Annotated in this window: 45 protein-coding genes and 3 pseudogenes; 21 read left to right on the top strand and 27 right to left on the bottom strand. The window is 68.1% G+C overall.

Going from position 1 to position 46,627, the window contains the following annotated elements; translation table 11 throughout:
* The coding region (locus tag ABT115_RS25535; RefSeq protein ID WP_351794145.1) for a hypothetical protein at positions 1 to 193 on the bottom strand (193 nt) is incomplete at its 3' end.
* 589 nt (positions 194 to 782) lie between these two features.
* A pseudogene (locus tag ABT115_RS25540) lies at positions 783 to 1,154 on the bottom strand (hypothetical protein); the annotation flags it as partial.
* A 275-nt stretch (positions 1,155 to 1,429) separates the two neighbouring features.
* Between ABT115_RS25540 and ABT115_RS25545 the strand changes: the two are divergent.
* Positions 1,430 to 2,605 carry a glycosyltransferase gene (locus ABT115_RS25545; protein WP_351794148.1) on the top strand — a complete coding sequence of 392 codons (1,176 nt, stop codon included), beginning with the start codon at positions 1,430 to 1,432 and terminating at the stop codon, positions 2,603 to 2,605.
* A 163-nt stretch (positions 2,606 to 2,768) separates the two neighbouring features.
* On the opposite strand, the gene ABT115_RS25550 is transcribed toward ABT115_RS25545, so the two are convergent.
* The 5 genes from ABT115_RS25550 to ABT115_RS25570 form a co-directional block, all read right to left on the bottom strand.
* Positions 2,769 to 4,124: a dicarboxylate/amino acid:cation symporter gene (locus tag ABT115_RS25550; RefSeq protein ID WP_351794151.1), complete on the bottom strand. Its 1,356-nt coding sequence runs from the start codon at positions 4,122 to 4,124 to the stop codon at positions 2,769 to 2,771.
* 419 nt (positions 4,125 to 4,543) lie between these two features.
* Entirely contained in the window at positions 4,544 to 4,801 is a 258-nt protein-coding gene (locus ABT115_RS25555; protein WP_351794256.1) for a DUF4229 domain-containing protein, read from the bottom strand.
* A gap of 202 nt (positions 4,802 to 5,003) precedes the next feature.
* Entirely contained in the window at positions 5,004 to 5,528 is a 525-nt protein-coding gene (locus tag ABT115_RS25560) for a GNAT family N-acetyltransferase (RefSeq protein ID WP_351794154.1), read from the bottom strand.
* Positions 5,529 to 5,634: 106 nt separating this feature from the next.
* A complete protein-coding gene (gene mqnE / locus ABT115_RS25565) occupies positions 5,635 to 6,798 on the bottom strand; it encodes an aminofutalosine synthase MqnE (protein ID WP_351794157.1) in 1,164 nt (387 codons plus the stop codon).
* Positions 6,799 to 6,889: 91 nt separating this feature from the next.
* Entirely contained in the window at positions 6,890 to 7,345 is a 456-nt protein-coding gene (locus ABT115_RS25570; RefSeq protein ID WP_351794160.1) for an Lrp/AsnC family transcriptional regulator, read from the bottom strand.
* A 132-nt stretch (positions 7,346 to 7,477) separates the two neighbouring features.
* Between ABT115_RS25570 and ABT115_RS25575 the strand changes: the two genes are divergently transcribed.
* Positions 7,478 to 7,612 (top strand): hypothetical protein, encoded by a 135-nt coding sequence (locus tag ABT115_RS25575; RefSeq protein WP_351794163.1) that lies wholly within the window; start codon positions 7,478 to 7,480, stop codon positions 7,610 to 7,612.
* Between the two features lie 30 nt (positions 7,613 to 7,642).
* Here ABT115_RS25575 and ABT115_RS25580 read toward each other — a convergent pair whose 3' ends face one another.
* From ABT115_RS25580 to ABT115_RS25590, 3 genes are all read right to left on the bottom strand, one after another.
* Positions 7,643 to 8,308 (bottom strand): UbiX family flavin prenyltransferase, encoded by a 666-nt coding sequence (locus ABT115_RS25580; RefSeq protein ID WP_351794166.1) that lies wholly within the window; start codon positions 8,306 to 8,308, stop codon positions 7,643 to 7,645.
* A gap of 118 nt (positions 8,309 to 8,426) precedes the next feature.
* Positions 8,427 to 9,344, bottom strand: a complete 918-nt coding sequence (gene mqnP, locus ABT115_RS25585; protein WP_351794168.1) for a menaquinone biosynthesis prenyltransferase MqnP — start codon at positions 9,342 to 9,344, stop codon at positions 8,427 to 8,429.
* Entirely contained in the window at positions 9,341 to 10,798 is a 1,458-nt protein-coding gene (locus ABT115_RS25590) for a menaquinone biosynthesis decarboxylase (protein WP_351794171.1), read from the bottom strand. The genes mqnP and ABT115_RS25590 overlap by 4 nt, the downstream gene beginning before the upstream one ends.
* A gap of 190 nt (positions 10,799 to 10,988) precedes the next feature.
* On the opposite strand from ABT115_RS25590, the gene ABT115_RS25595 reads away from it, so the two are divergent.
* Positions 10,989 to 11,393, top strand: a complete 405-nt coding sequence (locus ABT115_RS25595; RefSeq protein WP_351794173.1) for a PLD nuclease N-terminal domain-containing protein — start codon at positions 10,989 to 10,991, stop codon at positions 11,391 to 11,393.
* A gap of 31 nt (positions 11,394 to 11,424) precedes the next feature.
* Here the strand turns inward: ABT115_RS25595 and ABT115_RS25600 are convergent, their stop codons facing one another.
* The 8 genes from ABT115_RS25600 to hemL form a co-directional block, all read right to left on the bottom strand.
* Positions 11,425 to 11,955, bottom strand: a complete 531-nt coding sequence (locus ABT115_RS25600) for an SRPBCC family protein (RefSeq protein WP_351794176.1) — start codon at positions 11,953 to 11,955, stop codon at positions 11,425 to 11,427.
* A 55-nt stretch (positions 11,956 to 12,010) separates the two neighbouring features.
* Positions 12,011 to 13,111, bottom strand: coding sequence for a c-type cytochrome biogenesis protein CcsB (ccsB, locus tag ABT115_RS25605; RefSeq protein WP_351794178.1), 1,101 nt, complete (start codon positions 13,109 to 13,111; stop codon positions 12,011 to 12,013).
* A complete protein-coding gene (gene resB / locus ABT115_RS25610) occupies positions 13,108 to 14,865 on the bottom strand; it encodes a cytochrome c biogenesis protein ResB (RefSeq protein ID WP_351794181.1) in 1,758 nt (585 codons plus the stop codon). The genes ccsB and resB overlap by 4 nt, the downstream gene beginning before the upstream one ends.
* Before the next feature lie 6 nt (positions 14,866 to 14,871).
* Positions 14,872 to 15,594 carry a cytochrome c biogenesis CcdA family protein gene (locus tag ABT115_RS25615; RefSeq protein ID WP_351794259.1) on the bottom strand — a complete coding sequence of 241 codons (723 nt, stop codon included), beginning with the start codon at positions 15,592 to 15,594 and terminating at the stop codon, positions 14,872 to 14,874.
* Between the two features lie 46 nt (positions 15,595 to 15,640).
* On the bottom strand, positions 15,641 to 16,252 hold the full coding sequence (locus ABT115_RS25620; protein ID WP_351794183.1) for a TlpA family protein disulfide reductase: 612 nt from the start codon (positions 16,250 to 16,252) through the stop codon (positions 15,641 to 15,643).
* Between the two features lie 67 nt (positions 16,253 to 16,319).
* Positions 16,320 to 17,564 carry a polysaccharide deacetylase family protein gene (locus ABT115_RS25625; protein WP_351794186.1) on the bottom strand — a complete coding sequence of 415 codons (1,245 nt, stop codon included), beginning with the start codon at positions 17,562 to 17,564 and terminating at the stop codon, positions 16,320 to 16,322.
* Positions 17,565 to 17,776: 212 nt separating this feature from the next.
* On the bottom strand, positions 17,777 to 18,469 hold the full coding sequence (locus tag ABT115_RS25630; protein ID WP_351794189.1) for a histidine phosphatase family protein: 693 nt from the start codon (positions 18,467 to 18,469) through the stop codon (positions 17,777 to 17,779).
* Positions 18,466 to 19,782, bottom strand: coding sequence for a glutamate-1-semialdehyde 2,1-aminomutase (gene hemL / locus ABT115_RS25635; RefSeq protein WP_502969162.1), 1,317 nt, complete (start codon positions 19,780 to 19,782; stop codon positions 18,466 to 18,468). The genes ABT115_RS25630 and hemL overlap by 4 nt, the downstream gene beginning before the upstream one ends.
* Positions 19,783 to 19,959: 177 nt before the next feature.
* Here hemL and ABT115_RS25640 point away from each other — a divergent pair, with 177 nt between their 5' ends.
* The gene (locus tag ABT115_RS25640) at positions 19,960 to 20,550 is read left to right on the top strand and encodes a hypothetical protein (protein ID WP_351794195.1); all 591 of its coding nucleotides are present in this window, start codon (positions 19,960 to 19,962) and stop codon (positions 20,548 to 20,550) included.
* On the opposite strand, the gene ABT115_RS25645 is transcribed toward ABT115_RS25640, so the two are convergent.
* Both ABT115_RS25645 and ABT115_RS25650 read right to left on the bottom strand, forming a co-directional pair.
* Entirely contained in the window at positions 20,495 to 23,029 is a 2,535-nt protein-coding gene (locus ABT115_RS25645; RefSeq protein ID WP_351794197.1) for a glycoside hydrolase family 65 protein, read from the bottom strand. The two genes, ABT115_RS25640 and ABT115_RS25645, sit on opposite strands and share 56 nt — an antisense overlap.
* On the bottom strand, positions 23,029 to 23,790 hold the full coding sequence (locus ABT115_RS25650; protein ID WP_351794262.1) for an HAD family hydrolase: 762 nt from the start codon (positions 23,788 to 23,790) through the stop codon (positions 23,029 to 23,031). The genes ABT115_RS25645 and ABT115_RS25650 overlap by 1 nt, the downstream gene beginning before the upstream one ends.
* A 236-nt stretch (positions 23,791 to 24,026) precedes the next feature.
* Here ABT115_RS25650 and ABT115_RS25655 point away from each other — a divergent pair, with 236 nt between their 5' ends.
* The 7 genes from ABT115_RS25655 (at position 24,027) to ABT115_RS25685 (ending at position 28,873) form a co-directional block, all read left to right on the top strand.
* On the top strand, positions 24,027 to 24,488 hold the full coding sequence (locus tag ABT115_RS25655; RefSeq protein WP_351794200.1) for a Crp/Fnr family transcriptional regulator: 462 nt from the start codon (positions 24,027 to 24,029) through the stop codon (positions 24,486 to 24,488).
* A gap of 185 nt (positions 24,489 to 24,673) precedes the next feature.
* Positions 24,674 to 25,675: an Acg family FMN-binding oxidoreductase gene (locus ABT115_RS25660; protein WP_351794202.1), complete on the top strand. Its 1,002-nt coding sequence runs from the start codon at positions 24,674 to 24,676 to the stop codon at positions 25,673 to 25,675.
* A 72-nt stretch (positions 25,676 to 25,747) separates the two neighbouring features.
* Positions 25,748 to 26,641, top strand: a complete 894-nt coding sequence (locus ABT115_RS25665; protein WP_351794205.1) for a universal stress protein — start codon at positions 25,748 to 25,750, stop codon at positions 26,639 to 26,641.
* The gene (locus ABT115_RS25670; RefSeq protein ID WP_351794208.1) at positions 26,634 to 26,774 is read left to right on the top strand and encodes a hypothetical protein; all 141 of its coding nucleotides are present in this window, start codon (positions 26,634 to 26,636) and stop codon (positions 26,772 to 26,774) included. The genes ABT115_RS25665 and ABT115_RS25670 overlap by 8 nt, the downstream gene beginning before the upstream one ends.
* A 29-nt stretch (positions 26,775 to 26,803) precedes the next feature.
* Positions 26,804 to 27,598 (top strand): Mut7-C RNAse domain-containing protein, encoded by a 795-nt coding sequence (locus ABT115_RS25675; protein ID WP_351794211.1) that lies wholly within the window; start codon positions 26,804 to 26,806, stop codon positions 27,596 to 27,598.
* Positions 27,599 to 27,724: 126 nt separating this feature from the next.
* A complete protein-coding gene (locus ABT115_RS25680) occupies positions 27,725 to 28,060 on the top strand; it encodes a YnfA family protein (protein ID WP_351794214.1) in 336 nt (111 codons plus the stop codon).
* A gap of 54 nt (positions 28,061 to 28,114) precedes the next feature.
* On the top strand, positions 28,115 to 28,873 hold the full coding sequence (locus ABT115_RS25685) for an SDR family NAD(P)-dependent oxidoreductase (RefSeq protein WP_351794217.1): 759 nt from the start codon (positions 28,115 to 28,117) through the stop codon (positions 28,871 to 28,873).
* Between the two features lie 138 nt (positions 28,874 to 29,011).
* On the opposite strand, the gene ABT115_RS25690 is transcribed toward ABT115_RS25685, so the two are convergent.
* A complete protein-coding gene (locus ABT115_RS25690) occupies positions 29,012 to 30,205 on the bottom strand; it encodes an RtcB family protein (RefSeq protein ID WP_351794219.1) in 1,194 nt (397 codons plus the stop codon).
* Between the two features lie 170 nt (positions 30,206 to 30,375).
* Here ABT115_RS25690 and ABT115_RS25695 point away from each other — a divergent pair, with 170 nt between their 5' ends.
* From ABT115_RS25695 to ABT115_RS25705, 3 genes and pseudogenes are all read left to right on the top strand, one after another.
* Positions 30,376 to 31,251 carry a DUF3558 domain-containing protein gene (locus ABT115_RS25695; protein ID WP_351794222.1) on the top strand — a complete coding sequence of 292 codons (876 nt, stop codon included), beginning with the start codon at positions 30,376 to 30,378 and terminating at the stop codon, positions 31,249 to 31,251.
* A gap of 161 nt (positions 31,252 to 31,412) precedes the next feature.
* Positions 31,413 to 32,246, top strand: a complete 834-nt coding sequence (locus ABT115_RS25700) for a DUF3558 family protein (protein ID WP_351794224.1) — start codon at positions 31,413 to 31,415, stop codon at positions 32,244 to 32,246.
* A 196-nt stretch (positions 32,247 to 32,442) separates the two neighbouring features.
* Positions 32,443 to 32,640, top strand: a pseudogene (locus tag ABT115_RS25705) (DUF2637 domain-containing protein); the annotation flags it as partial.
* 377 nt (positions 32,641 to 33,017) lie between these two features.
* On the opposite strand, the gene ABT115_RS25710 reads toward ABT115_RS25705, so the two are convergent.
* The 3 genes from ABT115_RS25710 to ABT115_RS25720 all read right to left on the bottom strand — a co-directional run bounded on the left by ABT115_RS25710 (position 33,018) and on the right by ABT115_RS25720 (position 35,669).
* On the bottom strand, positions 33,018 to 33,845 hold the full coding sequence (locus tag ABT115_RS25710; protein ID WP_351794227.1) for an SLATT domain-containing protein: 828 nt from the start codon (positions 33,843 to 33,845) through the stop codon (positions 33,018 to 33,020).
* 637 nt (positions 33,846 to 34,482) lie between these two features.
* On the bottom strand, positions 34,483 to 34,893 hold the full coding sequence (locus tag ABT115_RS25715) for a kinetochore Spc7 family protein (RefSeq protein ID WP_351794230.1): 411 nt from the start codon (positions 34,891 to 34,893) through the stop codon (positions 34,483 to 34,485).
* A complete protein-coding gene (locus tag ABT115_RS25720; protein ID WP_351794233.1) occupies positions 34,833 to 35,669 on the bottom strand; it encodes a hypothetical protein in 837 nt (278 codons plus the stop codon). Before ABT115_RS25720 ends, ABT115_RS25715 begins: the two co-directional genes overlap by 61 nt.
* 13 nt (positions 35,670 to 35,682) lie before the next feature.
* Here ABT115_RS25720 and ABT115_RS25725 point away from each other — a divergent pair, with 13 nt between their 5' ends.
* On the top strand, positions 35,683 to 36,636 hold the full coding sequence (locus ABT115_RS25725) for a hypothetical protein (protein WP_502969163.1): 954 nt from the start codon (positions 35,683 to 35,685) through the stop codon (positions 36,634 to 36,636).
* Between the two features lie 98 nt (positions 36,637 to 36,734).
* Here the strand turns inward: ABT115_RS25725 and lysS are convergent, their stop codons facing one another.
* Positions 36,735 to 38,498 (bottom strand): lysine--tRNA ligase, encoded by a 1,764-nt coding sequence (gene lysS / locus ABT115_RS25730; RefSeq protein WP_351794235.1) that lies wholly within the window; start codon positions 38,496 to 38,498, stop codon positions 36,735 to 36,737.
* 157 nt (positions 38,499 to 38,655) lie between these two features.
* On the opposite strand from lysS, the gene argS reads away from it, so the two are divergent.
* Positions 38,656 to 40,428, top strand: a complete 1,773-nt coding sequence (argS, locus tag ABT115_RS25735; protein WP_351794238.1) for an arginine--tRNA ligase — start codon at positions 38,656 to 38,658, stop codon at positions 40,426 to 40,428.
* Between the two features lie 246 nt (positions 40,429 to 40,674).
* Here argS and ABT115_RS25740 read toward each other — a convergent pair whose 3' ends face one another.
* Positions 40,675 to 42,090 (bottom strand): helix-turn-helix domain-containing protein, encoded by a 1,416-nt coding sequence (locus ABT115_RS25740; protein ID WP_351794241.1) that lies wholly within the window; start codon positions 42,088 to 42,090, stop codon positions 40,675 to 40,677.
* Between the two features lie 310 nt (positions 42,091 to 42,400).
* Here ABT115_RS25740 and ABT115_RS25745 point away from each other — a divergent pair, with 310 nt between their 5' ends.
* Complete coding sequence (locus ABT115_RS25745) at positions 42,401 to 43,132, top strand: DUF4232 domain-containing protein (RefSeq protein WP_351794243.1); 732 nt, start codon at positions 42,401 to 42,403, stop codon at positions 43,130 to 43,132.
* Positions 43,133 to 43,220: 88 nt separating this feature from the next.
* Entirely contained in the window at positions 43,221 to 43,898 is a 678-nt protein-coding gene (locus ABT115_RS25750; protein ID WP_351794245.1) for a hypothetical protein, read from the top strand.
* Positions 43,899 to 43,978: 80 nt separating this feature from the next.
* Here the strand turns inward: ABT115_RS25750 and ABT115_RS25755 are convergent, their stop codons facing one another.
* Complete coding sequence (locus ABT115_RS25755; RefSeq protein WP_351794247.1) at positions 43,979 to 44,956, bottom strand: SGNH/GDSL hydrolase family protein; 978 nt, start codon at positions 44,954 to 44,956, stop codon at positions 43,979 to 43,981.
* 278 nt (positions 44,957 to 45,234) lie between these two features.
* On the opposite strand from ABT115_RS25755, the pseudogene ABT115_RS25760 reads away from it, so the two are divergent.
* The 3 genes and pseudogenes from ABT115_RS25760 to ABT115_RS25770 all read left to right on the top strand — a co-directional run.
* Positions 45,235 to 45,519 (top strand): annotated as a pseudogene (locus ABT115_RS25760) (Scr1 family TA system antitoxin-like transcriptional regulator); the annotation flags it as partial.
* Positions 45,516 to 45,767, top strand: a complete 252-nt coding sequence (locus ABT115_RS25765; RefSeq protein WP_351794250.1) for a DUF397 domain-containing protein — start codon at positions 45,516 to 45,518, stop codon at positions 45,765 to 45,767. The pseudogene ABT115_RS25760 and the gene ABT115_RS25765, both read left to right, overlap by 4 nt.
* Positions 45,768 to 45,791: 24 nt before the next feature.
* Positions 45,792 to 46,460, top strand: coding sequence for a maltokinase N-terminal cap-like domain-containing protein (locus ABT115_RS25770; RefSeq protein WP_351794253.1), 669 nt, complete (start codon positions 45,792 to 45,794; stop codon positions 46,458 to 46,460).
* Positions 46,461 to 46,627 lie beyond the last annotated feature (167 nt).

Here is a 46,627-nt window from a genome sequence, read left to right on the forward strand (position 1 = left end):
GCACCCGTCGGACCAACCGGACCCGTCGGACCAGTTGCACCATCAGCACCATTGGCACCAGCAGCACCCGTCGGACCAACCGGACCCGTCGGACCAGTTGCACCATCAGCACCATTGGCACCAGCAGCACCCGTCGGACCAACCGGACCCGTCGGACCAGTAGCACCATCAGCACCATTGGCACCAGCAGCACCCGTGGCACCGGTGGCGCCCTGCAGACCCGTCGCACCCGTCGGACCAGCAGGCCCGGTAGCACCGGTGGCACCGTTGGCGCCGGCCGCACCGGTGGCACCGGTCGCGCCCTGCAGACCCGTCGCACCCGTCGGACCGGTCGCACCGGTGGGACCGTGGGCACCAACAGCACCGGACGCGCCCGTGGCACCGGTGGCGCCCTGCAGACCCGTCGCACCCGTCGGACCGGCAGGCCCAGTAGGACCGGTGGCGCCGTTGGCGCCGGCCGCACCCGTGGCACCCGTGGCACCCGTGGCACCGGTGGCGCCCTGCAGACCCGTCGCACCCGTCGGACCAGCAGGCCCAGTGGCGCCCGTGGCGCCGTTGGCACCCGCCGCACCCGTGGCACCGGTCGCGCCCTGCAGACCCGTCGCACCCGTCGGACCAGCAGGCCCGGTCGCACCAGTCGGACCCGTCGGACCCGCGGGTCCCGTCGGGCCAGTGTCGCCTGTCCCCGGGAAGTCTTCACAGAACGGCACGGGGCCCTGCGTCGAGATGAAGCGGGCGCTCATCCAGCCGCTGCCATTGGACAGCAGGTACCACAGCGAGTTCCCGCCGACGTTCTGGCCGACCACCTGGCAGGCGATGGAAACCGTGCCGCCGGGCGGCACGCTGCCCACGATCGCCGACTGGGTGGTGGGAGCGCTGCGGATGTTCTGAGAGTGCTGGGAGGTCACCGTCCCGGACACACTGGCCACTACCCGGCTGGCCATCACTCGGTTGGCCGCCTGCGCACCCGTGGGGTTCGGCGTTCCGTGAGCGATGCCCGTGGGGCACAGAGCCAGGGTCACTCCCAGCGACATGGCACCCAGGGTTGAACGGGACAGGATGTCCCAGCTTCTCGATTTGTGCATCTCGGATTCCTTACCGGGTCTGCGTGGATCGGAGCCGTGACTGTGACAGCCGCAATAGATGTACGACATATTCGCCACGCCGGTGATCTACCGTCCGAGTGCTGCCCGCTCCCCTTGTGAGTTAAAGAGGCTTCGCCCATCTGCCCCTATTCGCATATCAATTAGACCAGTTGGCCATTCCGGCCCGGCCACCCGCGAGGCCGCGAGAACCCCGTGTCGCGTCGCGTGCGCCGGATTCCGGCGCACTAGCGTCGCTCTCCTCGGTGACCGGATCGGCTGATCCCCTACACCGCACCAATTCGCCGTGGGGTGTTACTCCATAGAAGCCAGACTGGGAGATGTATATGACAAATCTGATCGACCGTCCTACCGAAGAACGGCCACCCGTCCTGCGCCGCAAGCCGTCGATCTGCCTGTGCATGATTGTCAAGGACGAGGCGAAGGTCATCGAGCGATGCCTGAACTCCGTACGCGACCTGGTGGACGCATGGGTCATCTCCGATACCGGCTCCCGTGACGGAACACAGGAACTGATCCGCGCCACGATGAAGGGAATTCCGGGGGAGCTCCACGAGGACCTCTGGGCCAACTTCGGCCACAACCGCACCCTGAACATCCAGCGCGCACGGGGCAAGGCAGACTATCTCCTGCTCATCGACGCCGACATGGCCGTCCGACGGGAGGGCCCGCTGTCAGAGCTGTCCGAACTGAGCGCCGACTCCTACATGTTGCGCCATCTCGGCGCCCTCGAATACCGCATTCCCCGACTGGTCAAAGGGGACATCCCGTGGCGCTACGAGGGCGCGACCCACGAATTCCTGACCACCTCCCAGCAGCACACCGTTGCCGATCTCTCAGCCCTCAGCATCGAGCATTTCGCAGATGGCGGCTCGCGCAGGGACAAGTTCACCCGGGACGCCCGCCTGCTGCGCGAGGACCTCAAGCGCAATCCGGGCAATCCACGCACGGTCTTCTACCTCGCGCAGACTCTCCGCGACATGGGCGAGACCAGGGAAGCGATCGCGGCGTACGAGCGTCGGGCAGGCATGGGCGGATGGGACGAGGAGGTGTATTACGCCCTGCTGCAAGTGGGAGTGCTCAAGGCCGACTGCGGTGACTGGCCCGGCGCCATGGATGCTCTCACCCGCGCATGGGATGGCCGGCCGCAGCGGTTGGAGGCCTGCTACGAACTGACGTCCCGGCTGAGGAAGATGGGTCGCTATCAAGCCGCCAACGCATTCGCCGTCGCCGGCCTCAATCGCCCCATCCCCGAGGACTGGCTGTTCATGGAGCCCTGGATCTACAGCTGGGGTCTGCTCTTCGAGCACTCCATCACCTCCTACTGGACCGGCGACGCGCGCGGATCGCTGGCTTCCTGCGATCGTCTCCTCGCCATGCCCGACCTTCCGGCCACCTACCGCGAACAGACCATCAGCAACCGTAAATTCGCGGCCGACCGTATCGCCGCGCGCTCCGGCCGGTCAGCGCCCGCCACCTTTGCCCGCCCGAGGACCGCATGACAAGCGCACGGGCCAGATAACCGGTTGTCGTCGCAGCCGCCCGAAGGGCCATCGACGCACCGAACGCGTCGTGGGCCCCTCCCCCGGACTGGAGGAGAGGCCCACATGTGACGGACCGCGCAACCGCAACGGCTGCTCCGTCCGTCGTACCGCTTGTTCCCGACTACGCGGTGACCGGCACGCGCTGCGGCTCGGCGTCGCTCACCTCGGCGTCGTCGACCGGGGAGGACGAGGCCGAGTTGTACGCATCGCGGTCGAGGATCTTCTCTCGCGAGGACACGATCAACGGAATGACAACTTGCCCTGCGACATTGGTGGCCGTACGCATCATGTCCAGGATCGGGTCGATGGCCATGAGCAGACCGACGCCCTCCAGCGGGAGGCCCAGCGTCGACAGCGTGAGGGTCAGCATGACCGTCGCACCGGTGAGACCGGCGGTGGCCGCGGAACCGATCACCGAGACGAACACGATGAGGATGTAGTCACCGACATCCAGCTGGACGTCGAAGATCTGCGCGATGAAGATCGCCGCCAGCGCCGGGTAGATCGCGGCGCAGCCGTCCATCTTGGTGGTGGAGCCGAACGGGACCGAGAAGGAGGCGTACTCCTTCGGGACGCCGAGGCGCTCGGTGACCTTCTGGGTGACCGGCATCGTGCCGACCGAGGAGCGGGAGACGAAGGCCAGCTGGATCGCCGGCCAGGCGCCCTTGAAGAACTGCAGCGGGCTGAGCTTGGCGACGGTGGCGAGCAGCAGCGGGTACACACCGAACAGCACCAGGGCGCAGCCGATGTAGACGTCGGCGACGAACGTCGCGTACTTGCCGATCAGGTCCCAGCCGTAGTCGGCGATCGCGTATCCGATGAGGCCGATGGTGCCGATGGGAGCGAGGCGGATGACCCACCACAGGGCCTTCTGGAGAAGCTCCAGGACGGACTCGCTGAGGGTGAGGATCGGCTGGGCCTTCTCACCGAGCTGGAGAGCGGCGACACCGGCGACGGCGGCCATGAAGACGATCTGGAGCACGTTCAGCTCGGTGAACGGGGTGATTACGTCGTCCGGGACGATGCCGGTGAGGAAGTCGAGCCAGGAGCCCGCTTGCTCCGGCAGCTTGCCGTCCTTCGGGGTCAGTCCCGTACCGGCACCCGGGTTGGTGATCAGGCCGATCGCGAGTCCGATGGCGACCGCGATCAGCGAGGTGATCATGAACCAGAGCAGGGTGCGGGTGGCCAGCCGGGCGGCGTTGTTGACCTTGCGCAGGTTGGTGATCGATACCAGGATCGCGAAGAAGACAAGCGGGCCGACGGCCAGCTTCAGCAGCTGGACGAAGATGTGGCCGATCTCGTCAAGCGTGGTGTAGAGCCATTTGATGTCGTACGCACGGGCAAGCCACCCGAGTACGACACCGAGGACGAGACCGGCGATTATCTGGGCCCAGAACGGGACCTTCGGCATACGGAAGCCGGAGCCGGAGCCGGACGGGCTGTCAGTCTCGGCGGCGGACGCGGGATTCGCGGACACGGACACACTCCAGATGTGACGCATCGGGGCGCACGGGTGCGCCGTGCGAGAGGACGGGGGTGCGGCGCCCGCGTCAGGGACGGCGCCGCTGCATGGTGCCGGTTCAGACGTTGCGGCAACAGACCGCGGACATACAGCGGCATAGATCGACATGCAGGCGCTCCACGAGCGCGACGCTCGCGGCGAATCGATGGCGCACTGCTGTCTTCACGTCGAACACGTTAACACTTGAACTTTGAGAACCTCAAAGTTCTTCTTTGGTCTTCTCCGGGCGCAACTGCCGGTGTCGCAGTGCCCGGCACGCGTACGGAAACGACGAAACCCCAGTACAGGAGCGCTTGCTCCGGCACCGGGGTTTCGTACGGAAACCATGCGGGATGTGAGGAACCTTACGCAGCCCTCAGGCCATCCTCACCGGGTCATTGCGAGGCGACCTCGTCCTCGCGGGTCCGGTTCGCATCGAGCCGCGCCTTCGTGCGGCCGACCGTGGACACGATCTGCGCGGACATCTCGTCACGCTGCTTGCGCAGCAGCACAAAGCTGAGCGGCGCGGACAGGACCAGCGCGAGCAGGATCACCCAGAGGAAGTTGGAGTCACCCACCCCCGAGGGGATCAGACCGAAGTGGACGGCCACGGCTGTGACGACGTAACAGCCGACGAAGATGCCGAAACGCATCGCGGTGTACCGAATCGTCGGCCTGGCAGCGGACACAGTTGGCCCCTCTCTCTACGTACCACAGTCCTGCGATCGTGCCCGACCAGTGAAGCATGCCCGTGATTCGATCAATTCGGAGGGTTGCGCCGAAGCAGGTCCGGCGGAGTCTCGGGGTCTGCGGGCGGATCAGAGGTCACCCGACAGCGCCTCAGGGCGCGGGGCCTCAGCCGAGCGGCAGCAGCATGATGATGTCGTCGCGGTCGTCGCCGTCGGCCACTCGGATCGCGTCGGGCACTCGCCCGACCTCCTTGTACCCGCACGAGGTGTAGAAACGGTCGACACCGGTGCCGCCCCGGCAGGTGAGCCGGATCGCCTCTATCCCCTCGATCCCGCGGGCGGCTTCCGCGGCCGCGTCCATCAGGTCGCGCCCGTAGCCCTTGCCCTGGTGGCGAGGATGGACCATCACCGTGTAGAGCCAGAGCCAGTGGACCATCAGCCGGTGGGTGTTGAGGGCGAGGAAGGCCGTGGCGGCGACGGCACCCTCCTCGTCGTAGCCGACCAGCAGCCGGGTCCGCCCCTCGGCCATGGCGACCAGGTGCCTGACCAGTTCGGGCCGGACGTCGTCGGCCGTGACGGGCGGCACGAAGCCGACCGCACCGCCCGCGTTGGAGACATCGGTCCACAGCTCGGCGATGCCGTCCCGCAAGGTGCGGTCGAACTTGGGATCCAGCTCAAACGTAAGTGCCATAGGCACAGATTAACTATTACCAATCTCTTGCCTCAAACTGGTTCCAGCACACGAGAAAGCCCCGGCCGACGGCCGGGGCTCCCCTGCACCTGAACGACGTGGCGGGTCAGACGCGCATCGGCTGCGGCGACTCGCGCCGCTCGGCGTCCGGGCCCGGGTACTCGCGGATGATCTCGTACCGGGTGTTGCGCTCGACGGGCCGGAAGCCCGCGTCGCGGATCAGGTCCAGCAGATCCTCACGGCTGAGCTTGTTCGGCGTGCCGTAGTTGTCCGCGTCGTGCGTGATCTTGTACTCGACGACCGAGCCGTCCATGTCGTCCGCGCCGTGCTGCAGCGCGAGCTGGGCGGTCTGCACACCGTGCATCACCCAGAAGACCTTGACGTGCGGGACGTTGTCGAAGAGGAGCCGCGAGACCGCGAAGGTCTTCAGCGCCTCGGCACCGGTCGCCATCGTCGTCCGCGCCTGGAGCTTGTTGCGGACCTTGCCGTCCTTCATGTCCACGAAGTCGTGCTGGTAGCGCAGCGGGATGAAGACCTGGAAGCCACCGGTCTCGTCCTGCAGTTCACGCAGCCGCAGCACATGGTCGACGCGGTGACGCGGCTCCTCGATGTGCCCGTACAGCATCGTCACCGGGGTCTTCAGGCCCTTCTCGTGGGCGAGGCGGTGGATGCGCGACCAGTCTTCCCAGTGGGTGTTGTGGTCCACGATGTGCTGACGGACCTCCCAGTCGAAGATCTCGGCGCCGCCACCGGTCAGCGACTCCAGACCGGCCTCGATCAGCTCGTCGAGGATCTCGGAGGCGGAGAGCCCGGAAATGGTCTCGAAGTGGTGGATCTCGGTGGCGGTGAACGCCTTGAGGGAGACTCCCGGCAGGGCCTCCTTCAGCGCGCTGAGCGAGCGCGGGTAGTAACGCCACGGCAGGGTGGGATGCAGCCCGTTGACAATGTGCAGCTCGGTGAGGTTCTCGCCCTCCATCGCCTTCGCGAGCCGGACGGCCTCCTCGATGCGCATGGTGTACGCGTCCTTCTCGCCCGGCTTGCGCTGGAACGAGCAGTACGCGCACGACGCGGTGCACACATTGGTCATGTTGAGGTGCCGGTTGACGTTGAAGTGCACGACGTCGCCGTTCTTGCGCGTACGCACCTCGTGCGCGAGGCCGCCGAGCCAGGCCAGGTCGTCCGACTCGTAGAGGGCAATGCCGTCCTCACGGGTCAGCCGCTCCCCTGCGCGGACCTTCTCCTCCAGCTCGCGCTTGAGCCCAACGTCCATGCGGCTGCCTCCCAGTTGTCGACGCGCTGTGCCTTTTCCCGGTGACACCGGGCGAAACCCCCGGTCACCCGGGGGCTCCACCACGTTACGCCTACACCTCTTCGGGAAGTTCCCCGACCCGGTTCTCCCACTTGGTGGAGAGCACGACCGTGGTACGCGTGCGCGAGACGCCCCGCGTGCCGCTGAGCCGGCGGATGGTCTTCTCCAGCCCGTCAACGTCACCGACCCGCACCTTGAGCATGTACGAGTCGTCGCCCGCGATGAACCAGGCGTCCTCGATCTCCGCAAGGTCCTTCAGTCGGCGCGCCACGTCCTCGTGGTCGGCGGCGTCGGAGAGCGAGATACCGATCAGGGCCGTGACCCCGAGCCCCAGGGACGCGGCGTCGACGGTGGCGCGGTAGCCGGTGATGACACCGGCGTTTTCCAGCCGGTTGATGCGGTCGGTGACGCTGGGCCCGGAGAGCCCGACGAGCCGCCCCAGCTCGGCGTACGAGGCCCTGCCGTTCTCTCTGAGGGCCTGGATGAGCTGCCTGTCCACCGCGTCCATGCGACTGAAACCTTCCATTATTCAGCAGTATCGCGAGTCTATGTGTAGAATCCAAGGCGTGCAGGCTTTACGGCCTGCAAATCTTCCCGAACTTCCAAAAAATGCTTTCGAATCTTCAGGAGTGAGAACACCGTGTACTCGATCGAGATGGCCTACGCCCGAATGCGCGAGCTGCAGGACCTGGCCAACCGCTCGCGTGCCCACCAACCCGCCGCCGCGCACCGGGTCGACCGGACCCGCGCCCCGCGCGCCAAGAAGAAGCGCTGACCACAGGCGCACTCCGGCTGGGGCCCCGCCTCAGCCGCGAGAGCCGCCACCGAGCTCTCCCTCCCATCGGCGGTACAGGTCGTGCGGCACCCCTGCCGCGTCCAGCACCCGCCCCGCGACGAAGTCCACCAGATCCTGGATGTGCGTCGCCCCCGCATAGAACGCCGGAGAGGCGGGCAGCACGACGGCGCCCGCCTCGTCCAGGCTCACCAGATGCTTCAGCGTCTGCCCGTTCAGTGGTGTCTCCCGCACCGCGACGACCAGCTTCCGCCGCTCCTTGAGCGTCACGCTCGCGGCTCGCTGGAGCAGATCCTTCGAGAGTCCGAGCGCCACCCCGGCCACACACGCCGTCGAAGCCGGGACGATCAGCATCCCCTTCGCCGGGTACGACCCCGAGGACGGCCCCGCTCCGAGATCACCGGCCGCCCAGTGCCGTACGCCCTCGATGTCCACATCGAAGGTGTGCGGCTTCCCGTCCGCCCCGCGCGCCAGCCAGCTGCGCAGATCCTCCTGCCAGTGCGCGTCGCGGAACGCGGTCCCGGTCTCATCCAGCAGCGTCAGCCGCGACGCCCGGCTCACCACCAGATCGACGCTCTCTCCCGCGGCCAGCAGACCGCGCAGCACGGCGGCGGCGAAAGGGGTGCCCGAAGCGCCTGAAACCCCGACAATCCAAGGCTGCCGCTGGTGCTGACTCACTGAAGTCCCGGAATCCACACACCCGAGCCTATCCGGCTGCCCGAACCCGGAACTGAGCAAGGTGCCTCATGCCGCCAGTTCCGCCCGCCCCGGCGTCCCGGCGCCCAGGCGCCCCGGCTCAGATCGTCAGACCGCGCACCAACAGATCCAGCAGCGCACACACGAACAGCGCTATTCCGATGAACCCATTGACCGAGAAGAACGCCCGGTTCAGCCGGGACAGATCGTGCGGCCGCACCACCCGGTGCTCGTACACGAACGCGACGGCGACGATCACCATGCCGATCCAGTAGAACAGGCCCGCCTCGGTAGCCAGCCCGAACCAGACCAGCAGCCCGGTCGTCACCACATGGCAGACCCGCGCCCCCCACAGCGCGGCCGGGATCCCGAACCGGGCCGGCACCGACAGCACCCCGTGCGCCCGGTCCGCCTGGACGTCCTGGCAGCCGAAGATCAGGTCGAAGCCACCGATCCAGATCCCGACCGCGACACCGAGAATCACCGCATCCCACGACCAGCTGCCGGTCACGGCCAGCCAGGCACCGATCGGCCCTATGGCCTGCGCGATTCCGAGGATGGCGTGCGGGTAGTTGGTGAACCGCTTCCCGTACGGGTAGACGACCATCGGGATCACGGCGACCGGCGCAAGCGCCAGACAGAGCGGGTTCAGCAGCGCGGCCGCCCCGAGGAAGGCCACCAAGGCGACGAGCGCCCCGGTCCACGCCGACTTCACCGAGACCGCACCGGTGACCAGCTCCCGGCTCGCGGTGCGCGGGTTACGGGCGTCGATCTCCCGGTCGATGATCCGGTTGCAGGCCATCGCGAACGTCCGCAGCCCCACCATCGCGATGGTCACGAGCAGCAGCGTGCCCCAGTGGATGGACTTGTCCGCCTGGTACATCGCGGTAAGGGCGGCGATGTACGCAAAAGGCAGCGCGAAGACCGAGTGCTCGATCATCACGAGCCGCAAAAACGCCTTGACCTTGCTGTTCGGTTGTACGGGCCCTGAGCCCAGTGCTGCTTCGGCGGCACTCACAGTCCGTATTCCTTCCACCGGCGGTCGACCTTCGCCGCCGTCTGAGGGTCGGACTCGACCATGTCCGGCCAGCCCCCGTCCCGGGTGTAACCCTCCTCGGGCCACTTCTTCGTCGCGTCGATACCCGCCTTGCCGCCCCAGAACTGCTGGTAAGAGGCATGGTCGAGATGATCGACGGGCCCCTCGGTGACCGTCAGATCCCGCGCGTAGTCGGTATTGCCGAGCGCCCGCCACGCCACCTCGTGCAGATCATGGACGTCGCAGTCGGAGTCCACGACGACGATCAGCTTGGTGAGCGACATCATGTGCGCACCCCAGATGGCGCTCATCACCTTCTGGGCGTGCTTCGGGTACTTCTTGTCGATCGAGACGATCGCACAGTTGTGGAAGCCGCCCGCCTCCGGCAGGTGGTAGTCCACGATGTCCGGCACGATGATCTTGAGGAGCGGCAGGAAGAACCGCTCCGTGGCCCGCCCCAGCGGCCCGTCCTCGGTCGGCGGCCGGCCCACCACGATCGACTGCAGCAGCGGACGCTTCCGCATGGTCACGCAGTCGATGGTCAGTGCGGGGAACGGTTCCTGCGGCGTGTAGAAGCCGGTGTGGTCGCCGAACGGCCCCTCGGGAAGCATCTTCCCGGGCTCCAGCCACCCCTCGATGACGACCTCCGCCTGCGCCGGGACCTGCAACGGCACGGTCTTGCAGTCGACCATCTCGATCCGCTTGCCCTGGATGAACCCGGCGAAGAGGTACTCGTCGATGTCCCCCGGCAGCGGCGCGGTGGAGGCATACGTCACCGCGGGCGGCGCCCCGAACGCGATGGCGACCGGCAGCCTCTCCCCGCGCTTGGCGGCGACCTGGTAGTGGTTGCGGCTGTCCTTGTGGATCTGCCAGTGCATCCCGATGGTTCGCCGGTCGTGCCGCTGGAGCCGGTACAGCCCCAGGTTCCGTACGCCGGTCTCCGGGTGCTTGGTGTGCGTGAGCCCCAGATTGAAGAACGAGCCGCCGTCCTCGGGCCAGGTGAAGAGCGCGGGCAGCTGATCCAGATCCACGTCGTCGCCGGTGAGCACGACCTCCTGCACGGGCGCGCCTTCCGACTTCACCTTCTTCGGCGGCACATGAACCATCGAGCCGAGCTTCCCGAACGCCTCCCGCACCCCGACGAAACCGTGCGGCAGCTCCGGCTTGAGCAGCCCGCCGATCTTGTCGCCGATATCGGCGTACGACTTCAGCCCGAGCGCCTTCAGCAACCGTTTGTCGGTCCCGAAGACATTCATGGCCAGGGGCATGGAGGACCCCTTGACGTTCTCGAAGAGCAGCGCGGGCCCGCCCGCCTTGTTCACCCGGTCGACGATCTCGCCGACCTCCAGGTAGGGGTCGACCTCGGCCTTGATGCGCTTGAGCTCGCCCTCGCGTTCCAGGGCCCGGAGCAGGGAACGAAGATCGTCGTAAGCCATGCCGTCCAGTTTGTCATCACCCTTGACGATCAACTGGGGTGCCCCACCTCAGCTCAGAAGCTGTCGGGCTGTCTGCTCGCCGCCGGTTTCCCGCCTGATCGCCGTGGGAGGCGGTCGGCACCGGCTACTCTGAGCCCGTCACCGGGGCGGGACAAGCCCCGCCAACTTCCTGCAGGGGGACCTTTCCATCATGTTCCGGGCCCTGATCTATCTCCTGCCTCTGGCGCTGACGATCTTCGCGTTCATCGACTGCCTGAACACCCCCGAGGACGAGGCCAGGCACCTGCCGAAGATCGCCTGGGTCTTCATCATCCTGCTGTTCTGGATCGTGGGCCCGATCGTCTGGCTGGCCGCGGGCAAGGTGCGCCAGGTGCCCGCCGGTGGCCGGACACCGTCCGAATGGCACCGCAACCACCGCTCGCAGTGGGTGGCGCCGGACGACAATCCGGAGTTCCTGAAGGCGCTGAAGGAAGAGAACAAGAAGGACGAGTCGCTCCTCAAGGACTGGGAGGCGGATCTGCGCCGCCGCGAGGAGGAGCTCAAGCGCCGCGAGAGCGGGGCGGGGCCGGAGGAGTCGGCGCCGCCCGCTTCGTAGGGACATCGCCCGACCGCGCCGTGACGCCGCGTCACCGCTCGGCGGCCGCCGCGTACTCCTCGCGGAGCCCCGCCCACCGGACCGGGGTCCACTTCGACCAGTCGGCGGGGTATCCGTCGAGCGCGTCCACGAGGTAGCGGAAGTGGTCGTGCCAGCCGGCCAGGCAGTCCAGGCGCAGCTCGTCGTCGCCGCGGACCTCGTTGGTGAAGCGCAGCAGCACATGATCGCCGCGCGGTGGCTCCAGGTGGAAGCGGATGCGGCCGTGCGGTCCTTCGAGGGTGTATTCGGCGACCCGCTCGATGTCCCAGGCGGTCACGGTGCCGGAGGCGACCGTGGCATGCCCGTCCCGGTCGGTGTTCAGCCAGCGCAGTGTGATCGCTCCGCCGATGCGCGGTTCGAACGGGTCGGCGGCGGCGAGCCAGCCGAGCAGCCCCCCGGAACTGGCAACGGCTGCCCACACCCGCGGGACGGGGTGGGGCAGCCGTAGCGTGAATCGCAGGGTGTGCCGGTCGCCGTGGGTTTCGCTGGTGCCACGCTCGATGACGGGAGTCGCATCGGTCATGGTTCCAGCGTGGCCCGGTGGTGTGCGATCCGCACCCGTACGGGGAGGGCGCCGGTCAGACGCCGGCGTAGGAGTGCTTGCCGGTGACGAAGATGTTGACGCCGTAGTAGTTGAAGAGCCAGCAGCCGAAGGCGATCAGTGCCAGGTAGGCGGCCTTGCGGCCCTTCCAGCCCACGGTGGCGCGGGCGTGCAGGTAGCAGGCGTACGCGACCCAGGTGATGAAGGACCAGACCTCCTTGGGGTCCCAGCCCCAGTAGCGGCCCCATGCGTCGCCCGCCCAGATGGCGCCCGCGATGATCGTGAACGTCCACAGCGGGAAGACAGCGGCGTTGATGCGGTACGCGAACTTGTCGAGCGAGGCGGCTGCGGGCAGCCGGGACAGCACGGACTGGGCGAACGAACCGGGCTGCCCGTCGTTCGCGAGCTTGTTCTCGTAGCTGTCGCGGAAGAGGTAGAGCAGGGTGGCGACCGCGCCGATGTAGAAGACGGCGCCGCAGAGGATGGCGGTGGAGACGTGGATCCACAGCCAGTACGACTGCAGTGCGGGCACCAGCTGGTCGCTGTCGGTGTAGAGCCACGTGGTCGCGATGCCGAGGTCCAGCAGGACGGTGGTGACCAGGAGCAGCCCCATCCAGCGCACGTTCTTCTTCAGCGCGAGGAGGGTCAGGTACGCGCCGACCGCCACCGTGGAGAAGGTGATGGAGAACTCGTACATGTTGCCCCACGGGGCACGCTGCACGGACAGCGCGCGGGCGACGACCCCGGCGGCCTGCACGATGAAGGCGAGCACGGTCATGGAGATCGCCACGCGCCCGTACAAATCGCCCTTGAACGTGCCGCCGGCCGCGCCGGGCCCGTCCGGGACGTCGCGGGTACCGGCTGCGGAGCGCGTAATGATCTTCGGCCGGTCGAGTACGGCGGTGCCGCCGCCCTTCTGCGCGACCTGCACCTTCACCGTGGCGTCGGCGCCTGCGGCGCCGACGGCGCCCCCGGCCCCGGTCAGCGCGGCGGCGGTGCGGCCGACCTTGCTGCGGCTGCCGAACACCCATTCCGCGATGTGCGCGAAGAAGGCCAGGGTGTAGACGGCCATCGACGAATAGATCAGCACATTGCTGGTCTGCGCCAGGTTCTCGTTGGTAGCGGCGGCGAGATTCACTTCTCAGCCCCTTCGGCAAGTTCTTCGGAGGATTCTTCGACGGAGCCGGGGTCGGATCCGGGGTCGGTGTCAGGGCCGGGCGCTGTGGGCGCCACGGCGTTGAGCTTGACCGCGAGATCGGCCAGCTCCTCGGGAAGCTTCGCGGACTCGCTGCGGCCGAGACCCGCCATTTCGACGACGGTGACGCCGTCCGCGCCGCGTACGGCCCGCACCCAGACCCGGCGCCGCTGGACGAACAGCGAACCCACGAGTCCGATGATCGCGGTGATGCCTCCGGCGAGCGCCCAGCCGCTGGCGGGCTGCTCGGAGATCTGGAAGCTGGCCCACTCCTCGACGCCCTCGAAGGTGATCGAGCCGGCGCCGTCGGGCAGCTCCATCGTCTCGCCGACCGCCAGGCGCGCCTTGAGCTGCTTGCCCTCGCTGTCCTTGAACTCCTTCATCTTGGACGTGTCCAGCTGGTACACGTTCTGCGGTAGTCCGGAGTCGACACCGAGGCTGCCCCAGTAGCCGTTGAGGGCGAGCCGCGGGTTGTCGGCGGCCGGGAACTGCGAGAACATCGTGCCCTTGCCTTCGCCCGCGAAGGTCGGCACGAAGAACGCCTGGAAGCCCAGCTGGGTCTTCTCGCCGTTCTTGTCGTGGTAGCCGTCCATCACCTTGATCGCACCGGTCGAGGTGACGTTGTTGTCGATGGGCAGCAGCGGCACGGCGTTCTTGTAGACCTCCTTGCCGCTGCCGTCCTTGACGGAGACGACGGGCGCGTAGCCGTGCGCGTTCAGATAGACCTTGGTGCCGTCGACGACCAGCGGCTCGTTGACCTTGATCACGGACTTCTGCGGCTTGCCGTAGGCGCCCTTCGAGTACGTCACATGGGCCTCGTAGGTCCTGGCCGTACCGGTCTGGGGGCCGCTGCGCTCGTACGTACCGCTGAAGTCGTCGAGCGTGAAGCTGAACGGGTCGAGCGAGTCGGTGTCGAACAGCGAGCCGGACTTGAAGTCGTCGTACTGGGTCAGCGTGTTGGAGAAGCCGTCGCCCTCGACGATCAGCTTCCCGCCCTCGGACTTGAAGAGCTGTCCGACGGCGAACGCCACCAGCATCACGATCAGGGCGATGTGGAAGAGCAGGTTCCCGGCCTCGCGCAGATAGCCCTTCTCGGCGGCGACCGAGTTCCCCGCGGTGTGCGCGCGGTAGCGGCGCCTGCGCATCATGGCGAGCGCGGCCTCGCGGACCTGCTCGGGCTCGGCCTCGGTGCGCCAGGTGGTGTACGCGGGCAGCCGGGTCAGGCGCTTGGGCGCGCCCGGCGGGCGGCTGCGCAACTGGCCGATGAACTGGCTGGTGCGCGGCACGATGCAGCCGATGAGCGAGATGAACAGCAGGATGTAGATCGCGGAGAACCACACCGAGCTGTAGACGTCGAAGAGCTGGAGCTTCTCGAAGATCGGCGCGAGGGTGGTGTGGGCCTCCTTGAAGTCCTGCACCTTCATTTCGTCCACGCTGTTCTGCGGGATCAGCGAGCCGGGGATGGAGCCGAGCGACAGCAGGAAGAGCAGGATCAGCGCGACCCGCATCGAGGTGAGCTGCCGCCAGAACCAGCGGGCCCAGCCGACGAAGCCCAAGGCCGGCAGAGCGGCCTCGGTCTCCTCGCGCGGGGCGGTGGAGAGCTGGGAGCCGGCCGCACCGAGCTCGCCGGCGTTCTCGCGTTCTCCTCGGCTCTGGCGTTCACGCTCGTCGGCCGGGTTGGACTTGGTGTTGCTCATGGAAACTCAGATCCCCACCGTGAAGCCGTTGGACCAGCCCTGCAATTCCTGCATCATGGTGTCCCACACGCCGGTCAGCAGGAGCAGCCCGGTCGTGATCATCATGACGCCGCCGATCCGCATGACCCATGCGTAGTGGCGCTTGACCCAGCCGAAGGCGCCGAGTGCCTTGCGGAAGGCGACGGCGGCGAGCACGAACGGCACGCCGAGCCCGAGACAGTACGCGACGGTCAGTATCGCCCCGCGTGCGGCGGTGCCCTGGTCCATCGCGAGGATGCTCACCGAACTGAGCGTCGGGCCGAGGCAGGGGGTCCAGCCGATCCCGAAGAGGGCGCCGAGCAGCGGGGCGCCCGCCAGCCCGGTCACCGGCCTCTTGTGGATACGGAATTCACGCTGTGTCATCCACGGCATCAGGCCCATGAAGAAGATCCCCATCAAGACCATCAGCACACCGAGGACCTTGTTGAGAGTCCCGCTGTATTGCTGGAGGGTCTGGCCGAAGAAGCCGAAGAGCGCGCCTCCGGAGACGAACACGGCGGTGAAACCGAGCACGAAGAGCGAGGCGCCCGCTACCATGCGTCCGCGCTTGGCCTGCGCCAGGTCGGTGCCGCTGACGCCGGTGACGTAACTGAGGTAGCCGGGCACCAGCGGCAGGACGCACGGCGAGAAGAACGAGACGAGCCCGCCGAGTACGGCGATGGGCAGGGCGACGACCAGTGCCCCGCTCATGACTGTTTCGTTGTGCTCCGGGATCGCGGCAAGGGTGAGCACGGAATCACTTCTCCGCGATCAGCGGGTCGATCATCTTGTGCAGCTTGTCGGCGTCGAGAGCGGTCAGGGAACGCGCGGCGATCTTCCCGTCCCGGTCCAGGACCACGGTCGACGGAATGGCCTGCGGGTTCAGTGTGCCCTTGGGGAAGCGGAGCATGAGCTTGCCGGTCGGGTCGAAGAAGCTCGGGTAGGGGATCTTGTAGTCCTCTTCGAAGCTGATCGCGGGGCCCTTCTTGGCGTCCCGTGTGTTGATCCCGATGAACTGGACACCCTGGTCCTTCGTCTCCTCCGCCACCTTCGCGAAGTGCTGGGCCTCCAGGCGGCAGGGGCCGCACCACGAGCCCCATACGTTCAGCACGACGACCTTGCCCTTGTAGTCGGCGACATCGAGCTGCTTGCCGTCGAGGGTCTCACCATCGAGCTTCGGGGCGGGCTCGCGGTCACCCTTGGCCACGGTGGAGATTCCGCCGCTGCCCGTGACGAAGTGGGTGTTGCCGCCACCGCCGGCCTTGTTGTCGTCCCCGCCGCACGCGGTCAGCGTGAGTGCGAGTGCGACGACCGCTGCGGGGGCGGCGAGCAGGGTGAAGCGGCGTCGAGGTGCCCGGCCATAGCTCATTCGAAAAGTTTCGCATGGCGGATTCGGTGATCTCGGGCACCCCCCTCGGTGCCCGTAACGCCCGTTGTCAGGCCTGTTTAAAGAAGGCGTTCCAGCCGCCCTCGGGCGACTGCCCGACGCCCAGCGTGCGGAGCTTGTCGAGCACGGCCGGGGTCTGGACGTCGAGCCAGTCGACGAACTGCCTGAAGGAGACGAGCCGCACATCCGGCTTCCCCGCGATTTCCTTGAGCGCTTCCTCGACCGCGTCCATATAGATGCCGCCGTTCCACTCCTCGAAGTGGTTTCCTATGTAGAAGGGCGCGCGATTCGTCGTGTACGCACGTTCGAACCCGGCGAGATACGACTGGGTGGCCTGCTTCCGCCAGCCCGGATAGCGCGAGGGCATGCCCTTGGTCGAATTCAGCGACTGGTTGGCGAGGATGTTGTAGTCCATCGAAAGGACTTCGAAGGTGTGCCCCGGGAACGGCATGGCCTGTAGCGGGAGATCCCAGACATCCTGACGCTTCTGGGGCCACACCTGGGTGCCGCCGGGCGAGCTGGCGTCGTAGCGCCAGCCCGACTTGCGTGCCGTGGGCAGCAGATTGTCCTGGCCGAGCAGACAGGGGGCGCGTCCGCCGACCAGTTCCTTGCGGTAGTCGAAAGGCAGCGGATCGAGGTCGGTCCAGCCGGTGTTGGTACGCCATTGGGTGACGAAAGAGACCGCCTGATCGATTTCGCTCTGCCACTGGGAGGCAGACCAGTTCGCGACCGATCCGGAACCGCTGCAGAAATGCCCGTTGAAGTGCGTACCTATCTCATGCCCGTCGAGCCATGCCTGACGGACGTATTTCAGCGTCTCCTTGATGTGGTCATCGGTGAGATAACCGATGTCGGAAGCGCCTATCGGGTTGTTGGGCGGCCGGTACATGGACTTCTTCGACTCGGGCAGCAGATAGATGCCGGAGAGGAAGAAGGTCATCGCCGCTTCATGGTCCTTGGCGAGTTCCAGAAAGCGCGGGAACAGCCCGTTGCCGACCTCGCCCGCCCCGTCCCAGGAAAAGATCACGAACTGCGGTGGCGTCTGCCCGGGTTCGAGCGGAACCGGCGCGGAAGGCTGGTGCGGCTGCTTCCCGGTGTCCGCAGTGGAACCGTCCCCGATCTCACGAACGTCCTTCTTCGCAGGCCCGGTCCCCCGGGTGTGCCCGTCGGCACCCTTATCGCCCGCATCCTCCACCGACCCGCCCGAACCGGAGGAATTGCACCCCGCCAGACCGATGGCTGCCGCAGCTCCGAGCCCGGCTCCGAGCAAGCCCCTTCGGCTGATGTTGCGCATGAGTCCCCCATCTGCGGTCGTTTTACCTCAAGTCCATACAAACTGACAAAGGTTTAGATGAGGGAAGCAACGTGGGGGTTCCGCGAATCAGCACATTTTTTTGCGCGGCCAGGCCTTACAGCCTGGCCGAACGCATGTCGGTCTGAGGAAAGAACGGCAACCGGACCCCGGGTGGACCGGCCGGCCGAGAGCACCGGGGGCACCCGGGCCGACTACGCGCCGAACGCCTTCGGCTTCCCCTTCACCGGCTTCGCACCCGCCCGCAGATGCGGCGGCACCAGATCCCGCGCCGGCTCCGTGTACCCGACCGACACGATCTTGTCGCCCTGGTACGTGAAGCTGGTCAGCGACGCGAGCGTGCACTGCCGCTTGCGCGGGTCGTGCCACAACCGCCGCCGCTCCACAAAGCTGCGCACGATCCAGATCGGCAGCTGATGGCTGACGCACACCGCCTCGTGCCCGCGCGCCGCGTCACGCGCGGCGTCCAGGGCGCCCATCATCCGTACGACCTGCTCGATGTACGGCTCACCCCACGACGGCCGGAACGGATTCGTCAGGTGCTTCCAGTTGTCCGGCTTGCGCAGCGCCCCGTCGCCGACTCCGAAGGTCTTGCCCTCGAAGACGTTGGCGGCCTCGATGAGCCGTTCGTCGGTGGCCAGGTCGAGGCCGTGCGCCTTGGCGATCGGCGTCGCCGTCTCCTGGGCGCGCTCCAGTGGGGAGGCGACGACATAGGTGATGTCGCGGCCTTCCAGGTGCTCGGCGACCCGGTCGGCCATCTGCCGGCCGAGCTCGGAGAGGTGGTAGCCGGGACGGCGCCCGTAAAGCACGCCCTCCGGGTTGTGCACCTCGCCGTGCCGCATCAGATGGACGACGGTGATGTCGTGGCGGCTTCCGTTCTCGCTCATGCGGTGGCCTCCGATGCGGCGCGGGCAGCGGCGGGCAGGGCGGCGGCGATGCGCTCGACAGCCTGCGTGTCGTGGGCGGTGGAGACGAACCAGGACTCGAAAGCGGACGGCGGCAGGTAGACGCCCTGCGCCAGCATCGAGTGGAAGAAGGCGGTGAAGCGGAAGGCTTCCTGCTGCTTCGCGTCCTCGTAGTTCCTCACCGGCCGGTCGGTGAAGAAGACGGAGAACATGTTGCTCGCCGCCTGCACGGTGTGTGCCACACCTTCCTTGGCGAGCGCCTCACCGACCAGACAGCGGATCTCCGCGGAGACCGCGTCCACCTTCGCGTACGCGGCGTCGTCGAGCAGCCGCAGCTGGGCGAGACCGGCGGCGGTGGCGACCGGGTTACCGGAGAGGGTGCCCGCCTGGTAGACGGGACCGGCCGGGGCGAGGTGCGCCATCACGTCCGCACGCCCGCCGAAGGCCGCGGCCGGGAAGCCGCCGCCCATGACCTTGCCGAAGGTCATCAGGTCGGGCCGCACCCCGTCGACGCCGAACCAGCCGGCCTTCGAGGTACGGAAACCGGTCATGACCTCGTCGGAGATGTAGAGCGCACCGTTGGCGGCGCAGATCTCCTTGAGCCCGGCGTTGAAACCGTCCAGCGGCGGTACGACGCCCATGTTGCCCGGCGACGCCTCGGTGATCACACAGGCGATCTCGCCGGGCTGCGCGGCGAACGCCTCCCGCACGGCGTCCAGGTCGTTGTACGGCAGCACGATCGTGTCGCCGGCCTGCGCGCCGGTGACTCCCGGGGTGTCCGGTAGGCCGAAGGTCGCGACGCCGGACCCGGCGGCGGCCAGCAACGCGTCGACGTGGCCGTGGTAGCAGCCGGCGAACTTGACCACCTTGGCGCGGCCGGTGAACCCGCGGGCGAGACGGATCGCGGACATGGTCGCCTCGGTGCCGGACGACACCAGCCGCACCTGCTCCACGGGCTCGACCCGGGCAACGATCTCCTCGGCGAGCGCGACCTCGCCCTCACCGGGCGTACCGAACGAGGTGCCGCGGGCGACAGCCTCCTGGACTGCGGCGACGACCTCGGGGTGGGAATGGCCGAGGATCATCGGCCCCCACGAGCACACGAGGTCGACATACTCACGGCCGTCGGCATCGGTGAGGTACGGACCGGCACCGGACACCATGAAGCGGGGCGTACCACCCACGGCCCGGAAGGCACGGACGGGAGAGTTCACGCCGCCGGGCGTCACAAGGGACGCGCGGTCGAAAAGCGTCTGCGAAACTGGGGCGTCATAGGGAAAGCTCACACAAGCCATGGTGTCAGAGCCACGGACGCTCTTGCGGACAGGTGTTTCACCGCACGACCGTGGGGGAGGTCACTGACACGGTGATCGGGTTGCGCGGCGGGGGCTGTTTCCCCTGAGACCGACCGGTAAATGGTGGGTGGGAGAAGGAGCGGGCCGGGTGCGTGCAGCTGCAAGGCGGAGGATTGAATGCATCGCGGTGGCGGAGTGGGCGAAGGGACCGACGACCTGGGGCCCGAGCCTGCCCGGCGGGGTCGGCACCGGCGTGAAGCGGAACGCAGACAGGGCACACAGGCCGATGGTGCGCAGGGTGTCGGAGCCGGAAGCAGGAGTGGTGGCCGGGTGGGGGTGACCTATAAGTATTTCGGTGCCCCCGACGGGGCGACCGCGGCACGTGTGCCCATCTCGATGCGCCCCGAGGAGCTCGGTGGCGACGAACTGGGCATGGGCGGCATGTTCACCAAGATCAAGCCGGAGACGGTGGCGGCAATGGTCCTCACCGGCATCCAGGGCGTACCCCTGCACAGGGTCCCCCCGCTGGAACTGGTCGTCCTGCACCCCGACTACGCGGTGGTCAAGCTCCCGATGACGGTCGTCGACCCGCTGCGCGGAGTCGGCGAGGAGTCGGTGGGCGCCGCGGCCTTCATCTGGTCCACGGTCCCGGACCGCGGCGGCCCGCGTGACGCGTTCAACGTCTACCAGCTGCTGCACGAGTGGCAGGATTTCAGCCACCGGCTGCATGACGCGGGACATCAAGCATACTGCCTGGTGTGGCCCTGACCTGGGGTTTTCGGGGTTTCGGGCGGATCCAGGGCGTATTTCGAATGTCCCGTCCGACCGGGGGCAGATCGAGCCATCGGGCCGTACCGGGTGTGATCACATGGGTGTGGCCTCCCAGCACGACCCGGACGGCCGGGTGGTGCGAGTCCGGTACGGCGATCCGTAGGCGCTGGGCACGGATGCGCAGGTCCACGTCCCAGTGCCGGCGGAACCTGATGCGTACCCCGAGTTTCGAGAGCTGGGGCAGCGTGGCAGGCGCGAGCCACAACGCCTCGTCGCGGGTCTCCAGCCCCGTCATCCCGCGCTGTACGAAGTCGAGGGTGCCCGCCATCGCCCCCAGGTGGATGCCTTCCTCGGTGGTGCCGCCCTGGATGTCGGCCACGTCCCCCGTCAGCGCCTCCTCGCAGTACTGCCACGCCTCCTCGAGGCGTACGCGGGCGAGCACCCAGGCATGGACCAGGGAGCTGAGCGTGGAGCCGTGGCTCGTACGGGCGAGGTAGTAGTCGACGGTCGCGCGCCAGGTGTCTTCGTCCAGCACATGCCCGAGCCGGCGGAAGAGCCCGGCGAGTTCCTCCGGCGAGAAGAGGTAGCCGAGCATCAGCACATCGGCCTGTTTGGACGCCTGGTAGCGGTTGACGGAGTCGCCCTCCGCCTCCAGGATCCGGTCCAGCCGCCGGATGTCCCCGTACCGCTTCCGGTACCCCTCCCAATCGAGCTCGTCCAGTTCCCCGTAGCCGGCGAACTGACTGATGACACCCCGGTGATACGGCACGTGCAGCCGGTGGGAGATGTCCTCCCAGCGTTCCGGTTCATCGGGTTCGAGCCCGATCCGGTCGAGGAGCTGCCGGCGTCGTGTCCCGGACAGGGCGCGGTAAAGCTCCGTCGAACGTGACAGCACCCAGGCCGCTGTCACGTTCGTGTACGTGTTGTCGTCGAGACCTGCCGCCCCGGTTCCCGGATAGGCGTCGTGGTACTCGTCCGGTCCGACGACACCGCGGATGCGGTACCGGGCCAGGGACGCGTCCCATTCGGCGCTGTCCGCCCAGAACCTGGCGATCTGCAGCAGCATTTCCGAGCCCTTGGAGTGCAGGTACTCCGTGTCCCCGGTGGCCTGGCAGTACTGCCAGATGTTGTAGGCGACGGCCGAGCCGACATGGTGCTGCAGCCGGGAGCGGTCGGGCAGCCAGCGCCCCGAGCGCGGGTTGAGATGGAGTTCCTGGGTCTCCTCGCGTCCGTTGTCGGCGCTCTGCCACGGATACATCGCGCCAGCCCTGCCCGCCTCGCGCGCCGCTTGGCAGGCTGCGGGCAGCCGCCTGTAGCGGTAGTCGAGAAGTCCTCGGGAGACTTCCGGGAGATGCAGATTCAGGAACGGCAGTACGAACAGCTCGTCCCAGAAGACATGGCCCCGGTACGCCTCACCGTGCAGTCCTCTCGCCGGTACCCCCACATCGAGTCCGGCGGTGTGCGGGGAGAGCGTCTGCAGTACGTGGAAGAGGTGCAGCCGGAGAACGCGGCCCGCTTCGCCCGGGACCTCCAGCCGGACCTGCTGCCACAGGTCGGCCCAGGCCCGCTGGTGCGAGGACAGCAGATGCGAGAAGTCCGGGGCCCTTCGCACCTCGGCCACGGCTGCCCGCAGGGGGCTGCCGATCGCGCGGTCGCGTGAGGTGTACAACGCCACCGTCTTGTCGACGACGGCGTCGAAGTCCGGGCTCAGCGGGAGCACCAGCCGTTGGAAGACGGCCTTCTCCGTCTGCCGGGAGTGGTGGCCCGGACCGGGTTCGGCTCCCTGTTTACTTTCACCGCCGCACCCGGCCAGCGTGCGGGCCGCCAGCGCGACGCCGATGTCCGACTCCACCGTGCGGCACCTCAGCGACACCACACCGTCCTCCTGCGTCGCGGTCACCCAGCCGGTCAGGTGCCGGTTCGACAGACCCCGGTACCGCGCGACTCCGGAATTGCGGACGTCGCCGTCGATCCCCGCCTCCACCTCGATCACGCCCGCCCATCCGTCCGCCCGGAACACCGTGTGCAGGGCGGCGAGATGTGGATCGCCCATGTGCACCAGGCGGCACTGCTCCACATGCAGCCGCCTGCCCTCCTCGTCCTCGTAGACGGATCGCCTCGTCAGCGTGCCCCCGCGCAGATCGAGTGACTGGCGGTGTTGCGCGAGGTGCTCATGATCCGGGGAGAGCCACGGTCCCGGGGTGGTACCGGCGGGGTGGACGCGGTAGCGCAGCGGCAGCCAGTTCGGCAGGTTGACCAGGTCCTCGTTCTCCACCCGGCGGCCCCGGACCGAGGAGGTCAGCCGGTTGTAGCAGCCCGCCACGTAGGTTCCGGGGTAGTGCGACCAGCCCTCGGATGTCTCGGATGCGGCTCCGCGCGTGGCGAAATAGCCGTTGCCCAGCGTGCACAGCGCCTCGCGCAGCCGTTCCTTCTCCGGTTCGTAACCCTCGTACGACCAGGTCCAGGCCCGCGCCATCAGCCGTCCCCGGCCGTCAGCAGGTCCCCCGGATCGGACACCACTATGTCGGCACCGTGCCGGCGCAGCTCAGCGGCGCCGGCACGACTGCCCGTACGGTCCACGCCGACCACGAGCCCGAAGCCGCCACGGCGCCCGGCCTCGACCCCGGCCAGCGCGTCCTCCACCACGGCGGTGTCCCGGGCCGGGGTCCGCAGGCGCCTCGCCGCCTCGGCGAAGAGCGAGGGGTCCGGTTTCCCGGGCAGCCGCAGCCGACGCGCCTCGTTTCCGTCGATCACGGCGTCGAACCGGTCGATGAGGCCGGACCGCGCCAGCAGTTCCGTCGCGTGCCGGGATGCCGAGACGGCGGCGCAAGGCACCCGCTCGCCGCGCAGCACGTCGAGGAGGCGGACCGTGCCGGGCCAGACGTCGACCGGGTCGGTGCGCAGACTCTGCGTGAACAGTTCGTCCTTGCGGGCGGCTATCGCCCATACCGTCGCGGTTCCCGGTGGGTCTTCGGGGCTGCCTTCGGGAAGGTTCAGTCCCCTCGATGCCAGGAAGGCCTCTGCACCGTCCTTCCGTGACCGGCCGTCGACGTGGCGCAGATAGTCGTCGACGGCGTCGAACGGCCGCTGCCCCTCGATGGCCGACAGACAGGCGTCGAACGCCTTCTTCCAGGCGGCGGCGTGACTCCGGGCGGAGTCGGTGATCACTCCGTCGGTGTCGAAGACCACGGCCCGCACGGAGCGCAGGCACGGTGCCAGGGACGGGGCGGCTGCCATGACCGGGGCGGTCTCCTTCGTCAGGGGCTCTTCTTCATGGCACCACGGTTTCGGTGTACGGGCGCGGCGTACGGGCGCGGCGTACGGGCGCGGCGTACGGGCGCGGCGTGGACTGCGTACGACATCGCGGCCGAGCGTCCCCCCGGAACCGCGCATATGGTTCACAACAGGCAGTCGCGGCCGGGCACACGCGGCAGCCGCAGCCCTCCAGGGACCCGCCACGGACGGAGGATTCCATGTCAACGACCAGGAGTCTGCTCGACGTGATCCCGCCCGACGGCCGGGCACGCCTGCTCGACGAGGCAGCCTGCGAAGTGCCTCTGGCCCTCGACGAACGCCTCTTCGAAGAAGGCAGACGGGCCGACCACTTCTGGATCATCCGCTCCGGACAGGTCGAGGTCGACATCCATGTGCCCGGTCGCCGAGCGGCGGTCATCGAGACGCTGGGCCAGGACGATCTGCTGGGCTGGTCCTGGCTGTTCTCCCCGCACGTGTGGCACATGGGTGCGCACGTGATCCAGGCGGGACAGGCCGTGCAATTCGATGCCGCTGCCGTCCGCCGGCTGTGCGAGGCCGATGCGGTACTGGGCCGGGCGGTGTACAAGTACGTCGCCCAGACGGTGGCGGAACGCCTGTACGGAACACGGAAAAGGCTGCTGCAGCTGTACGGTCCCCGGGCCGAGGCCCCTGAGGCCTGAACGGTCCGGGGCGCGGGGCCCTCCAGCGCTCGGGACTCTCCATGGCGCGGCCCCCCGGGGCGCGGGGCCCTCCAGCGCTCGGGCCACCCGGGGCGCGACCGAGGGTCGATTGGCCCATACCACCCGGCCAACATCTGTTCCATGCTGAATAGACCATCGACCGTTCCGGATCTCCGGGAGTTCCGATGCCCAGCCAGTCACTCGACGACGCCATGCTGGCCGACCTCGTCGCCGATGCCACCGCCGCCCCGTCCATGCACAACGCCCAGCCCTGGCAATTCCGCTACACACGAGCCGGCCGGACCCTCACCCTCGTCGCGGACCTCGAGCGCGCGATGCCGGCGGCCGATCCCGCCACCCGCGCACTGCACGTGGGCTGCGGCGCGGCTCTGCTGAACCTGCGGGTGTCCGCCGCCCACCACGGCCTGGACGCGGTCACCGCGCTGCTGCCCGAACCGTCGGCCCCGGCCGTGCTGGCCGCCGTCCGTCTCGGCGTCCGCCCCGACGCTCCACGGGAACCCGCGGATGAAGCGCTCGCCGCTCTCCACCCTGCGATCCGGGAACGGCACACCAGCCGCTATCCGTTCGACGAGCAGGCGATCCCCGAGGACATCCGCGCGCAGCTCGCCGACGCGGCCCGTACCGAGGGCGCGGACTTCGCGTTCCTGGCCCCGCCGCACCTGCAGACCGTGCTCGAACTGATCCGGGACGCCGAGGGATACAACCGCGGGGATCCGGCACGGGAGGCGGAGCAGAAGCGCTGGACCCGGGACACGAGGACCGAGGCACCCGTCGATGGCATCCCGGACTACGCCTTCGGCCCCCGCGACGCCTCCGAACGAGCGACCACCCGCGATTTCGCGGGAACCGGCGTCCTCCCGGGCCGGGCACGCGTCCGGTTCGAGAAGCGGCCGCAACTGGCCCTGCTGAGCACCCCGAGGGACCACCCCATGGACTGGCTGAGCGCAGGTCAGGCGCTGGAGCGCGTACTGCTCACCGCCACGCTCAACAATGTGTCCACCTCGTTCGCGACCCAGCCCGTCGAATGGCCGGACCTGCGGTGGCTCCTGCGAGATCCGGTCTTCGGTACGGGGCACGCACAGATGATCATCCGTCTGGGATACGGGCCCACAGGACCGCGCACGCCACGCCGCCCCGTGGACCAGGTGCTGACGATCGAACCGTAGAAACACCCGGACATACGCCCGCGTAATACGCCCGAATGCGGGGCGGACCGAGCACGGAAGGCGGTGGTAGCGATGCAGTTCCCCGTAGTCGTCGGAGTGGACGGATCGGAGGGCAGTCTCCGTGCCCTGGACTGGGCGGCGGCGGAAGCGGCACGCTCAGGCCTCCCCCTGCGCGTCGTCCACGCGTCGCTGTGGGAGCGCTACGAAGGTACGCGCCCCGCCTCCGACACCGAGCGCCCCACCGAACAGATCCTCGCCGAGCATCTCGTCGCCGCCGCCCAGGAACGTGCGCAACGGCTCGGTCCCGAGATGCGTGTGGTGGCCTCCGTGCAGCCCGAGGACCCGGTGGCCGCACTCGTCGCGGAGAGCCACGAGGCAGCCCTTGTCGTCCTCGGCTCCCGCGGCCGGGGCCGGGTCGCCGGAATGCTCCTGGGGTCCGTCAGCCTCTCGCTCGCCGCCCGCTCCCACTGCCCGGTCGTGGTGGTCCAGGCAACGGCGCCGAGCACCCCGCCGAAGTCCGGCCGCGTCGTCGTCGGGATAGGCAGCGCCACAGGACCCTCGGCGGCCGCCGCCTTCGCACTCGACCAGGCTGCATCGCGCCACGGCGAGCTGATCGCCGTCCGAGCCTGGCGCGCCCCCGCCCACGAGGCCATGAGCCATCCGCTCCTCTCGGGCTCCCCGGCTTCCGCGCACCACCAACAGGCCGAGGAACACCTCGAAGAGGTACTGGCGGCACTGGACCGGTCCGGTTCCTCCGACGTCACCATCCACAGGTCGGTAGTGCAGGGCCCGGCGCACCAGGAATTGATCAAAGCTGCCACAGGTGCGGAACTGCTGGTCGTCGGCGCCCGGCGGCCCGGCAGATGGTACGGATTCCATCTGGGTCCGGTGAACCACGCGATGCTGCACTACGCACCCTGCCCGGTCGCCGTCGTCCCTGATACGTACCATTCGTCCCGTGCCTGAGAGGTACGAACTCCTGACCGGCGGCGGGGGCCGACTACTGGTCGGCCACCCGGCCCGCACCTTCGCCGACTTGGGCCGCGGAACACGCGGCAGCCTTCCAGCCCTGCACCGCGGCGCCGAAACCCCTGGCTGACGCACCCCGCGCAATGACATCCTGGCGAGGTGAACGGACCGGAGATCCACCTCGAAGTCGACCCCGAGCTGCGGCTCTTCGTCGCCCATGAACGCCGCCGGGGACGCTCGGTCGTGACCACCGACGGCTCCTCCACTCTCGGCCATGTCGTGGAGTCGCTCGGCATCCCGCTCACCGAGTCCGGACAGCTCCTGGTCGACGGCCGCCCCGTACCCGTCTCGCACATCCCGCGGGCGGGCGAACTGGTCGAGGTACACGCGGTGGAACGCCCCCAGCGCGTCCCGGGCGCACCCCTGCGGTTCCTGCTCGACGTCCATCTCGGCACGCTCGCCCGGCGGCTCCGGCTGCTGGGTGTCGATGCGGCGTACGAGAGCGAGGACATCGGCGATGCCGCGCTGGCTGCCCGGTCGGCGGACGAGCGCCGCGTACTGCTCTCCCGGGACCGCGGGCTGCTGCACCGGCGGGAGATCTGGGCCGGGGCGTACATCTACAGCGACCGGCCGGAGAACCAACTGCGGGACGTGCTGGAGCGGTTCACCCCGCATCTGGCCCCCTGGACCAGATGCACCGCCTGCAACGGCCCGCTGAAGGCGGCCGACAAGGACTCCGTCAGCGACCATCTGGAGCACGGCACCCGGCGCTCGTACGACGTCTTCGCGCAGTGCACGGAGTGCGACCGCGTCTACTGGCGTGGCGCCCACCACTCCCGCCTGGACGCGATCGTCACGAAGGCGCTCAACGATTTCGCGCCCGTTCCCCCGGACGACACCGAGGAGAACGGCCACGACCGGGCGCCGTCAAGCCCGTCCGGAGCCGGAGGCTGACGGAGCACCCTCCCACAACGCCATGACCTGCAGTTCACTCGGCTCGGCCGTCCGCCGCACATGGGCAATGCCCAGTCGCGGCACCACCGGTTCGGCACGCCCTGGAGCCCGTGACACGCTGGTTCCATGCTCATCGCCCGCTCTGTCGCCCTGTTCGTCATCGCCGCACTGTTCGAGATCGGCGGCGCCTGGCTGGTGTGGCAGGGCGTGCGTGAACACAGGGGTTGGATCTGGATCGGTGCGGGCGTCATCGCGCTCGGCGCCTACGGCTTCGTCGCCACGCTCCAGCCGGACGCTGAGTTCGGCCGCGTCCTCGCCGCGTACGGCGGCGTCTTCGTCGCAGGCTCGATCGCCTGGGGCATGGTCGCCGACGGCTACCGTCCCAACCGCTGGGACGTGATCGGCGCGCTGATCTGTCTGGCCGGCATGGCCGTGATCATGTACGCCCCGCGCAAACACTGACCGCACGCCTGCCTATCCTGGCGCCGTACCGATCAGCTGCCCGAGGAGTCCGCCATGGCCGCCACCCCGATCGCCGTCATCACCGGAGCGAGCAGCGGCATCGGCGCCGCGACCGCCCGGCAGCTGGCCGCCGCCGGCTACCGCGTCGTCCTGACCGCCCGCCGCAAGGACCGCATCGAGGCACTCGCCGCAGAGATCAACGAGGCTGGCCACCAGGCAACGGCCTACGCCCTGGATGTCACCGACCGCAATGCGGTGGACGAGTTCGCCACGGCGTTCCGTACCCTCGCCGTCCTCGTCAACAACGCCGGCGGCGCACTCGGCGCCGACCCCGTTGCCACCGGCGACCCCGCCGACTGGCGCCAGATGTACGAGACGAACGTCATAGGCACGCTCAACGTCACCCAGGCCCTGCTCCCCGCCCTCACCGAGAGCGGCGACGGCACGATCGTGATCCTCTCCTCCACCGCAGGCCTCGCCACCTACGAGGGCGGCGGCGGATACGTGGCCGCCAAGCACGGCGAACACGTCCTGGCCGAGACCCTCCGCCTGGAAATCGTCGGCACCCCGGTCCGCGTCATCGAGGTCGCCCCCGGCATGGTCAAGACGGAGGAGTTCGCCACGACCCGCTTCCGCGGCGACACCGAGAAGGCGGCAAAGGTGTACGCGGGCGTCGAGGCCCCCCTCACCGCCGACGACGTGGCCGACACCATCACCTGGGCCGTCACCCGCCCCAGCCACGTCAACATCGACCTCCTGGTGGTCCGCCCCCGCGCCCAGGCCTCCAACTCCAAGGTCCACCGCACCACCTGAGCTGGGCGAAGACCCGAAAGACCCGAAATAAGCCTGGAGACCAGAAGAGAGCCCCGGACACACCACCCGCGTCCGGGGCTCTCCCGTTCAGAGGTCCTTCCGTCCAAAGGCCCTCCGTTCAGCCGCGCGCAGAAGGCCTCAGCCCTTCACGCACACAACCTGCTTGAGCTTGGCGACGACCTCCACCAGGTCCCGCTGCTGCTCGATGACCTGCTCGATCGGCTTGTACGCAGCCGGAATCTCATCCACGACACCGGAGTCCTTACGGCACTCCACGCCCTGCGTCTGATCCTCCAGGTCCCGCGTGGAGAAGCGCCGCTTCGCAGCGTTCCGGCTCATCTTCCGGCCGGCGCCGTGCGAGGCCGAGTTGAAGGACTTCTCGTTCCCGAGGCCCTTCACGATGTACGAGCCGGTGCCCATCGAGCCCGGGATGATCCCGAAGTCCCCGGAACCCGCACGGATCGCACCCTTCCGTGTGACCAGCAGGTCCATGCCCTCGTACCGCTCCTCCGCCACATAGTTGTGGTGGCAGGAGATGACCGGCTCAAAGGTGACCTTGGCCTTCTTGAACTCCTTGCGGACCACGTTCTGGAAGAGCGCCATCATGATGGCGCGGTTGTGCTTCGCGTACTCCTGCGCCCAGAACAGGTCGTTCCGGTACGCCGCCATCTGCGGAGTGCCGGCGATGAATACGGCCAGGTCACGGTCGATCAGGTCCTGGTTGTGCGGCAGCCTCTGCGCCTGCCCGATGTGGAAGTCGGCCAGCTCCTTGCCGATGTTCCGCGATCCGGAGTGCAGCATCAGCCAGACCGAACCCGACTCATCGAGGCAGAACTCGATGAAGTGGTTGCCTGATCCGAGCGTTCCCATCTGCTTCGTGGCACGTTCCCGACGGAACTTGACCGCATCGGCCACCCCGTCGAACCGCCCCCAGAAGTCGTCCCACCCCTTCGCCGGGAGACCGTACAACCGGTCCGGGTCCACGGCCTCGTCATGCATGCCGCGACCCACCGGAATGACCTGCTCGATCTTCGAGCGCAGCCGGGACAGGTCGCCCGGCAGGTCATTGGCCGTCAGGGACGTCTTCACCGCGGACATTCCGCAGCCGATGTCCACGCCGACCGCCGCCGGACAGACCGCACCGTGCATCGCGATCACCGAGCCGACCGTCGCCCCCTTGCCGAAATGGACGTCCGGCATGACGGCGAGACCCTTGATCCAGGGCAGGGTGGCCACGTTGCGCAGCTGCTGCATCGCGACGTTCTCGACCGAGGCCGGGTCGGCCCACATGCGGATGGGGACCTTCGCGCCAGGCACCTCTACATACGACATAGTTCCTCGATTCCCCCGAAAAGCCTGAAAGCGCAAATCCGGTGCCAAGGTCGGCAAACGAGTCGGCCGACCGGCATTCACAGCTGCGCGTGCGATACACATTGTGTCCACCGGTCGCCATCGAGCGGCAACCGTTTTTCGCACGAAGGGAGCCCAGGACCGTGCGACGAATGGCGTACGTGCCCGGCACCGCGCTACTGGCAGCGCTTGTCGTCGGATGCAGTTCCAGCACCGGAACAGGTAGCTCCGCCCCCGACAGCAAGCCTGGCGAGGCGACCGTCGCCGCGGCGGCCCCCGGCAAGTACCGCACCCTCCCCGACCCTTGCCGCGCCGTTGCACCGTCCACGCTGAAGGACCTGCTCCCGGGCGCCGCCGAACTCCCCGAGGACCAGCAGAAGAAGGCGTACAAGGGCACGGCCTCCGTCACCTACGACACCGACCGCAAGGCCGGCTGCCGCTGGAAGTCCGAGGCCCCCGACGCCTCGCACACCCTCTTCATCGACTTCGAGCGTGTCGTGTCCTACGACCCCTTGGTGAGCGACGACGACCGCGCCCGCGAGGTGTACGCGAAGAAGGAGGCCGCCGCCGGCCTGGACTCGCCCTCCGCCACGCCCAGCAGCACGAAGGAAGCGGAGAAGCAGACATCCCCCTCCTCGGAGCCCGAAGAGGACTCTGCCTCGCACGCCCTGTCCGGCCCTGGCTCCGAAGACGAGAGCACGGACGAGCCCGCAGGCGAGAGCACCGACGAGAAGGGCAATGGAAACAGCGACACCGGCGGCAGTACGGATGGCAGCGCCGACGAGAGCCTTCTGCCGCGCACCCTCGACGACCTCGGAGACGGTGCATTTCTGGACGTCCTACCCATTCGGACAGGTTCCACCACACAGAACGGCACGGTGAGCGTGGTATTCCGCACATCGAACGTCATCGTGACCATCGAGTACACCGAGCAGCCGACCGTCTCGACCGCGGTCCCCGACAGCAAGGAAATGCAGGACAAGGCACAGTCGCTTGCCCGGAAGCTGGCCGACAAGTTCAGCGAATAGCCCCGCCCGGGGCACCCCGGACCGGCGTCACCCACGTCCGTCCGGTGCCCGGCCGAGGCAGCATCCGGTCGCCGTCCGTCGTACCGTGGCCCTCCGGAACACCCGCCGAACCACCCGACCACGTGGCAGCCCGCCCGCCGCGCCCCCCGAGTGAAGGAACCATGCACCGTTCAGCCTCGCGACTCTCCCGCATACTCGCCTGCACCGCCGTTCCGGTGATGCTCGTCGTCGCCGGCTGCTCGTCGGACGCCGACGACAAGAAGGACTCGGGTTCGTCCTCGTCGTCCGCCGCGCCGAGCGCGAAGAAGTCGGAACCGAGCGTCGAGCCGGCGAAGTTCTCCGCGCTGCCCGACCCGTGCAAGTCGATCAGCACGAAGACGGTCGACTCCCTGGTTCCCAAGGCGAAGCCCAAGGGCGGTACACCTGCCACCTCCAGCGACACCGCGTACCGCGCGGGCTGCTCCTGGAACGGCCTCGACGACAACGGCGTGAAGGGGTCCCAGTACCGCTGGCTCGACGTCGGCTTCACCCGCTTCGACTCGGACCAGACCCTGGGTAGCGGCGCCAAGCGCGCGCAGGAGGACTACACGAAGCAGGTCGCCAAGGCCAAGTCGGCCGAGGGCGCGAAGGAAGTCACCGAGGCGCCCGTCTCCGGTATCGGCGAGACGGCCACCAAGATCACGTTTGACCTCACCAAGACGAGTGAGGACTTCAAGTACGCAACGATCGTGGCCCGCACGGGGAACGTCGTCGTCACCCTCACCTACAACGGCGCGGGTTACGCCGGTTCGAAGACTCCGTCCGCCGGCGACATCCTGAAGGGTGCCGAGAAGGCGGCCAAGGAGGCCGTGGCCTCGGTCGCCGCCGCCGACACGAAGTCGGACGCACCGAGCGGGTCGGCCGAGCCCAAGGGGTCGGCCGAGCCCAAGGGGTCGGCCAAGCCCAAGGGGTCGGCCGAGCCCAGCGAGTCGGCCTCGGACAAGAAGACGAGCTAAGGGCCCGCTGTAACGCCCCTGCCCAGAAGCAGTTCCACGAAGCCCGGTCCTCCCCCGAGTACCGGGCTTCGCCCCTCCCCGCAGAACCTGCGGCTCCGTCATGTGCCAGGCTTTGCCCGCCAGAAGTCGAAGCAGGACGCCGAAGCAGAGCTTCAGCCCAGGACGTCGGACAAGGGAAACGGGGAGGGGAACGCGGGTGGCCGCGATGCAGCTGACACGCACCCACCGGATACTCGTCGGACTCGTGATAGCCGGTGCGGTGCTCATCGCCGCGATCGGTTTCGCGGGTTCGTACGCGGCGGTGCGCGAGCTCGCCCTGCAGAAGGGCTTCGCGAACTTCTCGCTGGTCTTCCCCATCGGCATCGACGCGGGCATCTGCGTCCTGCTCGCCCTGTTCCCTGTCAAGTTCTTGTGTTCACACTCTCGGCTCCGTGGCCATTGTGACCAGATCACGAGCGTCACCTGTTGCAGAACCGGCCGTCAGGCGATCTATATATCTCCCGTACAGCGCGCCCGCGGCCATAACAGGGAGCTCCACTGGGCACAAGCTCCCAAACCTCTCCGGGCTATACGGTTCGATCAGCTCGGCTCTTCAACCAATACGCACGAGCCAGGCCCTTCTCGTCTGGATGAGTGGCAAGGCGCGCGAAGATCCACGCTGCCCGTGGATCTAGTCCTGGGCGCCGCTTGGTCATACGGAGAGCGCGCCAGGTCGTCACGGGGGCGAGTGGCCAGCGACTGATGGTGATTCCCCCGAACTCGCGTGACGGCCTAGACAACTTCGCTGCTCCCTTCGTGCGGCTGGTCAAGCTGCTGCTCGCGCTTGCGCTGCTCGACTCGTAGGAGTTCGATCTCCTTGGCGAGCTTGGCCAGCCTGAGGTGCTCCCCACCCTCGTCATAGGGGTAAATGCCCAAGTCGAAGGCCGTAGCATGGCGTTCGATTTCGTCCGCCGTCTGCTGGAGGTAGAAGGCTCTCTCGCGCCACTTGTAGTATCCGGCGAAACCTGCTGCTGCAGCCACGGCGAAGGTGATACCCATGGCCCAGTACTTGAGCGGAGCCGGAGTGTCAGCGAGGGCAGAGACGGACGTTCCACCCAGAGACCCCAGAATGATGACGGCCTGGGCGACGTTGTGCTTCCTCCTGTACTTCCTTCCGTCCTTGCGCAGACCGTCAAGCTCCGCCGGGATTGAGTCCTTGTACGAGTATTGGCGGTCTGGGACCGGAAGTCCGAGGCGAGCGGCGTCCAGAAGGCGCAGTTCCTCCGCAGCTTCAAGTTCGATCTTGAGCTCGCGCGCCTTCTTTTCGTAGTGCCCCTCTGCGTTCTCCTCTACGAGGCGGATCCCCCAGAAGGTCCCTGCGCTGAGCACGAAGATCGGGATAGCGATCTTGTTCGCGAGGACGATTGCAGACCACCCAACGGCCACGTTCGCAACGATGAACGTGAAGAGCAGGACGACGGCAAGGGTGCCAGATAGCCAGCGGATTACCGTCTGGGCGGTTCTGATCCGTAAGGCGACCCGGATCTCAGATATAGACTTTTTGTGCTCAAGTAGGCGATTCACCCGTCCTGCTGTGTCCGGCGGAGTGCCCTCCATCATTCCCAACCTCTCTCTCCGTAAGGGTTGAACCGCGGGGACCGGGTGAGGCGCAGGCACCTGGCCGCGGCTCACCGCCGCATCGCCCGGCAGGACCCCGGGTTCCCCCTCGCGCTGCACGGAACGGGTGCTTCGCTGCAACGCAATGACAAGGAACACCCCACCGAGCACACCGACAAGCATGATCAATGAGCCCACGCCGACAGCAACGAGAATCGGATAGGCGGCTTCCAAGATCTTCCCCGTTAGTTCGTGATCACATCGCCAGCTTCGTTGACCGAACTGCAACAGGCCCATCAACGTGGCGAAGAGTCAGGTTAGTTGCCCCCGCCACCGATGGCGTTTGACTGCCGGATTCGGCCACGTAAGTGGCCAGATCTCTTTGGCGTTGGGGGACTCGTCACGCCCCGGGTGAGAAGGGCAGAGTCGTCGGAGCGTCCTGAGCGGAAGCTGTGCCGGCGGGGAGGCAATTTCGTCGGCGGTCAGTCTGAGATGTGGACACGCACGACCGCCTCGCCCACTGCGCTACATCGTGGAAATCGAACCAGGTAGAGCCGTTGCCGCTGTCGTCCCTTGAGGCAGCGCGAGACACGTCGTCCCGAGGCGGCAATGGCCAGAGTCGTTCTGTGAGCTGGTGTTCTCACGCAGTCGGTGGGCGAAACGGCACTACGTTGTCAGGAGTCGGGACAGGTTCTGCTGATGTGCCCCGCTCTTGGGTGAGTACGGCGCTGGCGAGGGTGAGGCCGGTGACCTGGTGGCGGAGTTCGTCGATCTCGGCCTTCTGGTTCGCGATGGTCTTCCTGAGCTTGGCGACGGTCTCTCGGAGCCGCTTTTCGGTCTCGGGTACCTGCTGGGTCTCGGTGCGGACGCGTTCGTAGAACTCGTTCTTCAGGTCCGCGTGCCGCTTCATGAGTGCCATGCGGTGGACGTCCGCTTCAGCGGCCAGGGCAGTGATGGTGAGGCTGCCGTTGGAGGCGGTGGCCTGTCCAGTCAGGAGGCGGTCCATGGCCTCGCGGATGCGGGTGCGTTCGTCCGGGTGCTGCTGGGGCATGTGAGGGCCTTGATGCTCTGGGCGGTGGCGTCGTGGGCGTCGGCCGTCTCGCGGAGCCGGGCGGCGTTGGCCCGCAGTTTCCGGGCGATGGGGCCGGGTGCGTGGTTCGCGAAGTAGTCGATCTCCTCGGCTCGCGCTCGCAGTTGGCGGGCGTGGGTGTCGGTGCGGACGGTGTTGCCGCAGCCGGTTTTGCAGGCGTACTGCCTTGGGGCAGTGGCGCCGGGCTCGGGTTCGCAGAGCGCGTTGTCGTGCTTGAAGGCGCAGATGAGGAACGCGTCGGGGTTGTCGTAGAGGACGATGCCGTCCCGAGCCAGGAACGCGGTGGCCTTCTTCGCGAAGGTCTTGGGTACGAGGCGGCCTTCGAAGCGGGGTGCTTGTGCGGCGGCGGTGACGGCTCGGCGGGCCGCGGGACCGGAGATCTTCTCGCCGGCCGCGGTGCGGTCGCGGAAGCGGGCGGCGGTGTCGGCAGCTGCCAGGGCGGTCTCGACGTCGAGGACGCTGTGCAGACCGCGACGGCTTCGGGAGGCATAGCCGCTGGAGGTGCGGGTGTCCAGAACGGTGCGCATGTGGCCGTACTGGATGGCCAGGGCGACCAGTCCGCCGGGGCGGCGGGCGACGTGCCAGGCCAGGGTGCGGCGGAACCGGGACATGCCGATCGCGCCGTGCGGGTCCTCGGGAACGGACTGGTCGGGGATCCCCTGGGCTTCGGCCTCGCGGTTTACCCAGACGATGAAGGACTCGATCCGCCGGTTCAGGGACGTCTTCCGGATCGACAAACATATGGAGGGCGTGCGGCTCACCCGCTGGCTGCTCTCCCCCGTGCCGACGTTCCGGCTGTGGCGGCGGATGAAGCTCTGGGAACTCCGGTCGTACGAGCAGGTCATCAAGCTCGAACAGGACCGGCTAATCTACCAGGCCCGCCTCCAGGCCCGCTTCGGCCGCAACTGGCGCCGCAAGGCGCCCGTCGAGTCCCTGATGCCGCTGCGACTGGCGAAGTACGGCGTTCCGCTGGCCGAGACCGCCGGGGCCGGCCTCGCGGCCGCAGGCATCGAACCGGCCCTGCTGCCCCCGGCCCCGGCCCCGGCCCCGGCCCCGGCCCCAGTCGAACCGGGCGAGTTCCAGCCCCAGTTGCCGTACGCCGAGCCGCACCCTCACCCCCAGAAGCAGAACCAGCAGCAGCACCAGTACGAGCAACAGCAGCACACCCACCCCTCCGACCCGGCCGCCGACGAGGAGTGGCCCCAGGAGGGCCCCGGCTCGCACGAGAACCCGTGGTTCGCGGCGCCCCAAGTGCGGGACGCCGCGTACGAGAGCGCGTACGCCCCGACGTCCGTCGAGGGCCTGGAGCCCACCCCGGTCATGGTCCCGCTGGGCCCCGGCGGCCGCACCCGCCCGCTGGGCAACGTGGGCACCATCGGCGCCGCCCCGGACCCCCGCACCGCGGAACCCCAGCCGGAGCCCCGGTCCGAGGAGCCGGAGCCGGAACCCCAGCCCGTGCAGCAGCAGGAGCCCGACCCTTCCGAATGGGCCGAGGCCGAAGTCGAGTTCGGCAGGATCGCGTACGAGGTGTTCACCGCGTACACGCACGCGCACCAGGACTACCCGAGTGCGGAGGTCCTCGACATACACCTCTCGGACGGCCACAACGTCAGGCACCCGCGCAGCGCGGCCCTGCTCCGCCGCCTGCTGCCGGGATTCAAGCAGCGCTTCGACAACGAGATGGCCGAGAACCACATCGCGTGAGCCACCCGCCCGGCCCTTTCGGCGTTCGAGGACAGAACCGGCAACGGCGCAGGGCCGTCACCCGGATCACCGTGTGACGGCCCTGCGCACAAGAACCCCTACGCGCCCAGCAGCCTCCGCACCCGGTCCGCCCCCACGGCCAGCAGCAGCGTGGGCAGCCGCGGCCCCGTGTCCCGGCTGACCAGCAGCCGGTACAGCAGCGCGAAGAACGACCGCTGCGCGGCCTTCAGCTCGGGCGTCGGCTTGGCGTCCGGCTCCAGGCCCGCCAGGATCTTCGGAACGCCGTAGACGAGCGTGGTGAGCCCGTCCAGCGACCAGTGCGATTCCAGCCCCTCCAGGAGCAGCCGCAGCGACTGGCGGCCCTGCTCGTCCAGCGAGCCGAGCAGCTCCTTGTCCGGCTCGTCGCGGACAATCGTGCGGGCCTCGGCCGGGACCTGGTTCGTGATCCAGTTCTCGGCGCGGTCGAGACGGGGCCGGGCCTCGTCCAGCGAGGTCAGCGGGTTCTCCGGGTCCAGCTCGCTCAGGATGCGCAGCGTCTGCTCGTCGTGCCCGGCCGTGATGTCGACGACCGACGCGAGCGTGCGGTACGGCAGCGGGCGCGGCGTACGCGGCAGCTCACCGGCGGCTGTGCCGATGGCCCTCGCGTACGCGGCGGCGTCGGCCGGCAGCACCGAGCCGTCCGCGACCTTGCGCGCCAGCGAGTCCCACTCGTCGTAGAGCCGCTGGATCTCCTGGTCGAAGGCGATCTTGAAGGACTGGTTGGGCTTGCGGCGCGCGTACAGCCAGCGCAGCAGCGGCGCCTCCATGATCTTCAACGCGTCGGCCGGGGTCGGCACACCGCCCTTGCTGGAGGACATCTTCGCCATGCCGGAGATGCCGACGAAGGCGTACATCGGGCCGATCGGCTGCACACCGTCGAAGACCTCGCGGACGATCTGGCCGCCGACGACGAACGAGGAGCCCGGCGAGGAGTGGTCCACGCCGCTCGGCTCGAAGATCACGCCTTCGTACGCCCAGCGCATCGGCCAGTCGACCTTCCAGACCAGCTTGCCGCGGTTGAACTCGCTCAGCCGGACGGTCTCGGCGAAGCCGCAGGCCGTGCAGGTGTAATTCAGCTCGGTGCTGTCGTCGTCGTACGACGTGACAGTCGTGAGGTCCTTCTCGCAGTTGCCGCAGTAGGGCTTGTACGGGAAGTAGCCGGCCGAGCCGCCGCTGCCGTCGTCCTCGCTGGCCGCGCCGGAGCCTGCCTCGGCCTCCAGCTCGGCCTCGTCGACCTTCTTCTGCTGCTGCGGCTTCTTACCGCCCTTGGCTCCCGCCGCCGGTTCCTTCTTCGTCCGGTACCGGTCGAGGACGGCGTCGATGTCGGCGCGGTGCCTCATCGCGTGCAGGATCTGCTCGCGGTACGCGCCCGTCGTGTACTGCTCGGTCTGGCTGATGCCGTCGTACTCGACGCCCAGCTCGTCCAGCGCGGCGGTCATGGCGGCCTTGAAGTGCTCGGCCCAGTTCGGGTACGTGGACCCGGCCGGGGCGGGCACCGAGGTCAGCGGCTTGCCGATGTGCTCGGCCCAGGACTCGTCGACACCCGGGACACCGTTCGGAACCTTGCGGTAGCGGTCGTAGTCGTCCCAGGAGATCAGGTGCCGGACGGTGTACCCCCGGCGGCGGATCTCGTCGGCGACCAGGTGCGGGGTCATGACCTCGCGGAGGTTGCCCAGGTGGATCGGGCCCGACGGGGAGAGACCGGACGCGACGACGACCGGTTTGCCAGGCGCACGACGCTCCGATTCGGCGATGACATCGTCCGCGAAGCGGGAGACCCAGTCGGTCTCGGTGCTGCTCTGACTCTGAGCCACGGTCTGCACGTCCTTCTCTCTTGTAGGACTCGTAGGAACACCCTTGTGGGACTCATAGGGGCACCGTCCATTCTCCCAGGTCCCACCAGCAGCGCGAAAACGGCTTTACGCGCCGTGGAATACTGGGTGTGATCCCTTGTACCCCTACGGAAACGGCAGCCAGCCCATGGCCTCGGTCAATTCCCTCGCTTCCACGCTCCAGCAGCAGCTGGCGGACGCCCTGACGGCAGCACTGCCGGAAGCCGGCACCGCGGACCCGCTGCTGCGACGAAGCGACCGGGCCGACTTCCAGGCCAACGGCATCCTGGCCCTCGCCAAGAAGCTCAAGGGCAACCCGCGCGAGCTGGCGTCCAAGGTCACGGCTGCGATCCCGGCGGGCGGCCTGATCAAGGAGATCGAGGTCTCCGGTCCCGGCTTCCTGAATGTGACGCTCTCCGACAGGGCGATCATCGAGACCCTCGCCGCGCGTGACGCGGACGACGAGGGCCGGCTCGGTGTCCCGTACAACAGCGCCGCGGGCACCACGGTCATCGACTACGCACAGCCGAACGTGGCCAAGGAGATGCACGTCGGCCACCTCCGTTCGGCGGTGATCGGTGACGCGATGGTGCAGATCCTGGAGTTCACGGGCGAGACCGTGGTCCGGCGGCACCACATCGGCGACTGGGGCACCCAGTTCGGCATGCTCATCCAGTACCTGATCGAGCACCCGGGCGAGCTGAACCACGAGGGCGACGGCGGCACGGCGGACGGCGAAGCCGCCATGTCCTCCCTGAACCGGCTCTACAAGGCCTCGCGGGCGCTCTTCGACTCCGACGAGGAGTTCAAGGCCCGGTCCCGGGACCGGGTCGTCGCGCTCCAGGCTGGTGACGAGGAGACCCTCGCCATGTGGCAGCGCTTCGTCGACGAGTCGAAGATCTACTTCTACTCGGTCTTCAACAAGCTCGACATGGAGATCCGCGACCCCGACATCGTCGGCGAGTCCGGCTACAACGCCATGCTGGAGGAGACCTGCCGCATCCTGGAGGAGTCGGGCGTCGCCGTACGCTCCGAGGGTGCGCTGTGCGTGTTCTTCGACGATGTGAAGGGCACGGACGGCGAGCCGGTGCCGCTGATCGTCAAGAAGTCGAACGGCGGTTACGGCTACGCGGCGACGGACCTCTCCGCGATCCGCGACCGGGTCCAGAACCTCAAGGCGAACACCCTGCTGTACGTGGTGGACGCCCGGCAGGCCCTGCACTTCAAGATGGTCTTCGAGACGGCACGCCGGGCCGGCTGGCTGAACGGGGACGTCAAGGCCGTGCATCTCGCCTTCGGCACGGTGCTCGGCAAGGACGGCAAGCCGTTCAAGACCCGTGAGGGCGAGACGGTCAGGCTGGCGGACCTGCTGGACGAGGCGATCGACCGGGCGTCCACCGTCGTGCGCGAGAAGGCGAAGGACCTCACCGACGAGGAGATCGCCGAGCGTGCCACGCAGGTCGGTATCGGTGCGGTGAAGTACGCGGACCTGTCGACGTCGGCCGCCCGCGACTACAAGTTCGACCTGGACCAGATGGTGTCGCTGACCGGCGACACGAGCGTGTACATCCAGTACGCGCACGCCCGGTCCCGCTCCATCAAGCGCAAGGCGGGCGAGCTGAAGTCCCAGCCGCACCCGGAGCTGGAGCTGGCCCCGGCCGAGCGCGCGCTGAGCCTGCACCTGGACCAGTTCGCCGAGGTCGTGGCCGAGGTCGCCGTCGCGTACGAGCCGCACAAGCTGGCCTCGTACCTCTACCAGCTGTCGTCGCTCTTCACGACGTTCTACGACCAGTGCCCGGTGCTGAAGCCCGAGGTTCCGGGCGATGTCGCTGAGAACCGCCTCTTCCTCTCGGACCTCACCGCCCGCACCCTGCGCCAGGGCATGGAGCTGCTCGGCATCAGGACCCCCGAGCGCCTCTGAGCCCCGTCCGCACACATACGCACCCGGCCCGGTGGCTGTGACCAAGAAGCTGTTGTCCAACCCCCGCTGGGCTCGGAACGCCTGGCACCTGGCACGGCCGCTCGCCGCGTTGCCGAAATGCCCTAAGAGCTCCTTCCCCAAGCTCTCAAGGAGCAGGGGAGACCCCATCCGAGGACACTCCGGCGCCTTGCGATCGACCGCACCAGACGCCCCGAGCTGATCCAGCGGGGGTTGGACAACAGCTTCTTACTCCTTGGTCACCCACTGGGCCGTGTCGTGCCGGTAGGTGTACGTCGGCCGTGCCTTGATGCTGCTCGTACGGAAAGGCTTCCCACCGTCGTCGATGCGCAGCGTCCCCTCGCGGCCGCCGCTGCTCCAGTCCAGCTCCAGGTACCAGCTGACGTCATGCCCTTCGACATGTACATCGAGGTCGAACACCTCCACATCGGTGGAGGTCACCCGGAACGGGAAGTCCTTCGGCGGCACCCGCTCGTCCCCCTGCTGCCCCGCCACCGGCGTGACGGCCGGCTGGCTGTCGTCGAGGTCGATGTCGAAGGACTGCGGCGTGATGCCGCTCCCGCAGCCCTCCCCCATCGAGTACGCCGACCATTGCAGCGGCGCCTTCCGGAACAGCGTCCGCACGTGCAGTCCCTGCAGCACGACGGCCTCATCGGACTTCCCCTGCACGGCGAGTTCGAGCAACATCTGGCCGCCGTCCACCCCGCCGAGCGCCCTGGCCCAGCCGCGGGTGTCCTGCGGCGGGGGAGGCGGGGGTACGTCGTTCGGCTTCTGGTCCAGCACGTAGTACTGGCCGCAGGGCTCTTCCCAGTTGTACGAGCTGATGGTGGCGCTCAGGGGCATGCCCCCTCCCGTCTGCGGACCGGACCCTGCTCCCGCTCCCGAGCCGTGCCCGGTGGACGCGGAGACGGAGGCGCCCCCGGCCGGCAGGGACGGGGCGCCCGCAGCGCCGGACTTGGCGGGCTTGCCCGACGGATGCGGCGTGCTGGGCAACGCGGACACGCTCTCGTCGGAGTCGGGCCGTGCGGGTACGCCGTCCACGGCGGGAGCATTGCTGAGATCGCTGAGGCCGCTGCTGTCCGTGCCCGAGAGATTGCTGACGATGGTCGCGGTGGGCACGGTGAGCGCGACGACGGCGACGGCTGCGAGCAGGACGCGCGTCCGCGGGGAGGACCAGAACTTCCGGGGCCGGCTCGCCTCGGCAGTCGCGATCTCGGGCGCGGGCGCGTCGTCGTCCTTGCCCTCACCTGCGTCCCGCTCCCCGGGTGAAGCCACAGTCTCAGCTGCGGCCGCAGCCGCGGCTCCCGGCTCGGGAACGGATTCGGAATCAGAAACGGAATCGGGAGCGGGAACAGGAACCGGAGCAGGAACGGAATCGGGAACGGGAGCAGGACGCCGTCTTGCCGCATCGGCCACGATCCACCGCCGGTGCAGCTCCACCAGCTCGTCCGGGCTCGCCCCGCACAGCCGCCCCATCCGCTCCACCGGCGCGTACTCATTGGGCACGGCGTCACCGTTGCAGTACCGGTGAAGGGTCGACGTGCTGACGTGCAGTCTTCCGGCGAGTACCCCGTAGCTGCGCCCCGAACGGTCCTTCAGTTCCTTCAGCAGAGCCGCGAATTCCTCGGCTTCCGGCGTCGCCACTACGGCGTTCCCCCTCCTTGTTCGTCCCGGAACACCGTTCCAGGGACGTGGAATCTGCCCAGGTCACAGTACGCGCAAGCATTCCAGCTTCCCCAATAGCCCGTTCGGCGTTGCGACCGGAATCCGCGGTCCCGCAGTCTGTGACCACACCGCAGAGACCACCAGGACGACGCAGTGCGAAACCATTTCCGCATCGAGTTGATCGATGCCGTGGCAATCGGCGTAGTGATCGTGTGCACCGCGATCGTCATGGTCCTGATCTGCCACCACTGACTGAACAACTCACCAACACACGGGGAGCACCACCACCATGCGCAGCAACCGCATCCGCACCACCGTCCTCGCCGCGACCGCCCTCCTGGCCGCCCTCTCGCTCACCGCCTGCAGCGACAACGCCAGCGGGGACAGCAGCAAGGCAGGAGCGGCGGCTCCGGCAGGGAGCACCACCGACCAGCAGTCCCCGGCCGCCACCACGCAGGACACGGGCAAGGGCAGCAAGGACACCGACAGCGCGACGTCCAAGACCCCCGCCGGGAACACGGCGGCCAACTCCAAGGTCTCCACCTCCGGCACGGGCGGCCAGAAGAGCAACACCAGCGCCACCGGCAATAGCAGCAGTTCCCCCGTCACCTGCACCGGCGACAACACCAAGGTCACCGTCAGCAAGGTGAGCCGCCCCATCAATCACCTGCTGCTCACCGCGACCAACACGGCCTCCCGCCCCTGCTACGCGTACCACGCACCGGCGCTCCGGTTCGACGACGCCCAGGCCGCCTTCCCGGTCCTCCGCGACAGCAAGCCGCAGGCAGTGGTCACCCTTCAGCCGGGCGAGTCCGCCTACGCCTCCATCGGGCTGTTCGGTGAGTCCGACGGCAAGGACCTGAACAAGAGCGAGCACCTGACGGTGTACTTCACCGGGAGGAACGACTCGGGCTCCACGGGCTCCCCGGCAGAACTGACGCTCCCGGCCGACACGTACTGGGGCAACAACGGCTTCGTCACCTACTGGCAGAGCGACATGGCCGACGCCCTCACCTACTGATCACATCACACAACAAACCGCCAACTCGTCGCCCCCCAAAGGCAGTAGATCGTAGGATCGGGATCTCGAAACCTGAAGGGGGGACGACATGCGGGCATCGGCAGCCGCAGCAGCGCTGGTGCTGATCACCGGCTGCGGCCAGGCGGCGGAGTACCGCACCCCGGACAAGGAATCCAGCAGCCCCACCTCTTCGCCGACCCCGTCGGTGAACCCGTCCTACGGCAAGCTGTACCTCGCCGAGAACGAGTGCGCCGCCCCTGAGTCCGGCAAGGAGGGCGTCTACCGCGAGGTCCCGTGCGGCGACTCCAGAGCCGTCGCACGGGTCACCTACCGGATGGAGGCCGGTAACGCCGAGCCGTTCTCGGCCACCTCCTGCTCGGAGACCACCGACTTCGTGATCGACGTGCCGATCAGCCTCGCTTCCCTGGAAGGCACCCAGGCGTCGGGCGAGGGCTACGCCTGCATGCGCAATCTGAAGCCTCCGCACCCGGGCGACGTCGGCGGGGGCGGCGGCCCCAGGATCGAGGTCGGCGACTGCGTGCACAGCGACGGGAAGGCCGGGGACGTGATCACGGAGGCCGCCTGCCGGACCAAGGGCAAAAAGGACGGCGCGACCCACAGGATCATAAAGATCGTCGAGGACAGGTTCGTGGGCGGCTTCAGCGACCCGTGCGACTACAAAGCCGACGCCGTCTTCACCGATAACCCGATGTTCGACTCCGACCCGACCAAGAACGACCGCGTCCTGTGCGGCAAGAAGCTCTAACGGCCTGATCCACTCTCTATCGTGCACCAGGCCGTAAGCGGACATTCGCGGACGAGATCAGGCGGAGTGCCGTGCGCGGGTCAGCCCACGCTGATGGCTTCCAGCATCGCCGCTGCGACATGATCGGCGGCGTTGCGGTGGCCCCGGGCGTTGGGATGGACGAGGGCTGGCTGGTCAGGGACTCGGGTGAAGATGCCTTCCACCCACTTGCCGGTGTCGCAGACGCTGTGGTTGCGGGAGGAGTCGTAGAGGTCGACGAAGCGGGCGGAATCGTGTGCGCCGACCGACTTCTCGATGGCCTTGTTGAGAGGCTCCAGGACGTCGGTGCGCAGCCAGTCCAGGTCGCCCTGGGTGATCGGGCCGAACTGTTCCAGGTTGTTGTACCGGCACTTGGAGGTGTCCTGGGGGATGACCGTGGGGTAGCCCACGGTCAGGATCTTCGCATGCGGGGCCCGCTCGTGAAGCACGGTGAGCATCTTGTCGTAGTCCCGGCTCACCTTGTTCAGCCGGCTCGGGATGTCGTCGGCGAGGTCGTCCCGGCAGGGGGTGCCCACGCCGCCGCTTCCCCCGCCCAGTTGCAGGCACTGGAAGACGAGGTCGGCGAATCCGAGGGTGTTGCCGCCGACGCCGACGGTGATCATGTCCGTTCCGGGGCTCACCGCTGCCGACTGGGGAGGCACCGCGGGGAAGGGGTAGTCCGGGTCCTCGGAGAACGGCGGCAGGTGACGGCCGATCGGCTCCTGGGCCCTGAAGGTGACGTTCTCGATCGTGGCGGCGCCGCAGCTGACGTTGGCCAGGTCGAAGAGCGCACCGAGATCGCGGTCGATGACCTGCGGGTAGGACTGGTCGGTGCGCTCGCAACCGTCGCGAGGGACTTCGAAGGTGTCGCCCGCGGCGGGGATGACCCCGGCGGTGTAGGAGTCGCCCAGGGCGACCCACTGGTGGGCCGCCGCCGCGGCGGCGGGTTGCGCCCCGGCGGGTTGTGCGGGCGCGAGGGCGCCTGCGGCCAGAGCTGCGACCGAGCTCAGCAGGGCCAGACGAGTGCGGAAGCTTGCCACGGATCCTCCAGGGATGCGGTTTTGGCGTCGCTTGACCCTAAGCGAATAGCTACTTAACGCAATAGATTCGATACGGACAGTCACGATTTGATCGGTGGACGCGCACTTCGACCAGCTCGGATCCGCGTGGCGACCAGTCACGCCCGTTCTGCAGCAGACCTGGCTCAGTACCTGCGCGTCACAGAGAAGGTTCTTGATCGGCTGCTCGATCTGGGCTCGACGGACAGACTCTCAATGGCTGTCTTGTTTCGATCTTCAACGGCAGCTTCGGCGACACGGAGCAGCTGCGCCAACTGCGGGCGTGTGCCACGCTTCCCGGCATCTGCTTCCAGGTCCTACCGCTGAGCAGCCGTACCCACGCGGGGCTCTCTGGCCCCTTCACCCTGCTGGAGACACCAGACTTCCAGCGCGTCTCCTTCTCCGAGACGCAGCGCGGCACTGTGCTCGTCTCCGACCCCGACGAGGTCAGCATCCTCGCCCAGAAATATGCGATGCTGCGAGCCCAGGCCCTCAGCCCCGAAGGCGCCGTGGGCCTGCTGGACCGTCTGCTGGGAGAGCAATGAGCACCGCACGTGAGTGGTTCAAGTCCAGCTGCAGCAGCGACGAGGGCGGGCAATGCCTCGAAGTCGCCTACGAATGGCGTAAATCGAGCTACAGCGGCAGCGAAGGCGGGCAGTGCGTCGAGATCGCCGCGCACCCCACCGCCATCCACGTCCGCGATTCCAAGACCCCCGACGGCCCCACCCTCACCGTCGCGCCCACCACCTGGACGGCCTTCGCCGGCTTCGCCGCCGACCAGCACCTCGTCTGAGCCCACGGGAGGGATACCACCACCATGGCTGTCATCCACCGCACCACACTGAAGCCCACCAAGCTGGAACTCCTCGCCACCTGGCTGCCCGCGCAGCCCTGGTACCGGGGCAAGGCAGGACAGCAGCCGGAGCTGGCCAGGACCGGCGGATTCCGGCTGGACGACCCGGAGGGCGAGGTGGGAATCGAGTTCATGGCGGTCACCGACACCTCGGGGGCCCAACCGGTCACGTACCACGTGCCGTTCAGCTATCGCGGCGCACCGCTCGAGGGTGCCGACGAAGCGCTCATCGGCACCCTCGAGCACGGGGTGCTGGGGCAGCGGTGGGTGTATGACGGGACGCGTGACCCGGTCCTCGTCGCCCAACTGTTCGCGCTGATCGTCGGCGAGGCCGAGCCGCAGATGCAGGGCGTGAGCGACACCCCCGACCCGTCCGTCACCGCCCGGTTCGCCGAGTCCGACGTGAAGGCGGCGATCGCCTCCACGACCGCGACCGACGACACGGACGGCACGGATCTCCTCGTGGAGACGGCAGCCGACGGACGGCGGCTGACCATCCGCATCAACCGTGTTCTCCAGCCCGGCCAGGCCACCGAGGGGAAGCCACTCGGCCACGTCACCGCGGACGCGCCGCTGCCCGACGGCACGACGGCGCGCGCGGTGTTCGCCGTCGTGCGCCGCACACAGCCGTAGCAGTCGGCTGCGTTCGTCCGTAGCAGTCGGCTGCGTTCACCCGCCGGGCGGCGCGCGGGGTGTGATCCGCGCCTAGGGCGTGTTTCGAAAGTCCCGTCGTCCGCCCGAAGGGCGGGCCCCGCGGCGTCTGGTGCGTGCGATCGCAAGGCGGAGGGTCGTCCTCGTAC

The sequence above is a fragment of the Streptomyces sp. NPDC001832 genome, from assembly GCF_040297265.1.
In the GTDB taxonomy this organism is placed as follows: domain Bacteria; phylum Actinomycetota; class Actinomycetes; order Streptomycetales; family Streptomycetaceae; genus Streptomyces.

What these genes read in the sequence shown, in the direction of transcription:
- ABT115_RS25545 (WP_351794148.1), top strand. Translation starts at nt 1,430, where the DNA reads ATGACAAATCTGATCGACCGTCCTACCGAAGAACGGCCACCCGTCCTG.
- ABT115_RS25555 (WP_351794256.1), bottom strand. Translation starts at nt 4,801, where the DNA reads ATGCGTTTCGGCATCTTCGTCGGCTGTTACGTCGTCACAGCCGTGGCC.
- ABT115_RS25560 (WP_351794154.1), bottom strand. Translation starts at nt 5,528, where the DNA reads ATGGCACTTACGTTTGAGCTGGATCCCAAGTTCGACCGCACCTTGCGG.
- mqnE (WP_351794157.1), bottom strand. Translation starts at nt 6,798, where the DNA reads ATGGACGTTGGGCTCAAGCGCGAGCTGGAGGAGAAGGTCCGCGCAGGG.
- ABT115_RS25570 (WP_351794160.1), bottom strand. Translation starts at nt 7,345, where the DNA reads ATGGACGCGGTGGACAGGCAGCTCATCCAGGCCCTCAGAGAGAACGGC.
- ABT115_RS25590 (WP_351794171.1), bottom strand. Translation starts at nt 10,798, where the DNA reads ATGGCTTACGACGATCTTCGTTCCCTGCTCCGGGCCCTGGAACGCGAG.
- ABT115_RS25595 (WP_351794173.1), top strand. Translation starts at nt 10,989, where the DNA reads ATGTTCCGGGCCCTGATCTATCTCCTGCCTCTGGCGCTGACGATCTTC.
- ABT115_RS25600 (WP_351794176.1), bottom strand. Translation starts at nt 11,955, where the DNA reads ATGACCGATGCGACTCCCGTCATCGAGCGTGGCACCAGCGAAACCCAC.
- resB (WP_351794181.1), bottom strand. Translation starts at nt 14,865, where the DNA reads ATGAGCAACACCAAGTCCAACCCGGCCGACGAGCGTGAACGCCAGAGC.
- ABT115_RS25615 (WP_351794259.1), bottom strand. Translation starts at nt 15,594, where the DNA reads ATGAGCGGGGCACTGGTCGTCGCCCTGCCCATCGCCGTACTCGGCGGG.
- ABT115_RS25620 (WP_351794183.1), bottom strand. Translation starts at nt 16,252, where the DNA reads ATGAGCTATGGCCGGGCACCTCGACGCCGCTTCACCCTGCTCGCCGCC.
- ABT115_RS25625 (WP_351794186.1), bottom strand. Translation starts at nt 17,564, where the DNA reads ATGCGCAACATCAGCCGAAGGGGCTTGCTCGGAGCCGGGCTCGGAGCT.
- ABT115_RS25630 (WP_351794189.1), bottom strand. Translation starts at nt 18,469, where the DNA reads ATGAGCGAGAACGGAAGCCGCCACGACATCACCGTCGTCCATCTGATG.
- hemL (WP_502969162.1), bottom strand. Translation starts at nt 19,782, where the DNA reads ATGGCTTGTGTGAGCTTTCCCTATGACGCCCCAGTTTCGCAGACGCTT.
- ABT115_RS25640 (WP_351794195.1), top strand. Translation starts at nt 19,960, where the DNA reads ATGCATCGCGGTGGCGGAGTGGGCGAAGGGACCGACGACCTGGGGCCC.
- ABT115_RS25645 (WP_351794197.1), bottom strand. Translation starts at nt 23,029, where the DNA reads ATGGCGCGGGCCTGGACCTGGTCGTACGAGGGTTACGAACCGGAGAAG.
- ABT115_RS25650 (WP_351794262.1), bottom strand. Translation starts at nt 23,790, where the DNA reads ATGGCAGCCGCCCCGTCCCTGGCACCGTGCCTGCGCTCCGTGCGGGCC.
- ABT115_RS25655 (WP_351794200.1), top strand. Translation starts at nt 24,027, where the DNA reads ATGTCAACGACCAGGAGTCTGCTCGACGTGATCCCGCCCGACGGCCGG.
- ABT115_RS25660 (WP_351794202.1), top strand. Translation starts at nt 24,674, where the DNA reads ATGCCCAGCCAGTCACTCGACGACGCCATGCTGGCCGACCTCGTCGCC.
- ABT115_RS25665 (WP_351794205.1), top strand. Translation starts at nt 25,748, where the DNA reads ATGCAGTTCCCCGTAGTCGTCGGAGTGGACGGATCGGAGGGCAGTCTC.
- ABT115_RS25680 (WP_351794214.1), top strand. Translation starts at nt 27,725, where the DNA reads ATGCTCATCGCCCGCTCTGTCGCCCTGTTCGTCATCGCCGCACTGTTC.
- ABT115_RS25685 (WP_351794217.1), top strand. Translation starts at nt 28,115, where the DNA reads ATGGCCGCCACCCCGATCGCCGTCATCACCGGAGCGAGCAGCGGCATC.
- ABT115_RS25690 (WP_351794219.1), bottom strand. Translation starts at nt 30,205, where the DNA reads ATGTCGTATGTAGAGGTGCCTGGCGCGAAGGTCCCCATCCGCATGTGG.
- ABT115_RS25695 (WP_351794222.1), top strand. Translation starts at nt 30,376, where the DNA reads ATGGCGTACGTGCCCGGCACCGCGCTACTGGCAGCGCTTGTCGTCGGA.
- ABT115_RS25700 (WP_351794224.1), top strand. Translation starts at nt 31,413, where the DNA reads ATGCACCGTTCAGCCTCGCGACTCTCCCGCATACTCGCCTGCACCGCC.
- ABT115_RS25710 (WP_351794227.1), bottom strand. Translation starts at nt 33,845, where the DNA reads ATGATGGAGGGCACTCCGCCGGACACAGCAGGACGGGTGAATCGCCTA.
- ABT115_RS25715 (WP_351794230.1), bottom strand. Translation starts at nt 34,893, where the DNA reads ATGCCCCAGCAGCACCCGGACGAACGCACCCGCATCCGCGAGGCCATG.
- argS (WP_351794238.1), top strand. Translation starts at nt 38,656, where the DNA reads ATGGCCTCGGTCAATTCCCTCGCTTCCACGCTCCAGCAGCAGCTGGCG.
- ABT115_RS25745 (WP_351794243.1), top strand. Translation starts at nt 42,401, where the DNA reads ATGCGCAGCAACCGCATCCGCACCACCGTCCTCGCCGCGACCGCCCTC.
- ABT115_RS25750 (WP_351794245.1), top strand. Translation starts at nt 43,221, where the DNA reads ATGCGGGCATCGGCAGCCGCAGCAGCGCTGGTGCTGATCACCGGCTGC.
- ABT115_RS25765 (WP_351794250.1), top strand. Translation starts at nt 45,516, where the DNA reads ATGAGCACCGCACGTGAGTGGTTCAAGTCCAGCTGCAGCAGCGACGAG.
- ABT115_RS25770 (WP_351794253.1), top strand. Translation starts at nt 45,792, where the DNA reads ATGGCTGTCATCCACCGCACCACACTGAAGCCCACCAAGCTGGAACTC.